We start from the raw sequence: 55055 nt of genomic DNA, 5'->3' as shown, positions 1-55055 counted from the left end.
CCGGCTGCGATCTCGTCGTCAACGGCCGCAATGCCGAGCTGCTGGCAAAAACCGCAGCCGAACTGCGCGAACGCTACGGCGTGAAGGTGACCGAGATCGTCGGCGACGTCTCGAAACCCGACGTGCAGAACGCGCTCCTTGCCGCCTGCCCCGACCCGGATATCCTGGTCAACAACAATGGCGGCCCGCCCTTGCGCGATTTCCGCGAACTCGACCGCGCAAAGATCCTCGAAGGCGTGACGCAGAACATGGTGACGCCGATCGAACTGGTGCAGGCCGTGATCGACGGCATGGCCAAGCGCGGCTTCGGCCGCATCGTCAACATCACCTCGCTGTCGGTCTACGTCCCGATTCCCGGCCTCGATCTGTCGTCCGGCGCGCGAGCCGGGCTGACCTCGTTCCTGGCCGGCGTGGCGCGCACGGTGATCGACCGCAACGTCACCATCAACAGCCTGCTGCCGGGCAAGCTCGACACCGACCGGCTGCGCGGCCCGCATGAGGCCGGCACGATGGAAGACCCGGCAGCGGCCGCAGCGCGCAAGACCCGCATCAGCGCCGACGTTCCGGCCAAGCGGCTCGGCACGCCGGAAGAGTTCGGCCAGATCTGCGCCTTTCTGTGCTCGGTCCATGCCGGTTATCTCACCGGCCAGAACATCCCGGTCGATGGCGGCCTCTATGTCAGCGCGTTCTGAAGGGCTCAGTGCATCCTCAGCAGGATTTCCGCGCAACCGTTTGAAATAATTCGGTCTTTTCGGCCCCGGTTGTTTTAGCCGCCCTTGCGTTATTTGGCGTCGCGAAAAACCATTTTTGCGTGCTAAAAGGCTGCAAAGCAGGTTTGAGGGAGCGGCCGCATGGAAGGCGAGAACAAGAAAACGGCACGTTCGGACCTCGACGAAGCCGCCCTCTACTTCCACAAGCATCCAAGGCCGGGAAAGCTCGAGATTCAGGCAACCAAGCCGCTCGGCAACCAGCGCGATCTGGCGCTGGCCTATTCGCCTGGTGTTGCCGCCCCCTGCCTCGAAATCCGCGACAATCCGGCGACCGCCGCCGACTACACGGCGCGCGCCAATCTGGTCGGCGTCGTCTCCAACGGCTCGGCCGTTCTCGGCCTCGGCAATATCGGCCCGCTCGCCTCCAAGCCGGTGATGGAAGGCAAGGCGGTGCTGTTCAAGAAATTCGCCGGCATCGACGTCTTCGACATCGAGATCGATGCGCCGGGCATAGAGCGCATGGTCGAGACGATCTCGGCGCTGGAGCCAACTTTCGGCGGCATCAATCTCGAGGACATCAAGGCGCCCGAATGCTTCGAGGTCGAGGCGCAGTTGAAGGCCCGCATGGGCATTCCCGTCTTCCATGACGACCAGCATGGCACCGCCATCATCGTCGCCGCCGCCGTGCTCAACGGGCTGGAATTCGCCGGCAAGACCATTTCCGACATCAAGATCGTCACCTCAGGCGCCGGTGCGGCAGCGCTCGCCTGCCTCAACCTGTTGGTCTCGCTTGGCGCCAAGGTAGAGAATATCTGGGTCACCGACCGCTTCGGCGTCGCCTACAAGGGCCGCACCGACGAGATGGATCGCTGGAAAGACCCCTATGTGAAGGACACCGAGGCGCGCACGCTGGCCGATGTGATCCCTGGCGCCGACGTTTTTCTCGGCCTGTCGGCCGCCGGCGTGCTGAAGCCGGAACTGCTTGATCATATGGCGCCTAAGCCGTTGATCCTGGCGCTGGCCAACCCCAATCCCGAGATCATGCCGGAGGTCGCGCGCGCCGCCCGTCCCGACGCGATGATCTGCACCGGCCGTTCCGATTTTCCCAATCAGGTCAACAACGTGCTTTGTTTTCCTTACATCTTCCGCGGTGCGCTGGACTGCGGCGCCAGCGCCATCAACGAGGAGATGAAGATGGCCGCGGTCAGGGCAATTGCTGCCCTTGCCCGCGAGGAACCATCCGACGTCGCCGCCCGCGCCTATTCCGGCGAGACGCCGATCTTCGGACCCGACTTCCTTATCCCCTCGCCCTTCGATCCCCGCCTGATCCTGCGCATCGCGCCGGCGGTGGCCAAGGCTGCCTGCGACACCGGCGTCGCGACCCGGCCGATCACCGACTTCGCCGCCTATATCGACCAGCTCAACCGCTTCGTCTTCCGCTCCGGCCTGGTGATGAAGCCGGTGTTTTCGTCGGCCAAGGCGTCGACCGCCAAGCGCGTCATCTATGCCGACGGCGAGGACGAGCGCGTGCTGCGCGCAGCCCAGGTGGTGCTGGAGGAAGGCATTGCCGAGCCGATCCTGATCGGCCGCCCGCATGTCATCGAGGTCAGGCTGAAGCGCTACGGCCTGCGTATCAAGCCGGGCGTCGATTTCGGCCTGATCAACCCTGAGGACGATCCGCGCTACCGCCATTATGTCGACCTGTTGATCGAGCTTGCCGGCCGGCGCGGCGTGACGACGGAGGCCGCGCGCACCATGGTGCGCACCGACAATACGGTGATTGCGGCACTGGCGCTGAAGCGCGGCGATGCCGACGCCATGATCTGCGGCCTCGAGGGTCGTTTCGAGCGGCATCTGCGCAATGTGACGCTGGTCATCGGACCACGCGCAGGCGTCAAGGACCGCGACCTGTCGACGCTGTCGATGCTGATCTCGCAACGCGGCATCATCTTCCTCACCGACACCCATGTCTCGGTCGACCCGACGGCCGAGGAGATCGCCGAAATGACCATTCTGGCGGCCGAGGAAATCCAGCGCTTCGGCATCGAGCCGAAGGCAGCGCTGCTGTCGCATTCGGATTTCGGCTCGCGCGATTCACCCAGCGCGCTGAAGATGCGGCAGGCGGCGGCGATCCTGGCGCGCGTTGCGCCCGACCTGCAATGCGATGGCGAGATGCATGCCGATTTAGCCCTGTCGGAGCATCTGCGCCAGCGCGTCTATCCGCATTCGCGGCTGAAGGGCGAAGCCAATCTCCTGGTGTTCCCCAACCTCGACTCCGCCAACATCACGCTGACCGCGCTGCGCACGATGATGGATGCGCTGCATGTGGGCCCGATCCTGCTTGGCACCGACAAGCCGGCGCATATTTTGACGCCGTCGGTGACGTCGCGCGGCGTCGTCAATATGACGGCGCTCGCGGTGGTCGAGGCGGCGCACAAGGCGCAGGCGGTGGTTCATTTCGGCTGAGTTTCTCACGCAGGCGCGAAGCGGTAATGCCCGGTCTGCTTGAAGGCGAACAGCGTGTCCTCCTCGCGGGCGCCCGCCCCGATATTGTGGATGACCAGCGCTCGTTCCGGCACGTCCGCCGAGCGTTCGGCTGAGACGATGACGATGTGCGGCAGGTTGCCGGGCAGCATCTGGGTGACGATATCGCCCGGCTGAAAGTCGGGAGGATACTCGCTGGCGGGCAAGGAAACTCCCTTGCGCCCGAAAAATGCGGCAAGATTGCCGACCCGTCGGTGGTCGATGTTGCGGTCGGTCGCTTTCAGGCCCCAGGTCTTGGGATAGGCGGCGAAATTGGCGGCCATATCCTCATGCACCAGTTTCTGCAGGTCGAGATTGAAGGCGCGGCGATAGGCGCGCACGATGACATCCGTGCACACGCCCCTATCCGGCGCGACATCGCCGCCGGGATAGTCGAGGCGGACATAGGCCGGGTCGTAGAAGGTGGTGACGCCGATCTGCTCACGCGCGGCTTCGACCAATTTGCTGCGCCAGTCCGGAGCGGCTGGATTTTCCTGCGCCCGGGCGGCGGGCGCCGCCAGGCACAACAGACCGAACTGCAGCGCGGTTCGACGGGTAATCGCGATCATGCCAGCTCCCCGGGGCATTGCTGGATCGTGGGATAATTCCGGGGCGATTGCGCCTTTTTCATGCAGCGGTGAGATCGCACAGTTGCCGCTCTATCCAAACGCCTCCTGCAACGCGTCTATGGGCTAAGACCATCTTTGGTTGTAGATTGAGGGAACGGTTAACGGCGAATCCGGTAGACAGGCAGGCAAGCGGGGTTCGGGCAATGACGGGCGGACGATGGAGGCTGAAGCACCTGGCTGCGCTGCTCGGAGCGCTTGTGCTTTCGGCCGTCGCCACCACTGAACCGCAGGCCGCCTCCCGCGTTTGCCGTCAACTGGAAGCCGAGCTTGCTTCTTCATCGAATGGCGGCGGCAATTCCAGCATGGTGCGGAAGTATGACAAGGCCATCTCCCGCCAGTTCGAACAGCTATCAAAGGTGCGCGGTCGTGCGAGCGATGCGAATTGCGGGTTTTCGCTGTTTTCGCGCAATGTCAGCCAATGTGCTGCGCTGAACAGCAGCATCGATCGCATGAACGCCAATCTCGATGCGTTGCAAGCCAAGCGCGCGCAGCTTGCCGGCGGCGGCTCGCGGGGCGACCGCGGCCGCATCCTGGCCGCGCTCGACGCCAATGGCTGCCGCGACGAGCCCGCGCCGCGCCGGGAGCCGCTGCAGGAAGCCAGCCGCGAACCCGACGACGGCAATCTGTTCGACCAGCTTTTCGGCGGCAACCGGCAGATCGACACGCTCGATCAGCCCGATGATCCCGGCGAGGAGCGCAATGTGCGCCGGGTGCTCAATCAGCCCGGCGTGCCGGATTTCCCGACGGTCGGCGGCGAGTTCCATACGAGCTGCGTGCGCACCTGCGACGGCTATTTCTTCCCGATGTCGAACTCGGCTTCGCTCGGCGATTTCGAGCGCGATCAGAAGAATTGCGAATCGAGCTGCCCCGGCACCGAAATGCAGGTGTTCTATTCGCGCGGCATGGAAGACGATTCGGCCAACATGACGTCGTCGGTGACCGGCAGGCCCTACAGCGAGTTGCCGACCGCCTATCTCTACAAACAGCCCAACATGTCGCGGCCGCTGGCTTGTGGCTGCAATGCGCAGGCCGGAAATTTCGAGATCATCGGCGGCAACCCGCCACCGCCCGAGCAATCGCAGCCTGATACCGAGACAACGCCATTCATTCCGGTGCCGGCGGCCAAACCCGATCCGGGCGCGGATCCGGAGACGCTGGCGAACGTACAAGGCGGGCTCGACCGCGCCGCCATCAAGCGCCTTGCCGTCAAGCCGGTGGTGTCGCCGGTGTCGCTGATCCCGCCGGACCAGCGCAAGGTCAGGGTCGTCGGGCCAGCGTTCCTTCCCGACCCAGCAGCGGCAATAGATCTGCAAGCTCCGGCCCGGAAGCAAGTCCGGTAAGGGCCAACCTGAGCGGCATGAACAGCGCCTTGCCCTTGCGGCCGCTGGCTTCCCTGATCCTGGCCGTCCAGTCTTTCCAGACCGTGCCGGTCCACGGCTCTTCCGGCAGCAGGTCGAAGGCCTGCTGCAGGAAGTCGCGATCCTCGTCGGAAAATTCCGGCGCCGGCCGCGGGCCGTCGGCAAGGATGCGCCACCAGCCGACCGCGTCGCTCAGCCGGTCGAGATTGCCGCGCACCGCCAGCCAGAACGGCTCGGCCTTGTCGCCGGAGATGCCGAGCACGATCAGCCGATCCTGCGCCTCGGAAAACGGCATGTGGTGCATGAGCGCACGATTGAGCACGAACAGCTCGTCCGGGTCGAATTTGGCCGCCGATTTCGACGTGGCGGCGGGATCGAAGCGCGCGGCCAGTGCCGGCATGTCATGCACCGCCGCGACATTTTCCGAGGTGCCGACAAGGACGGCCAGCGAAGCCACAGCCATCGGTTCGATGCCCTCCTCGCGCAGGCTTTCGATCGACAGCGCACCGCTGCGCTTCGACAGGCCCTCGCCCGAGGCCGTGGTCAAGAGATTGTGGTGGCCGAAGACAGGCGGCTCGGCGCCCAATGCCTTGAACAGCGCGATCTGCACGCCGGTGTTGGTGACGTGGTCGTCGCCGCGGATGACATGGCTGACGCCCATCTCGATGTCGTCGACGACCGAAGGCAGCGTGTAGAGATAAGTGCCGTCCTCGCGCCGCAGCACCGGATCGGACAGTGAGGCCAGATCGACGGTTTCCTCGCCGCGCACCAGATCGTTCCAGTGCACTTCGGTGCGCTCGGGCTGCAGCGGATCGCTGGTGAAATTCGGCAGCAGAAAGCGCCAGTGCGGCCGGCGGCCATCGGAGCGGTATTCGGCGATCTGCTGCTGCGAAAGCGCCAGCGCCTCGCGGCCATAGACCGGCGGCAGGCCGCGCGTGCGGCGCACCTTGCGGCGCAGGTCGAGTTCTTCGGGGGTCTCGTAGCAGGGATAGACAACGCCGGCTCTCTGCAGCCGCTCCACCGCCGCGTCGTAAGTTTCGAAGCGCCGCGACTGGTATTCGGTGGCGTCGGGAAAAATCCCCAGCCAGTGCAGGTCGTAGAGGATGGCGTCGGAAAATTCCTGCCTCGAGCGGGCAATGTCTGTGTCGTCGAAGCGCTGGATGAAACGGCCCTTGTTGTTCATGGCAAACAGCCAGTTGAACAAGGCGGTGCGGGCATTGCCGATATGAATGCGGCCGGTTGGTGAGGGGGCAAAACGGACGGTAACTGTCATGGGCGGGGCGTAACGGATGCTCTTGGAATTGACAAGACGCGCCCCCGCGCGACGCCAAAGACATAATGCACGCCAGCTAAAATGAAAAGGCTGTGAGCCAGAATCCGGCCGGGCCTGTCTCGGGTGAACCGCTCACCAGCGGTCCACGCCGGCAGAATCGGGCTTTCCTCAGCCGCTTTTTGTCCCCGTTATCCACATATGTGACACACAAGATGTTGGGGTCACAAAAGCTACGCAAACGAATCCTTGACGACGCAAACCGAGTCGCCCTTTATGTGCCATGTGCTCTTGTTGAGGGCGCGACCGGAGAGTTTCGAGCCCGGTCATTTTTCCCGGATTTTGTGCGTTTTGGCCATGATTTCCGCCTGTTTACGAGGCTGGCGGAAGCGTTGGATCGTGGGGGCTTCGGGAGCGAAAAGGGAGATTTGTCGGACTGGAATAAATTGTCTGTTAACACTATATTTAGTGTTTGCAGGCAGGTTCGACGCTAGATAGTGTGAATTTCCCTCGGTCGAGGGAATTGAGGAAAAAATTCAGTTTTGAGGGACCCGCAGGGTTCGGCGCAGAGTTGGAACAGCGGCTTCGCAAGAAGTTCGACCAGCAAGGCGACGAAGACTGCCACGAGGAGAGCCGGTGTTTTCGAACGCCGGCAGACGGCGGACATGCGCGTTTCGCATTGGGGGCAGAAATCCCCAGGGAAAAGCGCTATATATAGACAAAAGGGACCGGACCAATGCGCATCGAGCGTCGTTTCACCAAGCCAGGCCAATCAGCTTACGCGGAGATCGAATTCCGCAAGGCGCTTTCGGAGATCAAGAATCCGGACGGCTCGGTGGTGTTCCGCTTGGACAATATCGATGTGCCGGCGCAGTTCTCGCAGGTTGCCGCCGACATCCTGGCGCAGAAGTATTTCCGCAAGGCCGGCGTGCCCGCGCGCCTGAAGAAGGTCGAGGAGAACGACGTCCCCTCCTTCCTGTGGCGCTCCGTCGCCGACGAGGCCGAGCTTGCCAAGCTGCCGGAAGCCGAGCGCTACGGTTCCGAAATCGACGCCCGCCAGGTCTTCGACCGGCTGGCCGGCACCTGGACCTATTGGGGCTACAAGGGCGGCTACTTCAAGTCGGAAGAAGACGCCAGCGCCTTCCGCGACGAACTCGCCTATATGCTCGCCACCCAGCGCGTTGCGCCGAACTCGCCGCAATGGTTCAATACCGGCCTGCACTGGGCCTACGGCATCGATGGCCCGAGCCAGGGCCACTATTATGTCGACCCGTTTACCGGCAAGCTGACCAAGTCGAAGTCCTCCTACGAGCATCCGCAGCCGCATGCCTGCTTCATCCAGGGCGTGCAGGACGATCTCGTCAACGAAGGCGGCATCATGGACCTGTGGGTGCGTGAAGCGCGTCTGTTCAAATATGGCTCGGGCACCGGCTCCAATTTCTCGATGCTGCGCGGCGAAGGCGAAAAGCTGTCGGGCGGCGGCCGTTCGTCCGGCCTGATGAGCTTCCTCAAGATCGGCGACCGCGCGGCGGGCGCCATCAAGTCGGGCGGCACCACGCGTCGTGCGGCCAAGATGGTCATTGTCGACGCCGACCATCCCGATATCGAGGAATTCATCGACTGGAAGGTCAATGAAGAGCAGAAGGTGGCGTCGCTGGTCACCGGCTCCAAGATCGTGAAAAAACATCTCGAAGCGATCATGAAGGCCTGCATCAACTGCGAAGGCCATGATGACGACTGCTTCGACCCGTCGATCAACACCGCGCTGAAGCGCGAGATCAAGGCGGCCAAGAAGTCGGCGGTGCCGGAGAACTACATCTACCGCGTCATCCAGTTCGCCAAGCAGGGCTACACCGCGATGTCGTTCAAGACCTACGACACCGACTGGGATTCGGACGCCTACCTCACCGTCTCCGGCCAGAACTCCAACAATTCGGTGTCGCTGAAGGACAATTTCCTGCGCGCCGTCGAGGACGACGCCGATTGGCACCTCACCGCCCGCAAGGACGGCAAGGTCTTGAAGACGCTCAAGGCTCGCGACCTCTGGGAAAAGATCGGCTACGCCGCCTGGGCGTCGGCCGACCCGGGCCTGCATTTCAACACGACGATGAACGACTGGCATACCTGCGCTTCGGCCGGTGCGATCCGGGCCTCCAACCCGTGCTCGGAATACATGTTCCTCGACGACACGGCCTGCAACCTCGCCTCGATCAACCTTTTGCCCTACCGCAATGCCGATGGCACGATCGACATCGCCGCCTATGAGCACACGGTGCGGCTGTGGACCGTCGTCCTCGAAATCTCGGTGATGATGGCGCAGTTCCCGTCGAAGGAGATCGCCAAGCAGTCCTACGAGTACCGCACGCTCGGCCTCGGCTATGCCAACATTGGCGGCCTGCTGATGACGTCTGGCATTCCCTATGATTCCGACGAGGGCCGCGCCATCTGCGCCGCACTCACCGCCATCATGACCGGCATTGCCTATGCCACTTCGGCCGAGATGGCCGGCGAGCTCGGCGCCTTCGCCGATTACGACCGCAATGCCCAGAACATGCTGCGCGTCATGCGCAACCATCGCCGTGCCGCCTATGGCGAGAAACAGGGCTACGAGAAGCTCGCCGTCAATCCGGTGCCGCTGGTCGCGTCCGACCTGAAGCAGCAGGAATTGGCCACGCACGCCAAGGCTGCCTGGGACCGCGCCATCGAACTCGGCGAAGAGCATGGCTACCGCAATGCGCAGGCGACCGTGATTGCGCCGACCGGCACGATCGGCCTGGTCATGGATTGCGATACCACCGGCATCGAGCCCGACTTCGCGCTGGTGAAGTTCAAGAAGCTTGCCGGCGGCGGCTATTTCAAGATCATCAATCGCGCCGTGCCGGAAGCGCTGCGCACACTGGGTTACTCAGAAAGCCAGATCGCCGAGATCGAGGCCTATGCGGTCGGTCACGGCAACATGAACCAGGCGCCGGCGGTCAACCCCGGCTCGCTCAAGGCGAAGGGCTTCACCGACGACAAGATCGCGGCGCTCAATGCAGCACTGAAGTCGGCCTTCGACATCAAGTTCGTCTTCAACCAGTGGACGCTCGGCGCCGACTGGGTGAAGGAGACGTTCGGCTTCACCGATGAGCAGCTCAACGACTTCTCGTTCGAGATGCTGCCGGCGCTCGGCTTCTCCAGGAAGGACATCGAAGCCGCCAACATCCATGTCTGCGGTGCGATGACGCTGGAAGGCGCGCCCTTCCTCAAGGCCGAGCATCTGGCGGTGTTCGACTGCGCCAGCCCGTGCGGCAAGATCGGCAAGCGCTCGCTGTCCATCAACAGCCACATCCAGATGATGGCGGCGGCACAGCCCTTCATCTCCGGCGCCATCTCCAAGACCATCAACATGCCCAACGATGCGACGGTGGAAGACGCCAAGGGCGCTTACATGCTGTCGTGGAAGCTGGCGCTGAAGGCCAACGCGCTCTACCGCGACGGCTCGAAGCTGTCGCAGCCGCTGAATTCGTCGCTGCTCGCCGACAGCGAGGACGACGAGGACGACGCGGTCGAGCAGCTGATCGCGGCGCCCGCTTCACAGCGCGCCGTGCAAGTGACCGAGAAGATCGTCGAACGCGTCATCGAACGCCTCTACCGCGATCGTGAAAAACTGCCGAACCGCCGCAAGGGATACACCCAGAAGGCAGTCGTCGGCGGCCACAAGGTCTACCTACGCACCGGCGAATTCGATGACGGCCGCATCGGCGAGATCTTCATCGACATGCACAAGGAAGGCGCTGCTTTCCGGGCGATGATGAACAACTTCGCCATCGCCATTTCGCTCGGCTTGCAATATGGCGTGCCGCTCGAGGAATTTGTCGAGGCCTTCACCTTCACCAAGTTCGAGCCGGCCGGCATGGTGCAGGGCAATGACGCCATCAAGAATGCGACGTCGATCCTCGACTATGTGTTCCGCGAGCTCGCTGTGTCCTACCTCGGCCGCCACGACCTCGCCCATGTCGACCAGTCGGATTTCGACAAGACGGCGCTCGGACGCGGCATCAACGAAGGCAAGGCGACGCCGTTCTCGAAGGGTCTTACCCGCGGCGCGTCACCAGTGAAGTTGGTGTCGGGCTTAGGTGGCGAACCCAAGGGCTTTGCTGGATCACCTGCCGCGGCCCCTGCCCGGGTCACTCCAACTGCGTTCTCAGGCTCCAACGTGTTGGCGCTTAAACCAGCAAGCGACGAAGCCATCGCCTACAAGCGCGACTATGAGGAGCGAGCCAAGGAATTGGTCGAAGATATTGTTTCCGAGGAGGCTGCCGACCCCACCGGGTTGTTCACCGACGAAGCAGCGAAAGAAGCGGCCGAGGCAAAGGCGCTTGCCTCTACGCGGCGTCAGCAATCCTTGATGCAAGGCTACACCGGCAACGAATGCTCGGAATGCCACAACTTCACCATGGTGCGGAACGGAACCTGCGAGAAGTGCGATACTTGTGGATCGACGAGCGGGTGCAGCTGAGGAAAGTCCTAGCGCTAAAACGCAACATCATCGGCCCGGTCGCAAGATCGGGCCGATTTCGTATAGGCCTTTAAAAAAGCGATTGTTGGATTTCGTTCTCAACTCCGTGGTCGAGCCGGATCACGCCATTAATTAGCCATTGCGGATAGGCTTTGTGAGTACCCATCGCGAGAACAAAACCTTTTCTCGAGTACTCAACCCCAAATCTTTCGGTCATCTTTTGAAGCGTGTCGGTCTCGCCATAGAGCCGTTGCCACTTGAGAAAAGTGGCTTCTATCTCCCAATCCTGACAAGTTCCTTCCCGCAACCCGTCCATCGTTTCGTATTTATATTTGAAAAGAAATGGAGCCGGCTCATACGGAACTAAGCTCTTATCCAGAAATCCAAACAGGCTATTAGCCTCCTGGTCATGCCACATACGAAATCGCGCTTTCTCGTCCTCAAATGTAGCGCGATCTTTTTTTTCAATCACGAATTCAGCATTCTTCGGTCGAACAAGCGCCAGACTTCGACCTTCCTCCAGTTCAGTGTTGAGGCTAGGAACGACATGCCGCGCTAAGAATTGAGCCCGTGATTTTTCGGACAAACTGCCTGTTATTACGAGAGATTTATGCTCTAGCCTTCGGCTCTCTCTTCTTTGGTCGCCTTTAGGAAGGCTCCAGCCGTACTCAATGGTATCCCACCGACCGAACTTCTGAGCATCTTCTAGCGTCCGGAAAGCTACTGGATATAGCCGAATCCAGTTACCGCTGAAATCTAGCCCTGCACAACAGACCAGCTCGCCGTGAGTTTCTCCAACTCGTGGCGCTGCCTTTACCAAAATCACTGCAGAGTCACGCCGAGAGAGAGATGCCAATCACGCAGCCTTTAGACGAAAGCCCTTCGGAACACCAATATTTTTAATTGAACTCTTCTTAACTTTCAATATCTCTTCACAAATAATCGATCGATGGCAGTCTTTGTGATCCCTTTCAAAACACATTAAACAAATGTTCTTTGTCTCCGCCTGCAGTGCTAATTCACGGATAATTTTCCCGGCTGCCTCATTTGCGATATGGTTTCTGAAGATGCGTTCAAACCGCGGACGATCACCGCTCCGAGCAGCCAACCGCCCCTCTCTGGGGTCACCAAGGATTTTTGTGTGCCTATAGTCGATCGAAGAGTTTTCGAGATGGTTCCTGAGCGAATTTTTGGAGAAGCCTGGTTTTCTCGACAAAGGTAGATCTCTCACGTCGACAAGCAATTCGACCTTCGCCGCCTTCAGTACGGATACGAAGTCGTCAATTTCAGAACCTTCATAGCCAATCGTCAGCAGCGCCATTGGTACATCTCATTGTCTGTTGTAGTGGTCATAGGCGATCAAACTTGTCCGAAGCGTGACGCACGATCAACCATTAGCGCGCAGGTCAGGGCGCACGGCACGGTTACAGTCGGTTTCGCGCACATAGACCCTACGGCAACATCCGCAGCGTCTGCTCGTCGAACAACGGCTCGTCCTGCCCCGCCCGAACGAACAGCACCCTCCGCCCCTCGCCCGCCGGCACCTCGAAGTACTGGATGCCGTCGGGCATTTCGCCCCAGTCGCCGCAGGGCGGTTCGGGAACTTCATCACTGGCGAGCGCCTGCAGCTCCTTGGCGTAGGCGGCGTCGGGGTTGAATGTGTAGCGCTTGACGCCGGCGGGCACGGTGCCCTGCGTATAAGGCGCCAGTACGCAGCGAGCGCTGACTGATTTGTCGGTCTTTTCCAGCAACAGGCGCAGCACCGCGGCCTCGGCGGTTTCGCCCGATTTGATGTCGAACACCACGACCAGCGGATCGGGCGCGCCGCCGTCGCTGTATTTGATGGCGAGCGCATTGCCGGCGAATTCGAAATGGATCTGGCGGAAGCCGAAATCGCAGCGCTGCACCCAGGCGGCCAGCCCGACCGTCTTGTCGGTCAGTTTTTCCCAGACGCATTTGTCGATCGGCGGGCGCGATGGCGCCAGCTCGTCCGCCCGCGCTGCGGCTGATATCGTCGCCGAGGCAAACAGCGTGCAGATCCAGACAATCGGTCTCATGGCGTTATTCATCGCTGCATCCTGTCAAAGTGAAGGCGTCCCAGGCCGAGCCGTCCGGATTGGCATTGGCGAAATCGGCAAATTCGGTGAAGGCCGCGCCGAAATCGGGCAGCAAAGCCCTTTGGGCGCCGGTGTCGCTTCGCGCGAATTCAGCTGCTCGGCGCCGCCTCCGGTCAAGGCATAGACCTGGCCCATCCATATCCGGCAGAGACCGCTGCCGTCCTCCAGCCCCGCTTCGCGGTCGTCGTCGGTGCAGGCGTGGTGGATGGTGCCGAGCGGAAGCGAATTTTTGCCATTGGTCCAGGTGATGTCGGCCGGCAAGCGCGTGTCGGTGTTGGGCACGGTCACCGAAAACACTTCGGCCGTCAGTGCCGCCGGTTCATTGTCGAGCGGCCGGAATTGCAACACCGCGCCCGAACGCGGCTCGCGGTAGGTGGCGTGGCTTAGCAGACACTCTCTTGCGCTCGCTGCCTGCACGGCGCCGAGCAGAGCCAGGCAAACGACGGCCAGCCTGCGAACGATCATTGGATGTCTCGTCATGAAAGTGGCGCCTCAGATAAAACCGACCAGCCAAGCCGCGCCGCCCAAAAACACGGCCGAACAGACCCACAGCAGCCAAAGCCCGCGCACCCTGCATTCGAGCACTGCCGAGGCGGGGTTGGCTGGGTCGTAATGCACGTCGACCTTGCCGCCCTCGGCATAGCTGCGCGCCTGGCCGCTGACGAGGCCGGGCATTGAAGCGGTGACCGTGGCGCCGAAGGTGACGCGGTCTGAGGTGTAGTGCTGGCCTGCGACGCCGTAGCTGTACACGATGCGGGATTTGAAGACGGTGCTCCAGCGTCGATGGCTGCTGTAGTTTCGCAGCGTCTGCAGGCCCGAGGAGTCAATGCGGCCGGGGGCGACCGGCCATTTTGCCGCCTGCTCGGCAAGCGACTTCTGGACGAAGGCCATGCGCAGGATCATCAGGCCCATGAACAGCAGCAGCGCTCCGGCGCCGAGGTTCTGCGGCTTGGGCAGGTGCGGCCGGATCGCCTCCAGCACGCCACCGAGCGAAAACACCAACACCACCGTGCCGATCACCAGCCCGGCCGAGAGCTTGACCATGAACTTGAAGGCGCCGTCCGGCAGGGTGCGTTCGATCACGGCCTTGCCCGGATCGGCCGGATTGTAGAAGACGGTCACTTCAGCGCCGGTGGGAAACTGCGCCAGGGTTTCGGTGACTTCGAAATTCCCCAGATTCTCCTTCACGCTGTAGCGCGAGCTTTGAAATTTCTTTTTACCGACCTTGTATTCGAAGGTGATCGCCGGAAAATTGCGCATCTCGGTGGTGTCGCTGCTGTCCGAGCCGACGCCCGACCTTCTGACTTCACGCGCCTCGACGCGCGACGAGATGATCTTGCCCGGCGCCGGCAGCCAGTGGCTCATCGCCTGCACCTCGCGCCATTTGACGAAGGTGATGAACGACAGACCGCCCGCGATCGCGCAGGCAAACCCGACAATCAGAAATTTGAGCTCTACGTCCACCGCGTCCCCCAGGAGTGCCGGAAGCTGCGAATAGATAGCACGGCGAAGGCAATGTCTTGATTATTCGCAAAGGACGAACCGCCCTTCCTCGGGTATCGAAGCCCCCTCAACTTTGTTAAGAGTCGCCCAAACTGTTAGGAGCCATGAGACCAGGATGACAGCACTGCGCGTTCTCTCGGATGCCTTCATTCCGGAACTCCCGAACCACTACAAAGGCAAGGTCCGCGAGAATTACGATCTGCCGGATGGCCGCCGCATCATCATCGCCACCGACCGGCTGAGCGCCTTCGATGTGATCCTGACCGCAATACCGCTCAAGGGAGAGCTGCTGACGCAGACGGCGCGCTACTGGTTCGAGGAAACGGCGGACATCTGCCAAAACCATGTGCTCGATTATCCCGACCCCAATGTCGTTGTCGGCACCAGGCTCGACATTCTGCCGGTGGAAATCGTTGTTCGCGACTATCTCGCCGGCACCACCAGCACTTCGGTGCTGACGAAATACAAGAACGGCGAACGCGATATGTACGGCATCCGCCTGCCGGACGGACTGCGCGACAATGAGAAGCTGCCGCAGGCCATCATCACACCGACCAGCAAGGCGCTCGATGGCGGTCATGACGAGCCCTTGACGCGCGACGAGATTTTGACGCGCGGCCTGTTGTCGGAAGAGCAATGGGACACAGTCTCGCGCTATGCGCTGGCGCTGTTTGCGCGCGGCAAGGCGCTGGCCGCCAAGCGCGGCCTGATCCTGGTCGACACCAAATACGAGTTCGGCACGGACAAGGATGGCACTATCATCCTTGCCGATGAAATCCATACGCCCGATAGCAGCCGCTACTGGCTTGCGGCAAGCTATGAGGAGCGCTTCAAGGCAGGCGAGCGGCCGCAAAGTTTCGACAAGGACTTTATTCGCGCCTGGGTGACCGCGCGCTGCGATCCCTACAAGGACCGTATTCCGAAAATCCCCGCCGAACTCATCGAGCAGACGTCGCGTGTCTATACGCAGGCCTTTGAGACCATCACCGGCAAGACCTTCACCGCTGATAGATCGGGAAAGACGGTGCTGGACCGCATTCGCGAGAACCTGCGCCCTTATTTCTGACGGCGGCTGGCGGCCGCCAGTCAACTTGCCGAGGTCGCGGACACGGACGGTTCTGGCGGAGCGCGCCACGTGCCGAGATATGATCCGCACAGGATGAGCGCGAAGGCCGCGACAATGCCGATATCGAGCGGCTCCGAAAGGACGAGCACGCCGGCTGCCACGGAGACGGCGGGCGCCACATAAGTGATGACGACCGCCCGTTCGGGGCCGATCTCCCGCACCAGCAGGAAATAGGTGGCGAAGGCAATCGACGTGCAAAACACGCCAAGACCGAGGATTGCGCCAACCACCGTTGTCGACGGCCTGGCCGCCGGCCAGGCCAACGCCGCCGGCACGGCGTAGATCAGCGCGGCCCCTGCCAGACAGACTGCCGTCAGCGAGGTAGCCGGCACATCGTTCAGCCAGCGCGACGCGATGATCGAACCCGAGGCATAGCAGGCTGCGGCCATGAGAATCTCGACGACCGCGAGAAGTCCGCCACCCAAGGTCGGCAGCGCCAGCACGAAGACACCGGCAAAACCGAGGAAAAGGCCAGTCCAGCGGCGTATCCCCAGCCGCTCATCCGAGCCCATCAGCTTTGAGAGCGCGACGGTTACGGCCGGCGTCATGGCAATCAGCAGTCCGGCGGTGGAACTGTCGATGCTGACTTCGCCATGGGTGATCAGCCCCCATGGCAGGATCATCTCGACCAGACAGAATGCGGCGACCGCCCGCCAATGTGTCTTCAGCCATCCGAAACTGCGCTGGACAAGGACGAAGGGCAGCAGCGCCAGGGCGCCGACGGCTGTTCGGGCAAAGACCAGGAAGGGCACCGACACCTCGGCAACCGCCAGCTTGATCAACAAATAGGGAATGCCCCACAGGAGGCTGAGCAGCACGAACAAAAACAGTCCGCGGCGCGTCATGACGGCATCACAGCCAGAAAGGTGGTCCACTCTTCGCGATCGCGGCCGACGTTGAATTCGTCTCCGACAAGGACCAGCCCGGCGTTTTCAAGGCGGGCCGCGAAGTCGTCCCTGCGCCAGTAGACCGTATGATATTCGCCGCTCTTCTCGCCATCGCCAATGCGCATCGAGACGAGGAAGGCGCCGCCCGGCCGCAGCGACCCGGCAATCTTGGCAAGCACCTGGTCGGCCTGCTCGCGCGGCACGTGGATCAGGACGCACAATGCGAGCACCGCGTCGTAGGGGCCGCCGAGATCGTCGGTGATGAGATCGAGAACCTCACCATGCTTGCCGCGTGCGGCCTGCAACTCGAGAAACCGCTTCGTTGCGTCTGTGCGCCGAACCTGGACACTGAGCCCTTCAACGAAGTCCGCATCGTATCCGGGTCCCGAACCGACTTCCAGAATCCGGCCACCTTTGCCGGCGATCTTCACCAGGCGCTTTAGCCAGTTCTGTTCTCTTTGGTTCGGAACGTGCCGCACCAGAGCGTCGTAGCGTTCGGCATAGTCCTCATAGGCGTTGATCGTTTGTCGGCTCTTCGCCAGATCCTCGGATAACACAGTCATCTTTCCCTCCCCTGGTCAAAGAGCTTGCTTAGCCAATGGTGCCGGGAGGCACGCGTCCGTCAAGCATACCGATATCCCTGAGGAAATGGTCCGACAGCGAGCGGCGGTCGAGCAGGCCGCGCTTGCGAGGCCTGAACGGCGCGGTGAAGAGGTCGAGCACCGGGCGGCGAAGCGTGTTGTAGAGAGCGATGGCGGTGGTCATTGCCGTATCCTCCAGTTTGATCCGATGAATGCAGCATGCCGTTTTCCGGGCTTGGTTTCCAATCGAACGTCGCGTAGTATGCATCAGCGGGATTGATGCGTCATGAGCTGGGAACTACCACCATTAGGAGCCATCAGAGTCTTTGAAGCCGCGGCCCGGCTGGGCAGTTTCACCAAGGCAGCCGAAGAACTCGGCATGACCCAATCAGCTGCCAGCTATCAGATAAAGGTGCTGGAAGAACGTGCCGGAACGCCGCTTTTCATAAGAAAAACAAGGCAGATCGCGCTGACCGAGGCCGGACAGCAGCTGGCGCCGCACGCAACAGGCGCGTTCTCGACCCTGGCCGACGCATGGGTCGCCACCAAGGGTGGAGCGACCGGCGTGCTGTCGGTGACGACCATGGAAACCTTCGCATCGAACTGGCTGGCCGTATGGCTTGGAACATTCCAGCTGATGCATCCCGATCTTGCCGTGAAGGTGAATACATCGCACGGGCTGGTCGATTTCACGCGCGGCGACATGGATGTCGGCATTCGCACCGGCAGTGGAAAATGGCCGGGCCTGACGGCTCACTATCTGTTCAAGGCGGACTATACGCCGATGCTCAGCCCGAGACTCGCCGAAAGCGTCGGCGGCATCCACCGCCCCGAGGATCTCTACCAACTGCCGCTATGCTGTGCCGACGATCCCTGGTGGGAAATCTGGTTCAAGGCTGCCGGCGTGCCGTTCGAGCCCGATCGCGTCATCGCTGGCCCGAAACTGGGTACGCAGGCCTATGATGCGATGGCGGCGCTGACCGACAAGGGCGCCGCGATCCTGACCAAAAACCTTTACAGCGCCCTGTTGGAAAAGGGCCAGTTGATACAGCCATTCGGCGTGCTTGGATCGGACGGCGACGGCTATTGGCTGGTGCATCTGGAGAGCCGCCGCAACGCGCCCAAAATCAAGGTGTTTCGCGACTGGGTGCTGGCGCAGACGGCAGAGATACGCGAACGCGAAAAGCGCGACAGCCCTCTAGGCACCGCGATAAAACTCGCCCCCGCCTCAACCCTCAGTCCTTGAAGGTCAACCCGTATCTTGCAACCTGTTCCTTCGGCATATCCGCAAGCGCCTGGCGCGTGGTGTAGCCGCCATAGATCACCTTGCCGTTCTTGATCATCCAGTCCTCGACGTCGGCCTCGGTCACCGTCATCCTGTCGCCCATCTTGTACTTGTTGCCATTGACCGGGACGTCGGCGAGCAGGCCGATATAGGAGCCGTCGCTGTAGCCGACCAGCTGCAGCCAGATATGCTCGGTGGCGCCGTTCTGGGTCAGCGGGAATTTTACCGTGTAGGTGCCGGGTGTGCCGGCGTCCATCAGTTCGTGGAAGCGCTTGAGGGTCGAGCGGCCGCTGTCCTTGGCGGCCTGCATCGCATTGTCCTCGGTGGAATAGGACACGACGTTCTGCTTCGACTCGGCCAGCGAAGTGCCACTTCCGCCCGGCATGTGGCCGAGCGAGCTGAAAAACCCGTAGCCGACAGCGGCGGCAAGAGCGACAGCCACAACTGGATTGCGCATGGACCCCTCCGAAACCCGATCACGGGCACGTTACCGGAAGGCTGTTGCGATACCGCTAAAGGACACAGTGAGCGGATCGTTAGCGAGACGCTGAAAATTCAACCCAAGGCGCAGCGGCAGGCAGCGCAGGCGCACCGGCACCGGCCTGACGTTCAGTCGGCGTCGGCGACGGTCGTCTGCCCGCCTGCCCATGCCCGCCAGGCGCGCTCGTCGCCATGGAAGACGTTGAGGTCGATGCGGCCGGTCACGCCGTGCGACAGGCCGGAGCCGGAGTACTGCCAGAACAGCCATTTGCGGCCGGGATAGACTTTTGAGGGATGCCGCGCCACGGCGCGCAGCCAGAACGGATAATCGAGAAACGCACCCTTGAGATTGTCGCGATAGAAATCCGGTGCGGTGTAGATGATGGGCCGCTGGCCGTAATGGCGCTCCAGCTTGTCCATGAACACCTTCATCTTTTCCAGCACGGTGGCCCGCGACGGCCGCCGCTTGCAGGAAGATTCGCCGTTCCACTCGACATCGATTACCGGTGGCAGCGCGCCTTCGACCCTCGGCACATTGCGGATGAACCAGTCGGCCTGCTCGCCCGCGGTGCGGCACCAGTAGAAGAAATGATAGGCGCCGCGCTTCAGCCCGGCGGCGTCGGCATTGCGCCAGTTCTTCATGAACATCGGGTCGAGATGGTCGCCGCCATCGGTCGCCTTGATATAGGCGAAGTTGGCGCCCTGGGCACGCAGCTTGCCCCAGTTGACATTGCCCTGCCAGCGCGAGACGTCGACGCCGTGGACGGCAAGGTAGCGTGGCGAAGCCTTGCCGAAATTGATCGGCTTGGCGTCGCGGAAACCGTAGCGGGTGACCGGCGAGGCCAGCATGGCCGGCGCCGCGCGCGTCAACCGCTTCGGCGCAGACATCAGAGCGGCGGGCTCGAGCTGTGGTCTGGTGCTCCCCTGCGGCGTGCCCGCGACGATGGCCTCTTCTTCCTCGACCATGGAAAAGGGCGGCGCATTGTCGGCCACAGCGTTGTCGGCCACCATGTCGGACCGCATCGGCGCGAGGTCGGCGGTCCCCGCCGGAGCCGCGGTGACCGGCGCGCTCGGACGCACGACCGAACTGGTCGTCTCGTTCGACGGCTGCAAGCCATCGACGCCCGCTGTGGACGAACAGCCGGCAAGCCACAGCGATGCCAACATGAAACTGACGACGCCTGAAATCCGCATCTGGACCTGTACGCAAAACACAACAGACCGAAGGCAAACAGACGCCGCCGGACAAACCGGCCTCGATTACTAACGAGAAATTACCAACAAAGTTTGAATCAAGTTGTTAGGAATTGGCCGGGGTATGTTCGGCGGCCATAACCTACCTTCGTCATTCTAGGGCGAAGCAGTCGCGAAGCGACGTCGCGCAGACCCTGGAAATCCATGCCGTTACATCCATGGCATGAAGACGGTTCAAGATTGAGTTTGGGCGAAACGGGTCGAGCAAGGAAGCCATTCTCGACCGCGACATACTTCGGCCGACGTCACGGCGTGGATCCTCGGGTCAAGCCAGGTCAAGCCCGAGGATGACGAAGGATCATAGCCTTACCTTCCCAGCCATTGCTGCAAACAGGTCTTGGCCACCACATGCGCCGGCGGCACCGACGGTTCGTCGGCGGCCGGGCGGCGGGCACGTTCGAGCAGCAGGCGAACCTGTTCGGGGCGCACGCGGTCACGCTCCATCACGAGGAGGACCATCGGATCGCTCAAAAGCTCGTCCAGGGTGCTGATTCTGTCGCTCATCGGTCGTCTCCTCGATACCGGCCCGCAGACGACAGATAGGCAGCCAATCATGGCCCGCCAATGACGCTTTGCCGGCTATGTCGTGGTTTCGGGATTAATTTCCGGTAAGGCCGGCGTCAGTTCGGAGGCGGCGCGCCTTCATGGTGCGGCAGGCCGTCATCGAGCTGCAGCCAAGGCTGCTTCGAGGCGGTCCACATATGCATTTCCGGCTTGAACAGCGAGGGATCGTCGAGCGAGCCGGTGGTGATGCCGACGATGCCGGCGGAGTCGCGTCGGGAAAACAGCGTGGTGCCGCAAGCGGCGCAAAAGCCGCGCTTGAGGTCCGGAGAGGTGTTGACCGTCGCCACCTCTCCCTCGACGGTGACATCGTCGATGCGAAACAAAAGGCGGGCGTTGAAGGCCGCGCCTATGACCTTCTGGCAGCGCCGGCAATGGCAGACGCGCTGGTTGAGCGGCGCCGCCTCGGTGCCGTAGCGCACTGCCCCGCAATGGCATCCGCCCTGGTATTTCGTCATCATTCGAACCCATCGCACTGAATGTCTCTTGAAGATATCGACAGGTACCTTTCGGTCAATTGAAAAGCCGTGATGGCGCCATCGATTGCGCCGATAGGACCAATCGCTGCGCCAAGGCTCTGTAGCTTCGCAGGCACAAAAAAGCCGACCGCCTCTTCGAGACGGCCGGCATGTATCTCAGGCAAGCTATTTCGTTTCGCTGAGGACTTCGTCCCAGGTCTTCACCTTGGTTTCGCAATTGAGGAAGGGCAGTGCCGCGGCCGTCAGTTCCGGTGCGAAGAAGACGTCGTAGTGGGTGCGGTTGGGAATGATGGCCAGCCGGTTCTGCGACAGGTTCTCACGCATCCAGCCGGCATCCTTCAGCCCGCCGCCGATCATCTGGTAGAACCTGATCTCGTGCTCGGGCTTGTACATGTCGCTGTCGCCATAGGCCAGCATAACTGGCATCTTCAGCTTCGCCACATCGGCGGAATAGTCGTAATCCTTGCGCATGAAATTGCCCAGCGCATCGAGCAGTTTAGGGAAATCGTCGGGACGTGGGGCGACGGCGACGTAGGATTTGTACATCGGCGTGTCCTTCATGAAATCGGCGGCGGCCGCGCTCACCTGCGCCTGCTGGCCGCGCATCTCGTCATAGAAGCCATTGGCGGCGAAGCCGGTCGAGACCAGGACCAGCCGGCGCACCGTCTCGGGATGCTGAACGGCCATACGGAAGGCGACGCCGCCGCCCAGCGAATAGCCAAGCACGTCGACCTTGTCATAGCCGAGCGCCTTGACGATACCAGCCATGTCGTCGCCCATCCCCTCCAGGCTGAAGGGTCGCTCGCCGAGCGCGGTGCGGCCATGGCCCTGCAGGTCGACGGCAATGATGGTGCGGTTTTCCGCCAGCTTCGGCAGCAGCGGCGCGAACATGTCCGACGTGCCAAGGCCGCCATGCAGCAGAAGCAGCGGTTCGCCCTTGCCGTAGACGGCATAGTAGTAATTCAGGCCGTCGATCGGCAGCAGGCCGGACTTTTCCGGCTTCGGCATGGCTGTTGCCTCGGTGGTCATGGCGGGCTTGGTCTCCTCTGCATTGGCTGGGCCGGGCGCTACGAACAAGGCAGCGACCGAGGCAAGAATGGCGAAATAGATTGGTCTGGACATGTCGGTCTCCTCGGGTTCCGCCCCAAGGACGAGCAAGCACGCCGCGTGCCGACATGCCCTGCGAAAAAATCCGCGGAGGAATGACCGGTTTGGCTGTTTGTCGATCGGGTCGCGCGCCTCAGTGGCGCTTGGCTTGCACCAGATAGGCGTCGATCTCGGTCTCGCCGAGCCATTTGGCGGCTTCCAGCCGGTGCAGGCCCTCGACCAGGATGTGGCGCTTGCCGTCATTGCGAACCTGGATCGGCGTCTTCATGCCGTTTTCCAGTATGTCTTCGGCCAGGTGCCGGACCGTTTCGGGATGCAGCGTCTTCTTGCGCGCCGTCGGCACGTAGATGTCGTCGACCTTGACCTTCTGCACTCTCAGCATGCCGGCTCCCGAGGCGGAACATACCGCCTCGCCTGAGATAGTCGGTTTGCCGGGTGCGGCCAAGAGCGGCCAAGCAATTGTGTCGTATGCAATTGCTGGCCCGATCGTTTCCATTTGACGCTTGGCCGGCAGATGGCCGAAATGGCGGCCTGTCACTTTTCCGGTGTTCATGACCCATCTGCCAACCGAATTTCCCGATTTCGGACTGACGCCCGAGCAGCGCCGCGAGGCAGTGCGCGGCCATTACTATGAATGGCCGGGAATGGACGGCGAGCGCGGCGAGATCTGGTGTTATTCCAACCGCTTTTCCTACCGCGCCGGCGAGACCGTGACGCTGCATGTCAGTTCGACAGTGCCGCGCTTCAGCATTGTCATTGTCCGCGACGGCGGCAGCGAGACAAAAGTCTTCGAGCAAACGGGGCTTTCGGCGCGCTGGCAGGATACGCCCGACCAGTGCTCGGTCGAAGGCTGCGGCTGGGAGGCGTCTTTCGAATTTCGCATCGGCAAGGATTGGCCATCCGGCGCCTATCGGCTGACGCTGACGGCAGACGGGCGCGACGGCAAAGCTATCCTTTGCCATCACCTCATCATCGTCGCGCTCCTGCCCGGCAGCAAACCCGGTCGCGTGCTGCAGGTGGCGGCGACCGGCACCTGGCTGTCCTACAACACATGGGGCGGCTCCAACGCCTATCAGGGCATCACCGGCCCGGGCCGCGACCAGTATGCGCGCATGGTGTCGACGCAGCGGCCTTGGTGCCGTGGCTTCGTGGTGTTGCCCAAGGACGCGCCGCGCGTGCCGCTGGAGGTTGCCGTGCCGCCGAAAACAGTGCCGCGCTATCCGCACATGGAATGGGCGTACGCCACGGGACATTCGAAGAAATACACCTCCTCCGGCTGGGCGAGCTATGACAGCCACTTCTTCCGCTTTGCCGAGCGCGCCGGCTATGGCGTCGATCTCGCCAGCCAGCACGATTTGCACTTCTCGCCCGAAATCCTCGATGGTTATGACTGTGTGGTCTTCGTCGGCCATGACGAGTACTGGACCTGGGAGATGCGGGACGCCGTCGACAGCTACGTCGAGCGCGGCGGCCATGCGGCGCGCTTTGCCGGCAATTTCATGTGGCAGACAAGGCTCGAGGACGAAGGCCGCCGGCAGGTCTGTTACAAATACCGCGCGCGGGCCGAAGACCCGGCCTATGGCGGCGACGTCACCCGCGCCACCAACTCCTGGGAAGCGCCGGAGATCGGCCGTCCCGGCGCTCTGACCTTCGGCCTTAACGCAACGAGGGGCGTCTATGCCGGCTGGGGCGGCTGCGCGCCGCGCGGCGTGCGCGGCTTTCCGGTCTATCGGCCCGAGCATTGGGCCTTTGCCGGCACCGGAATCTATTATGGCGACCTGCTTGGCGCCGACAGTCATGTCTATGGCTATGAGGTCGACGGGCTCGATTTCGAGATCCGCGGCGGCCTGCCCTATCCGACACCGGACAGCGGTGCGCCTGACGGGCTGCAGGTGCTGGCCGTCGGCATGGCGAGCCAGGTCGAGGAAAGCGCCGATATCCCGATCGAGGACCAGTTTCTCGCCGACGAGGATGGCCGCTTTACGGCCGAAACGCTGTTTGGCGAGGCGACCGACGCCAATCTGGAAAAGGTCAAACGCGGCAACGGCATGATCGTCAATTTTCCGCGCGGCAAGGGCGAGGTTTTCCACGCCGGAAGCTGCGAATGGGTCGCCGGCCTGCTCAGGCAGGATCCCATGGTCGAGCGCGTGACCAGGAATGTAATCGACCGCTATCTCGGAAAGACCTGACATGCAGAAGCCCTCATCAACTGGTTCAGAAACGCGCGCGCCATCGCACCTGTTCTACCTCTCCAGCCTGCGCCGGCCGCTGATCGACCGCGCCGAAGGCATCTATATGTGGACGCAGGACGGCCGCCGCTTCATCGACGGATCGAGCGGGCCGATGGTCGCCAATATCGGTCACTCCAACCGCAATGTGCTGGACGCCATGAAGCGGCAGATGGACCGCGCCACCTTCGCCTACCGGCTGCATTTCGAGAACGAGCAGGCGGAAGAACTGGCGCGGGAGCTCGCCGGCAAACTGCCGGAGGGCATGGACCGAATCTTCTTCGTCTCCGGCGGTTCGGAGGCGACGGAATCCTGCATCAAGCTGGCGCGGCAATGGGCGGTCGCGACCGGCCAGCCGAAGCGCTGGAAGGTTATCACGCGTTTTCCCTCCTATCATGGCGGCACGCTGGGTTCGCTTTCGATAACCGGCGACGATGCGCTGGCCGAAACGTTCACACCGATGATGCGGGTGATGCCGACCGTGCCGGCGCCGACGGCATGGCGCGACCGCGACAATCTTTCGATGGAGCAGCGCGGCGTCCGTTATGCCGACATGCTGGAGGAGAAGATCCAGGCCGAGGGCCCGGACAGCGTGCTCGCCTTCATCATGGAGCCGATCGGCGGTGCGGCGACTTCGGCCCTCGTCGCACCGGACAGCTATTATCCGCGTATACGCGAGATCTGCGACCGCTACGGCATCCTGCTCATCCATGATGAAGTGATGAGCGGCGCCGGCCGCACCGGAAAATTCCTTGGCGGCGACCATTGGAACTGCAAGCCCGACATCGTCGCGCTGTCGAAGGGGCTTGGCTCCGGCTATGCGCCGCTCGGCGCGCTGGCCGCCCCGATGCGGCTGGTCGAGCCGCTGCTGGCGTCGGGCGGCTTCCAGCATGGCCACACCTATGCTGGCAATCCGCTCGCCTGCGCGGCCGGGCTCGCCGTGCTCGGCGAGATGGACCGCCTCGACCTGATCGCCAATGCCGCCGCGATGGGCGACGTGCTGATGGACGGGCTGAAAGCGCTGGCGAAGCGTTTTCCGTTCATCGCCGATGTCCGAGGCAAAGGCCTGCTCACCGGCGCCGAGATGGTTGCCGATCCCGAAACTCTACGGCCGATCGAACAGGGCAAGAAAGCCACGCAGCGCCTGCTCGACCTCGCCTACGTCGAGGACCGGTTTCGCGGCCGCAAGATCGGCGAAAGACTGCTGCGCCGGGTCGCGCGCGACTGCCGCCGGGATGGCGGCGCCTATCTCAGGCTGTCCGTCGACACCGACAATGACGGCGCCAAGGCTTTTTATGAGCGGCTGGGCATCGCCTGGTCGAGCTACGAGCAGACGCAGAAGATTGTTGGCGATGCCTTTTTCGCCTTTGCCGATGCAGCGCAGGATGGGGACGCGGAATGAAAGCCTTCTTTGCCGAGGAGCAGAAACGCCACGACCCGAAGGCCTTTCTGTCCAGCGGTGCGCCGCAGCCCAATCCCGAACAGCCGGAGCGGGTAGAGCGATTGTTAGCCGGCGCAAAATCCGCCGGATTGATGATCGAGCGGCCCAGGGAACATGGCCTAGGCCCGGTGGCGGCCGTGCATACGCCGGAGTATCTCGCCTTCCTCGAACACATTTTTGCGCGCTGGCAGCGCATCGAGGGCGCATCCGCGGAAGTCATCCCCAACATCCATCCACTGGCCCGCACAGGGTCCTATCCGGCCTCGGCGGTCGGCCAGGCCGGCTACCACATGGCCGACACCGCTTGCCCGATCTCCGCCGAAACCTGGCAAAGCGCGCTGTGGAGCGCCTGGAGCTCGGTCGAAGCGGCGGAAGCTGTCATGGCAGGCGCGCCTGCCGCTTATGCGCTCTGCCGGCCGCCCGGCCATCATGCCTTTGCCGATGTCGCCGGCGGCTTCTGCTTCATCAACAATTCAGCGGTCGCGGCCCAGGTGTTGCGCAAGCAGGCAGCGCGGGTGGTGATCCTCGATGTCGACCTGCATCACGGCAACGGCACGCAAGGCATCTTTTATACGCGTTCCGACGTCCTGACGGTGTCGCTGCACGCCGATCCGGTGCGCTTCTATCCGTTCTTCTGGGGCCATGCCGATGAGCGCGGCGAAGGTCCGGGCCTCGGCTATAATTTCAACCTGCCATTGCCGCGCAAATCAGCCGACGCGGCGTTTCTGGAGGCCCTCGAAGTGGCGTTCCAGCGTATCCGCGCCTTTTCGCCGGACGCGCTGGTCGTGGCGCTCGGTCTCGATGCGTTCGAGGGCGATCCGTTCGGCGGGCTTTCGGTGACCACGCCCGGTTTCTCGCGGATCGGCGAGGCAATTGCCAAGCTTGGCCTGCCGACGATTATCGTCCAGGAAGGCGGCTATCTCTGCGACGCGCTCGGCGACAATCTCACGGCGTTCCTCACCGGTTTCGCGGCAAACAGCGATAGCTGACTAGCGCTGCTGCCTCAGCATGGCGATCTCCCGGTGCACGCTTTCCAACGTCTCGTCGATCTCTGCCGCCGTGTTGTAGTGCGCAATACCGATGCGCACGACGCCCTGCTCGGCCGGAATGCCGAGATGGTGGACGATCTCCCAGGCGTAGTTGTGACCCGACCATAGAAAAATGTTCTCGGCATTCATCTGCCGCACGATCGTCTCTGGCACGATGCCGTCGACGGTGAAGGACACGGTCGGCACGCGCTCAATGACACGCTTCTGATCTGTGATGCCGCGGATGGTCAGGCCCTCAATGGCGGACAGCCCATCGATCAGCCTCAGCGCCAGCGGGTTTTCGTAGGCGATCGACACTTCGTATGCCTTTGCGATCTTTTGCCTTCGCGAACCGCCCTCGCCGGCCGCAGCACCGAGTTCGGCGAAGTAATCGACCGCTGCGGTAAGTCCGGCCATCAGTTCGATCTGCGGCGTACCGAGTTCGAAGCGCTCCGGCAGGCCATTGGACGAGCAACGGCATTTGTAGGGTTTCAGCGCATCGATGATGTCGCGGCGGCCCCACAATATGCCCATGTGCGGGCCGAAGAATTTGTAGGCCGAGCAGATCAGGAAGTCGCAGCCGAGATCCTGCACGTCGACCAGCCCGTGCGGCGCGAACTGCACGGCATCGACATAGACGAGCGCGCCGGCCTGTTTGGCGATGGCCGTCAGCGCCTTGACCCGGTTGATCGAGCCGGTGAGGTTCGACGCATAGTTCAGCGCAACGAGTTTTGTCCTGTCGGTAAGCAGAGCGCTGAGCGCCGCCTCCTCGACCTGCCAGCTGTTCTCGTCGAAGGGCAGGAAGCGCACCACAAGGCCGAGGTCCTCGGCCAGCTGCAGCCAGGGCGAGACATTGCCCTCATGATCCATGCGGGTGACGATGATCTCGTCGCCCGGCTTGAAGCCGCGGCCGAGCGTGCGCGACATGTGATAGGTCAGCGTCGTCATATTGGCGCCGATGATGATTTCCTCAGCGCTCGCTGCACCCAGGAAATCGGCCATCGCCGCATGGGCGCCGTCGACCACCTGTTGCGCGGCAAGCGTGGTTTCGAAATAACCGCCGAGATTGGCGTTGGTGGTGAGGAGGCAGCGCGCCACCGCATCGGCAACCGCCTGTGGCACCTGCGTGCCGGCCGGATTGTCGAGATAGATGCGCCGGCGGCCCTTGTCGGTCAGGTCCAGCGCCGGAAATTTCCCCCTGACGGTCTCGATCGGAAAATCCATTGCTGTCCCCTTACCCTTGTGTTTGCTCGGCAATTTCGTTCGAACGGCTTGCCTATGGGCACGGATTGCCGACGCGCTGATGGATTGCGTCGACGGCCTTCTGCATCTCGTCGGTCCAGGTCACGTCGGCTGACGACAGCGCCATCTCAAGCTGGGCAATCGTGGTCGCGCCGATGATGCTGGAGGTGACGAACGGCCGGCTGGCGACATAGGCGTTGGCAAACAGCGCCGGTTCGAGGCCGAAGGAGCGCGCCAGTTCGTTGTATGCAAGCTGCGCTTCCGCCGCATTCGGCGTCTCGTAGCGCTGGCCGCGGTTGAACAGCTGCGAGCGCGAGCCCTGCGGTCGCGCGCCATGGTCGTATTTGCCGGTGAGATAGCCTTGCGCCAGCGGCGAATAGGCGAGAAAGCCGACATCCTCGCGCTCGCAGACTTCGGCAAGGTTCACTTCAAACGTGCGGTTGACCAGATTGTAGGCGTTCTGCAGCGAAACGATGCGCGGGCCGACGCCCTTGTCGGCCTCGGCGATGAAGCGCATGACGCCCCACGAGCTTTCGTTCGACAGGCCGAGATGGCGGATTTTTCCCGCCTTCACCAGTTCCTCGAAGACGCCCAGCGTTTCGGCGATCGGCGTCGCGCCGGCCGGCGCGCCGACGGCATCGGCACGGCGCGGCACAGCACCGACGCGGGTCGGGTTGGCGCCCCAGGGGATGTCGCGCTCCGGCCAGTGGATCTGGTAGAGATCGAGATAGTCGGTGCCGAGCTTGGCCAACGATTTGTCGATGGCGTCAAAAATGTCGGCGCGCACCAGTTTCGATGGACGGTCGCCACGAAACCAGCTGTTGGCGGTGCGGCCGACCACTTTCGAGGCCAGGATAACCTTGTCGCGGTTGCCCTTGGCCTTCATCCAGCTGCCGATGAACTTCTCCGTCCGCCCCTGCGTCTCGGCCTTGGGCGGAATCGGGTAGAGCTCGGCCGTGTCGATGAAATTCACGCCGCGCTCAAAAGCCAGATCCATCTGCGCGTGGCCTTCGGCCTCGGTGTTCTGCTCGCCCCAGGTCATCGACCCCAGGCAGATCTGGGTAACAAGAAGATCGGTCCGACCGAGACGGCGTTTGTGCATGGAATTTCTCCGGCGGGAATGCTGGGCGCGACAGCGCGGGGAAGGAAGTCGCATCTATAGGGAAAGCGGCGCCGCTCTCCAACCCTCAGCGGACCGACTTTTACGTGAAGGAGGAAAAGTTAGCGCCTTGCGCCGGCCAGCGCGCGCCGCTTGGCCTCGTCGATCAGCATGTTGGCCACCTGCATGCGGATCATGGCGCGCTGGCGCAGATGCGGCGCGACGCGGTCGGGGTGGTTGGCGAAGGCGAAGCTGCGGCGCATGCGGCCAAGGTCAGCGCTCTTGACGGGATGATCGAGGCCGAGTTCGACGGTGATTGCGTCGGGATCGATCGGCGGCAGTTTTTCCTCGGGCTTTGCCTCCTCGCCGGCCAGCGCCAGCTTGGCATGATCGAGAAGGGCTGCGAATTCGGCGGCGAGATCGGCTCCCGCCTCGCGGTATTCGGCTGCGAACGTTTCGCCCGAGACCTTGATGCGCCCGGAATGAAGCTCGTCGGCCACGGAGAGATAGTCGAACGGGATCGACGGCCGCGCGCTCGTCTCTTCCGCCGCCTCATCCTTGTCGGAGGCAACGAACAGATCGTCGAGCAAGGAAGCGAAATCCCGCTTGGCGCCGATGTCAGCCTCCCCCTCGTTTAAGCGTGCGAACAGAGCCGGTCGCAGCATAGAACCGGCTCGTTAAAAATGAATGCTGCTGATCTTAACCAGTTTAGGCGTTTGCGAGGTTTGGGCGGGCCCAGTTGGCGATGCGCAAGACCCAACAAAAAGCCGGACTGCATTTGCATGCAGTCCGGAAATTCGCCAGGAGTGGCGAGGAAAAGCCGGCCATGTGCCAGCGTCTATGCATACGGTGGGGATGCGCCACAAGTTTCAGCGCACGCGGCAATTGTGCCGAAAAAAATTCGCCGGGCATGGCTGCCATGCAAATGCTGCACTGCACAATCTTCACAAATTTCCTATATTCGGCGCCGTGGAGGATCAACAAGGGGCCGAATCATGGGGTTCTTCACTGAAATGTTTGCCCGTCCGCGTCCGCAGGAGCATCAGCGCTATCGTTCCGCCCTGGCGCTGCTGCACTCGATGAGCAATGCCGACCGCGCCGACATCGGCGTCAAGCCGGCCGATTTCCCGCGCATCGCGCGCGAAATGTCACCGCGTTGATCAAGGCCTTGGCGCTGAACCAGCGTCAAACGAAGTTTCCCGGCAGCGGCCGGGAAACCTCGCAAAGCGCAATTCGTCAACGATTACCGAGATAGGCGCCCTTGGTCAGCGGCACGCCGTTGTGGCGCAGGATGTCGTAGGCAGTGGTCACGTGGAAATAGAAGTTGGGCATGGCGACATGCAGCAGATACTGCATGCCGGGCATCGAGGCTTCGCGCTGGCCAAACTTCAGTTCGACCACCCTTTCATCCGAACCATCGAATTCGGCGGCCGAGAATGACGCCAGCAGATCGAGCGTCTTGGTCAGGCGCGCCTGAAGCTCGGCGAAGGTCGCTTCATTGTCTTCGTATTTCGGCACCTCGCGACGGGCCAGCCGTGATGGCGCGCCCTTGGCGTGGTCGGTGGCGACCTGCACCTGCCTGGCCAGCGCGTACATGTCGGGCGCCAACCTCGCGGTCAAAAACACCTGCGGGTCGATCTTGCGCTCGGTTGCATTCTGTTCGGCCGCCGACAGCACGCCGGACAGCGCCTTCAGCCTGGCCGAAAACACCGGCACAGAGGCTTCATACATCGATAGTGTCACGTTCAAATCTCCATTGCGGCTGAAGCGCCGACGGCGGGACGTAGCGCCTTCCCGGAGGATTTTTCAAGCGTCACCACGTCGCCGCAATCTCTATGATAGACTCCTTCGTGGTGGAGATTCTCCGATGAGACGCGTCTTTCTGGCAGCGGCCGCCTTTTGCTCCCTTGCCGCATCCGGCCAGGCTGTGTTCGCCGACGATGAACCGGCAGCCGATGACCAGGCCCCTTACGTCGATGACAGGTCAGACGCCGCAGCCGTCATCCGCTCGCTCTACAGCGCCATCAACCGGCACGAATTCGCCCGCGCCTGGGCTTACTACGGCGATACCAAGCCGGCAAAGGATTTTGATACCTTCGTCAAGGGCTATGACGGCACCTACAAGGTCGACGTCGAAACCGGCGCCATTTCCGATGAAGGTGCGGCCGGCAGCATCTATTACAGCGTTCCTGTCGCCATCCGCGCCACCGACAAGGACGGCAATGAAGCGGTCTTCGCCGGCTGCTACACGCTGCGCCAGGTCAGCGCTCAGATCCAGGCCCCGCCGTTCCGACCGATCTTTATCGACAAGGGCGCGCTGAAGCCGTCCAAGGCCGATTTCGAGGAGGCGCTGCCGCCAAGCTGTGGTGACGGGCCGCCGCCGCCGAAGAAGGACACCGCACTCGAGCACGTGAAGAAACTGTTCGCCGCCGATTATGGCGATCAGTGTGACAAGCAGTTTCTCGGCGAGGAGCCGAACATCTTTTCGATCAAATACAAGGCAAAGGACGCGGCTGCCAGCGATCCCGACAAGGAAACGCGGCTTTTCGAGTTCTACTGCCAAGCGGTAGCCTATAACGCAAGTTCGGTCTACTACATGACCGACGAAGTATCGGGCGTGCGGCAGTTGCAGTTCACCGAGCCCGAAATGGATATCCGTTACGAGAACAATGACAGCGACGGCAAACTGCTGGGCATGGATATCATCGGCTTCCGCACCACCGGCTGGGCGGCCAATTCCGAATATGACGAAGACGCCAAGACGCTGACCACGTTCAACAAATGGCGCGGCATCGGCGACGCCTCGGACAAAGGGATATACCTGTTCCGTAACGGCGATTTTTCCCTCGTCCAATATGATGTGGACGCGTCTTACGATGGCGAGGAGAACCCGCAGACGGTGGTCGACTACAACACCGCGCCGTAGGGATCTTATCAGGAACCGCCGCGCTCAAGCAGTCCTTCACATTCGCCTTCTCGTTTCAGGCCGGGAACGCATCGGCCGGAAGAAGGCGCGAATGTCCTCGACCAGAAGACTCGGTTCCTCCAGCGCAGCGAAATGGCCGCCTCGCGGCATCGATGTCCATCGCTGAACGTCAAAGACCCGCGCCACCCAGGATCGAGGCGGCATCGGCAACTCGCGAGGGAAAAGCGCTACCCCAAATGGCGGCGAAACGCGTTCCAGCGTCTCGAACGCAAGAGGGAACAGTCGATTCTCCTTGTAGAGCCGCAAGGACGAGGTGAGCGCGTTGCTGAACCAATAGAGCGAAACATCCGTAAGGAGCGTGTCCATGCCGAAGGTGCGCTCCACGTCACCGTCGCAATCGCTCCAGCTACGGAACTTCTCGATCATCCAGGCTGCGAGACCGATCGGCGAGTCTGTCAGCGCATAAGCAAGCGTCTGAGGCTTCGTGCCCTGCAGATGGGCATAGGCGCCCTCCGTTGCCGTCCAGGCCGCGGCCTTGTCCAGGAAGGCCTGCTCCTCAACGGTGACAGGTGGCAGACCTGCACCCAAAGGTGGCCGATAGCTCCCGGGAATGTAATTGACGTGGACGCCAAGCACGCTTTCGGAATGGAGCCGTGCCATCCAGGCGGAAACGCCCGCGCCGATGTCGCCTCCTTGGGAAGCGAAGCGGTCGTAGCCGAGCCCGCGCATCAACTGTACCCATAACTCCGCGATGCGGCCGGAATGGAAGCCTGGTTCCGTCGGCGCCTGCGAAAAGCCGTATCCGGGCAAAGAGGGAACTACCACGTGGAAAGCGTCGGCCGGGTCACCACCATGGGCAGCTGGGTCTGCCAGCAATGGAATGACGTGTTCCATTTCGATGAAGGAGCCGGGCCAGCCATGCGTTATGATCAGCGGCAGCGGCGCCGGTCCGTTGCCTGGCTGGTGGACAAAGTGGACATCTAGGTTGTTCAGCCTCGTCAGATATTGCGGCAGCCGGTTCAGCCGCGCCTCTTGCACTCTCCAGTCGAAGCGGTCTCGCCAGTAATCCGCAAGACGCTTGATGAACGGCAGGTCGGCCCCATCGCTCCAGCCCGCTTCGCTTAGCGGAATTGGCCATCGTGTTGCGCTAAGCCGGCGCTGGAGATCTTCAAGTTGTTCGTTCGGAATTTGGATCTTGAAGGGGTGAGCGTCCATCGCTGTGCTTCCGATCTGTTGGATCATATCAGCCTACACCAGCAAGGATATCGGCCGAACCATGATCGCCAAAACCAACGGGCACCTCTGGGCGATATGCGTCAGGGCGCTTTCGACAGCATCCAGTTCAGCGTTTGGCGCCAGTCGACCATGCGGATCGGCGTGCCATGGGTGCCGGTCTCGAACCGGACGAACCGGGTCGGATAGGCTTTCGAGTTCGCAATGATGGAGCGGAAGAAGGCTTCCTGCTTCTCCACGGGAAAGACCGGGTCCTTGCTGCCCTGGCCGAAGAACACCGGCACATGGCGCCTGTAGGCGGGGCTCGACAGGAAACTGTCATCCCATAGCGAGCCGAGCAGCAGCAGCCCGTTTATGCGCCGTCCCGTATCGTTGCGGCCGGCCAGCTTCCAGCACAGCATGCCGCCCATCGAGCCGCAGGCGACGAAGATTTTCGCGTCCGGCGAAGCCTCGGCATAGTGGCCGATCAGCGCCGCGACCTGGGCCGCGCCCTTGTCGCCGAAATCGGTGAAATCCGGTGAGAGGTAGAGGCCGCCATTGCCGGCCATCAGGTTCTTGATGCGGTTGAAATTGCCGCCGAAGGTGAAGTCGTCGACGCCCTGCTTGCGGCTGCCGCCCTGCCCGTGCAGGTAAAGCACGATGATGCCGGCGCCTTCGGTCTTGCCGACGGCGACATGCCTGACATCGCCGGCATCGGTTTTCAGCATCAAATCCCGCTGCACCTTGCGCACGCCGGTGTCGGTATACTTAGCCTGCACGCGCTTTTCCGGCACCTCGTCGCGGTCGTTGATGTCGCGCATCTCGCGATAGTCGATGACGGTGTAGGCGCCTTTGTCCGTGGACGAGAGCGTCGCCGGATAGGCGAAGAGGTCATCCTTGTAGGGTTTTAGTTCGAGCGCGTCCGCGTGGGCGGCGGAGAACAAGAAAAGAAGTGAAACCAGAAGGGTATGGAACGCGGCTACCCCCCTCTGGCCTGCCGGCCTGGCCGGCAGGCCAGAGGGGGGTAGAAGCGCTGAGGCAAGTAAAGAGAGAGCCATGCTAAAGGCATGCGTTTTTCGGCTTCGCTTTGTCAATCCTGCAGCACGCCGCCGGCGTCTTCGAGCGCCTCGCGGGTGTCGACGTCGACCGACGCGCCGTCGCCGATCTCGACGTCGATGACATCCAGTCCCTCGGCCTCGACCAGATGGCGGGCGCCGGTGTCGCCCTCGAGGTGAGCGATGCCTCCAAACAGCGCGCGTGGCAGCAGCACCGGATTGCCGCGGCGGCCGTCATGGGCGGCACGCACCACTGAGCGGCCGCCGTCCCTACGGAAGGCCTCGATCAACCGGTCGAGATCGGCCGATGAGATACCCGGCATGTCGCCGAGGACGATCATGGCGCCGGCCGCCTCGGCTCCAACGCGGGCAATGCCGGCTTTTAGAGACGAGGACAGGCCGTCGGCAAAATCCGAATTGTCGGCGAAGATCACGTCGAGGCCCGAGAGCGCGGCGTGCACCCGCTCGCGCTGATGGCCGGTGACGACAACGGTGGCAGAAGCCTTGGAATCGAGCGCCCGTTCAGCGGTGCGGCGCACCAGCGGCTTGCCGTCGAACAGCGCCAGAAGCTTGTTCGGCCCGCCCATGCGGCTGGAGCGACCGGCGGCCAGAAGCACGATCTCGACCTTCAGCCCGGCTCTCGCCGGCAGCGGCTCGCGCGGCTGCGGCCTGGTCGGGATTTCCATCAAGAGGCCGCCAACGCCCATGCCGGCGATGTCCTTGGCGGTGACGTCGAGACCGGCGATCAGCCTGTCGAGCACCCAATCGAAACCGTTCTCCTTGGGGCTGCGGGCGCAACCGGGCGCGCCGATGACGCGCTTGCCGTCCAGCGTGCCCAGCACCAGCAGATTGCCGGGATCGACCGGCATGCCGGCGCGGATCACCGTGCCACCTGCTGCCTCGATCGCCGCCGGAACGACATCGTTGAAATCGCTCATCGCCGAGGCGCCGAAGATCACCACCATGTCGTTGTCGCGCGCCAGCGCGGCCGCTGCCTCGGCTACAGGCGCGATCTCGTGCGGCGTGCGGCGCTCCGTCGTCAGCCGACCGCCGGAGCGTGCCAGCCGGGCCTCGGTGACGCGCAGCGTTTTGTCGAGCACGCTGGGCTTGATGCCGGGCAGCATCGTCTGAATGACGCCGATGCGCACCGGATGGTAGGCGTTGACGGCGAAGATCTCGCCGCCGGCGCAGATCTTTGTCACCGCATCGACAAGGGCCGAGGCAACGGCGAACGGGATGATCTTGACCGTCGCCACCATCTGGCCCTGCTCAACCGGCGCGTGCTGCGCCAGCGTGGCGATGGTGATGGTCGGGTCGACCGCATTGATGGCGTCGATCATGGCGGCATCGACGGTGAAGAGACCGGCGGCCTTGGCATGGAGGTTGACGCGGCCGGTCGCGGCCGGTTTTGCCTCGATGTTGCGGTGGGCCATGCTGGCAGCAATCTTTTCGGCCGCCGCATCCTCGCTGAGGTCATCGGCGGCAAGCACCGCCACGACGATCTCGGTAATGCCGGCCGCCTTCAGCACCGCCACGTCCTGCGTGCTCAGCCTGTGCGCCTTGCGGAAACGCCGCTCGCCCGCCGTCGTGGCATGCGCCAGCACCGCGCCTTGCGCCTGATCGATCGGGATCGGCCCGAACTTCACGCCGCCGCGCCTTTGGCTTCGAGACCGCGCGAGCGAAAGGCGTGGATCGTCTGCGCCAGGATGGCGACGGCGATCTCGGCCGGGCTCGCCGCGCCAATGTCGATACCGATCGGTGCGTGGATGCGGGCGATCTGGTCGGCGCTGGCGCCGAGCGCCAGCAGGCGCTCGACGCGCCTGGCGTGTGTTTTGCGGCTGCCGAGTGCGCCGACATAGAAACAGTTGGCGTCGAGCGCGGCCTTCAGTGCGAAATCGTCGATCTTCGGATCATGGGTGACGGCGGCCAGCGCCGTATAGCTGTCGAGCGGCTGGCGTTTCAGCACATCCTCCGGCCATTCGGCATGGAGTGCTACATCGGGAAAACGGTCCGGGGTGGCGAAGGCGGTGCGCGGATCGACGATCTCCAGGGGATAGCCGGCGATCCTGGCCATCGGCGCCAGCGCCTGACTGATATGGACGGCGCCGACTACCACCAGGCGCGGCTGCGGCAAATGCGCGTTGAGGAAGAAGGTGCGCCCTTCAGCCTCGACCGAACCCGAATTGCCGGTGCGGAAAGCCTTGGCGATCGCTTGGCCGAGATCGCCGGCAACCTGGTCGCCTTCTCGCACGATGCGGTCGCGGCCGTCGCCGAGATCGGTCACCAGGATCGCCGCACGGCGGGCACGGCGTTCGGCATTGAGGGCTTTGAGAGCGTAGGGATCCATGCCTAACCGAGCCGCTCCACATAGACCTTGATGCGGCCGCCGCAGGATAGGCCGACCTGCCAGGCGGTTTCGTCGGCAACGCCGAATTCCAGCATCTTGGCTTTCCCCGAGTCGATGACGTCGATCGCCTCGCTCACCACCGCGCCCTCGACGCAACCGCCCGAGACCGAGCCGTGGAAATTGCCTTCGGCGTCGATGATCAGATGGCTACCGACCGGCCTCGGCGCCGAACCCCAGGTCTCGACCACAGTGGCGATGGCGACATCCTTGCCGTCCTTCATCCAGCCTTCCGCGATGATCAAGGGGTCGCGGGCCTCATCGAGATAGATGCTGTTGTCCATGATCGCTTGCCTCAAAGTCTGTTTTCTCTGGGAGCCTGTTTTCGGAATCCAATATGGCTATGCGGCGCGCCTGACACCAGCGTCCTGCCAGCGACGCGGATCGACCGAAGCGGCGGATTTCTTGTCCAGCGAGGCGCAGAGGTCGGCCAGCGCATCGAGATTGTGTACCGAGCGGAACTCGTCGACATGAGGCAGCATCGCCTTGACGCCGCGGGCGCGGGCCTCGAAACCGTCAAAGCGCAGCAACGGGTTGAGCCAGATCAGCCGCCGGCAGGATTTGTGCAGGCGATCCATCTCCTCCGACAGGCCGGAAACATCGTCGCGCTCCAAACCGTCGGTGATCAAAAGCACCACCGCGCCCTGCCCGAGCACGCGGCGTGACCAGTGCTTGTTGAACTCCGCCAGCGTATCGCCGATGCGGGTGCCGCCCGACCAGTCCTTCACCGCCGCCGAGCAGTCGGCAAGGGCGGCATCGGGGTCGCGATGGCGCATCTGCCGCGTGAGATTGGTCAGTCGCGTGCCGAAGACGAAGGTGTGCACGCGCCGCCGTTTTTCGGTCAGCGCATGCAGAAAGTGCAGGAAGATGCGCGTGTACTGGCTCATCGAACCGGAGATATCGGCGAGAACCACCAGCGGCGGATGCACTTCGCGGGCTGAGCGGAATTTCGGCAGGATCAGTTCGCCGCCGGTGCGCGCGGCCGAGCGCATCATGGCGCGTGGATCGATACGGCGGCCATGCAGGTCTGCCTTGAAGCGTCGGGTACGGACCATGTCGAACGGCAGCCGCAGCCGGGCAATCGCCTTCTTGGCGTCTGCCATCTCGTCGGCATTCATCTGGGCAAAGTCCTTGCCGCGCAGCACTTCATTCCCGGAGAAGGTTAGCCGGGCGTCGACTTCGATCTCCGGGATTTCCCTGACCGGCCGATTCTTCTCGTGGCCTTCGAACATGGCCTGGCTGACGCGATTTTCTGCCGCGCGCGGCTTTTGCTTCTCCCTGGTGTCGGGCGCCACAGGCGAGAACATCGCCAGAAGTTTCTCGATCAGCTCGCGCGATTTCCAGAACAGCCGGAAGGCTTCGTCGAAAACAGGGTGATCCTCGTGCCGCGACACCAGCACGGCATGCAGCGTCCAGTAGAAATCGTCGCGCGAACCGATGCCGGCTGCCAGCACCGCCTCGATCCCATCCTTGACCGAAGCCGGCCCGACCCGCATGCCGGATTTGCGCAAGGTGCGGGCGAAATAGACGATGTTGTCGGCGATGCGCCCGTCTTCCGTCGCCTCTCTGGGGTCGGTCTCTTTGGGGTAAGCACCCGGCGCCTTCACTGCCCTACTCCGCAGCCGCCAGTTCGGCCTTGACCTCATCGAGGATGCGCCGGCCCTCGCCCGCGCCGATGCGGGCAATGTCGTCCTGGTATTTCAACAAAACGCCGATCGTGTCGGAGACGGTTTCGGGATCGAGCGCCACCTTGTCGAGTTCGGTCAGCGCGCCGGCCCAGTCGATGGTTTCGGCGACACCCGGCGCCTTGAACAGCTCGACCCGGCGCAGCTTCTGGATGAACGACACCACTTCCGCGGAAAGTCGGCTGTTGGCCTGCGGCACCTTGCGGCGCACGATCTCCAGCTCGCGCTCGGCATTGGGATAGTCGACCCAGTGATAGAGGCAGCGCCGCTTCAGCGCGTCGTGGATTTCGCGGGTGCGGTTGGTGGTGATGATGACGATCGGCGGCTCCTCCGCCTTGATGGTGCCGAGCTCAGGCACCGTCACCTGGAAGTCGGACAGGATTTCGAGCAGGAATGCTTCGAAAGCCTCGTCGGTGCGGTCGAGCTCATCGATCAGGAACACCGGGGCCGCACCCGCCATGCCGGTCAGCGCATCGAGCACCGGGCGGCGGATCAGGTATTTTTCGGAAAAGACATTGCGCTCCATGTCGGAGCGGTCGACCGAGCCTGCCGCCTCCTCCATGCGGATCTCTATCATCTGCGCGGCGTAATTCCACTCATAGACAGCGGACGAGACGTCGAGCCCTTCATAGCATTGCAGGCGGATCAGCCGGCGGCCGAGTGCCTGCGCCAGCACCTTGGCGATCTCGGTCTTGCCGACGCCGGCCTCCCCTTCAAGGAACAGCGGCCGCTGCATGCGCAGGGACAGGAACAGCACCGTTGCCAGCGAGCGGTCCGCGACGTAGTCCGCGCTGGTCAGGAGATCGAGCGTTTCGTCGATCGTCCGCGGCTCGGGGCGCGGTTTCAGCTCGGTCATTCTTTCTCCGTTGCCGCCTCTGCTCCGCTCTGCAGCACGTGGTAGTCGCGGGCGTGGTAGATCAGCGGCCGCAAATTATCGCCCATGCGCAGGCCTGTCACCTTGCCAAAAAGCACACGATGGGTGGCGAGATCCTTGGTGTCGATCAATTCGCAGTCGAAAACCGCAAGAGCGCCCTTCAGGGTAGGCGCGCCCGTCGATATGACATCCCACTCGCCAAGCGCGAAACGCTCATCGGCCGACAGCCCGGTCAGGCCTGAAAACGCCACCGATAGGGGCTGCTGGTGCGAAGCCAGCGTGTTCAGCGCAAACCGGCCGTTTTGCACGAACAGCTCGTTCTTGGCATTCTCGCGGTTGAGACAGACGAGAACCGTCGGCGGCGTGTCCGACACCGAACAGGCGGCAATCACCGTCGTGCCGCGTTTGCCGGCGGGCCCGTCGGTGGTAACCACATGGACGTGGCCGGCAAAATGCGCCATCGCGTCGCGATAGGCCTGAGGCCCTATGTCGTTCAACTTCAACACCGATGATTTTCCATAAGCGGGAATCCAAGCGTTATATATGGCGGCACACAATAGGCCACAAGCGAAGTGGTTGACGCCAATCCGCAAATTCCCGTGTTGCGCCTGGGGCGGGCAGCCTTTAGGTCTTGGCGGAAGAGACGCTGGAAGCATGCGACCGGCACGGAGGAATTCGTCGTCAGAATGCGACCCCCAACAGCTGTAATAGCGGCACTGCTCTGGCTGCTGCCGGCAAGCGCCGGCGCGCAGACTTTGCTTGTCGGCGTCGCCGCACCCCTGTCCGGTCCGTCGGCGATCCTGGGCAAGCAGATTGAGGCGGGTGCTGCCCTGGCAGCAGAAGCCAACGGCGCCGAGATCAGGACGGTCGACGATGCCTGCACAGCCGATGGCGGCGCCGCCGCCGCGAGGGAGTTCGCGGCGGCGAAGGTCAAGGTCGTCGTCGGCTTCCTCTGCACCGAGGCGATCCATGCGGCGCTGCCGATCCTCAAGGACGCTGACATACCGGTCATCACCGTTGGCGTGCGCACCGAAAGCCTGACCGATCGCCGCGCCAAAACCGGCTGGCCGGTCTATCGGCTGGGGCCGCGCGGCGATGACGAGCGCAATGCGGTGGCCGCCATCCTGACCCGGCTGTGGCAGAGCGAATTGTTCGCCATCGTCGATGACGGCACCATCTATGGCCGCGAAATCGCCGAGACGCTGCGCGCCGCAGCGGAGCAGGCAGCGCTGAAGCCGGTCTTCACAGACACGTTCCGGCCGCAGCTCGACAACCAGATCGGGCTGATCGGGCGGCTGAAGAAGGCGGGCGCCACGCATGTCTTTGCCGGTGGCGACGGCGACGACATCGCCATTATGGGCCGCGACGCCGGCCAGCTCGAGGCCGGCATTGTCTTTGCCGGCGGCGAGAATTTGCGCACGCCACCCGGCGATGTGCCTTACGCCGTCGGCACGCTGATGATCGCGCCGCCGGAATGGGCCGATGTCGCCGATCCCAAGGTGCTGGCGGCGTTTACGGCCAAAAACATCGCGCCGGATGGCTATGCCTTGCCGGCCTATGCGGCGGTGGAGATTGCCAAGGCGGCCTCGGCCGCGCCCGAGACCTCGGGCAAGGGGCTGGCCGACGCGCTAACCGGGAACGATTTCACCACCGCGATCGGCCCGCTGCGGTTCGACGACAAAGGCGATCTGAGCCAAAACCTCTATCGCGCCTTCCGCTTCGACGGGACGCGTTTCGTGCCGGCGGAGACGAACTGATGTTTCGCACCGGGCCGCGCAATCTGATCACCGATGTCGCCGGCCTGCGCGTCGGCAACGCGTCGGACGCCAGGCTGAAATCGGGCGTCACCACCGTATTGTGCGACGAACCGGCGGTCGGTGGCGTGCAGATCCTCGGCGGCGCGCCGGGCACGCGCGAGACCGACCTGCTCGAACCGCACAATTCCATCGAGGCGGTTCATGCCGTCGTGCTGTCGGGCGGCTCGGCCTTCGGCCTCGACGCCGCCTCCGGCGTTCAGGCAGCGCTGCGCGAAAAAGGCATTGGCGTCGATGTTGGCGGCTTTCGCGTGCCGATCGTGCCGGCGGCGATCCTGTTCGACCTGCGCAATGGCGGCGACAAGGATTGGGGCCGTTATCCTCCCTACCGCGACCTCGGCTACGAAGCCGCCCAGGCGGCAACAGTCGACTTTCCGCTCGGCACAATCGGCGCCGGCACCGGGGCGCTGAGTTCCGGGCTGAAGGGCGGCCTTGGCTCTGCCTCGACTGTGCTCGACAGCGGCGTCACCATCGGCGCACTCGCCGCCGCCAACCCGACCGGCTCGGTAACGATCGCGCGGACCCGCTATTTCTGGGCGGCGCCCTTCGAGATCGGCGATGAGTTCGGCGGGCTTGGCTATCCCTCGCCAATGCCGGACGATGCCAGGCGGATCCTGTTGAAATACCGCGACAAGCGTGTCGGTGGACAAGCCGAGGCCGGTGGCAACACCACCATCGCCGTCATCGCCACCGACGCCGTGCTGACCAAGGCGGCAGCCAAGCGGCTGGCCATTTCAGCGCATGACGGCTTCGTGCGCGCCATCTGGCCCGTGCACACGCCGGCTGACGGCGATCTGGTGTTCGCGCTGGCGACGGGGAAGAGCGGCATAGAACTCAGCGCCGACGATGCCGTCGATTTCTTTGCCGCCGCCGGCGCCACCATGGCGCGCGCCATCAGCCGCGGCATCCATGCCGCGACGCCGGCCGATGGCGATCTGTTTCCGGTGTGGTCGTCGCGCTGACTTTCAGTCAGGTCGGGTCGGACTCCTCTTCCTCGAAGCTGACCGCGACATCCGAATTCGCCGACAGCCAGACTTTCTGGCCCTCGACCTCGGCAAGCAGGCTCAAGGGAATGTAGTGGTGATGCCCCTGATGGGTGCCCTCGCCGCTGTCGGCCTTGGTCAACTTGATCCGCTCGCCATCGACCCTGTCGACGGTGCCGATGTGAACGCCGTCGGCGCCGACCACTTCCATATGCTCGCGAATCTTGCTGGCCTCAGTCATGGGGTGTTCTCCTTTTGAAAACGATCGACGATAACAAACAGAGGCGAAATTGGATGCATCGCCTTTCGAATAGCACGATGTTTTGACTGTCTCGTGATAGGGAACGATCGAACCACGGCAGGCGGAGCGGAACCCCGATGCGAAATCTCGTCCTGATTGGCGTTTGCCTGCTGGTCCATCTCGCATCCGCCATGGCCGCCCGAGCGGGCGATGTCGCCGAGCTTGAAATCCTCGGCTTCAGCAAGGATGGCAGCGTCTTCACCTTCGAGGAATATGGTGTGGCAGACGGTTCGGGCTTTCCCTATGCCAATCGCTACTACATCAACACCGCCGACGACACGTTCCTGAAGGGCACGCCAATCCGGGTCCGGCTGGAGGATGAGACCGCCTCGCTCGAGACGGCCCGTCAGCAAGCCAGGCAAAAAGGCGAAGCAATCATTGCCCAGGCCGAGCTTACCGCCAACCGCGGCATCACCGCCGGCTTCAACCCGGTGACCGAATTGTCGGCCGACCCGTTCCGCATGGTGGTCAACCCACGGCCGATCTTTTCGCCGGTCGACCCGCCGCTGGAATTCCGGCTGGACGAGATCGGCATGAATGACACCGAAAGCTGCCAGAGCCAGGGCGAGGTCAACGGTTTTCGCCTGCTGCGGATCGAGGCCAGGGATGGCGGCCGGACCCATCTGCTGCATGAGGATAAATCGATCCCGAAAAGCCGTGGCTGCCCCAACGGCTACAGGATCGGCGCGGTGCAGACGTTCTCGATGGACAGCATCAGCGCCTATGCGGTGCTGATCGCGGTGCGCCAATACGGCTTCGAAGGGCCGGATTTTCGCTGGATCGCCGTGACCGGACGCCTGTGACATCGCTCGATCAATCCAGTTGGCGCAAGCGCGCCGGAAATCGCGTCAGCCGCGCCGTACCATCGACGGGCACGGCGCTTGTCGGCGCCTTGCTGTGGGCGATGGCCATGGGCGCCAGCGCGCTGACCGGTCTTTGGCTCGACAATTGGGAGACCCCGGAAAAGATCCGCTTCGTCGCCCTGCTGTTTGCGACCGGCGCGGCATTGGCCTTTCCCGTCGGGTTGTTCGCGGCGCGGCTGGTCTCGCTCGACCGGCATTGGGAGGTGGCGTTCGCCGCCGCCTTCGTCTGCCTGCTTGCCACGACGCTCGCCTTCACCGGCGGGTTGTTTGCGCTGCAATACCGCTCCTACTATGCCGAATGGCACGCGGAGGCCTTCACCGCCCGGTGGGCGTTCGAACTGGTCTTCACCTCGCTGACGGCGCTCTACCAATTCGTGGTGCTGGGTATCAGGCTCTATTTTCCGCTCGGATTCATCGCGCTTGCCGCCGCCAGCGTGTGGTTTGCGCGCCAGCAGCGTTGAGCATTCGGTCCGCCTCTGTTAGGACGCGCACTTAACCACGGACACATCAGGACTGACGGATGATCCCTCGCTATTCCCGGCCGGAAATGGTCGCCATCTGGTCGCCGGAAACCCGCTTCCGCATCTGGTTCGAGATCGAGGCCCATGCCTGCGATGCGCTGGCCGAGCTCGGCGTCATTCCCAGGGAAGCCGCCAAAACCATCTGGGAAAAAGGCGGCGCCGCCCAATTCGACGTCGGCAAGATCGACGAGATCGAGGCCGTGACCAAGCACGACGTCATCGCCTTCCTCACCCATCTGGCCGAATTCGTCGGGCCGGATGCGCGTTTCATCCACCAGGGCATGACCTCATCGGATGTTCTCGACACCTGCCTTGCGGTGCAGCTCAGCCGCGCCAGCGATATCCTGCTGGCCGACCTCGACGGCCTGCTCGCCGCGCTGAAACGCCGGGCCTTCGAGCACAAGGACACCATCACCATCGGCCGCAGCCACGGCATTCATGCCGAGCCGACCACGTTCGGCGTCAAGCTGGCGCAGGCCTATGCCGAGTTCTCACGCTGCCGCGAGCGGCTGGTGCACGCGCGGGAGGATATTGCCACCTGCGCCATATCGGGCGCGATCGGCACCTTCGCCAACATCGATCCCTATGTCGAAGAACATGTGGCGAAAAAGCTTGGGCTGAAGCCGGAGCCGGTGTCGACGCAGGTCATCCCTCGCGACCGCCATGCCATGTTCTTTGCCACGCTCGGCGTCATCGCCTCGTCGGTCGAGCGGCTGGCGACTGAGATCCGCCATCTGCAGCGCACCGAGGTGCTGGAAGCGGAAGAGTATTTTTCGCCGGGCCAGAAGGGCTCGTCGGCAATGCCGCACAAGCGCAACCCGGTGCTGACCGAAAACCTCACCGGCCTTGCCCGCATGGTGCGCTCCATGGCGCTGCCGGCGATGGAGAATGTGGCGCTCTGGCACGAGCGCGACATTTCGCATTCCTCGGTCGAGCGCATGGTCGGCCCGGACGCCACGATAACACTCGATTTCGCGCTGTCGCGGTTGACCGGCGTCATCGACAAATTGCTGGTCTATCCCGACAACATGCTGAAGAACATGAACAAGTTCCGTGGCCTTGTGCATTCGCAGCGCGTGCTTTTGGCGCTGACGCAAGCCGGCGTCAGCCGCGAGGACGCCTACCGCCTGGTGCAGCGCAACGCCATGAAGGTATGGGAACATGGCGCTGATTTCCTTGAGGAATTGTTGGCCGACAAGGAAGTCACCGCAGCGCTGCCCGAAGCCGAGATCCGCGAGAAATTCGACCTGGGCTATCACACCAAGCATGTCGACACGATCTTCAAGCGGGTTTTCGGATAGGATCTTCCATGCGGCTGGCTGTCCTTTCCGACATCCATGGGAACCTGCGCGCGCTTGAGGCGGTTCATGCGCAGATCAAAGACGCTTCTCCCGACATAATCGTCAATCTGGGCGATTGTCTCTCCGGGCCGCTATGGCCTGAAGAAACCGCGCAATATCTGATTGCACAGAATTGGCCGACCGTGCGCGGCAATCACGACCGTGTGCTGGTCGAGCCGCCTGCTTCCGGGTTGGAAGACGTCGATGCTTTCACCCACCAATGCCTGTCCCAGGCGTCATTGACCTGGCTCTCGGCCTTGCCGGTCACCCTGTCGCCTACCCCGGACATCCTGCTTTGCCACGGCAGCCCCAGTGACGACAATGTGTTCCTGCTCGAGGAAGATGGAGGCAGCCACTTCCACCCGTCCAATGAAAAGCAGATCAGGCACAAGCTCGGCAGCGCCGGCGCCGGGCTGACCTTGTGCGGCCATACACATACGCCGCGCGTTGTGCGCTTGTCGGACAACCGGACAATCCTCAATCCGGGCAGCGTCGGCGTCCAGGCATTCCCCGGCCTGACCGTGACCGGCAGTCCGCATGCCCGCTACGCCCTCGCTACGCGCAAGGACGGACAATGGTCGTTCAGCCATCACGTGGTCAATTATGACTGGACCGAGGCGTCCAGCCGCGCGACAGCCACCGGCTTCGACAGCTGGGCGCATGGGCTGCTGACGGGCTACGCCGCCAATTCCTTGTAAGAACCGAGCGGGCGCTCAGCCGGCGGCGCCCGGCACGGTGCGGATCACCGTGCCCCACGGATCTTCCCGCGTGGTTTCAGCGGTTGTCCTGTCCGAGCGCATCTCGACCCAGGCCAGCCCTGAGCGGGACGGATCGCGGCGCCCGGCGCCGGCGCTGTGCCACGAATTGCCACCGATATGATGGTGGTAGCCTCCCGACGACAGGAACACCGCCTGCCCTCCATACTTAGCGACCGTGTCGAAGCCAAATTCGTCGTGCCACCAGGCCTCGGCATCTTCCGGCCGGCCGACGCGCAGATGGACATGGCCGACAATGCTGTTTTGCGGCGCGCCCTGCCAGCCGGCGTCACCGGCCGGCACGCTGCCAACCACGGCAGCCAGGTTCAGCCGCTCGGTCGCCATGGCGATCTTGTCGCCGTTCCACTTCCACTCCTGCGGCAGACGGTCCCTATAGATTTCAATGCCGTTGCCTTCGGGGTCGGTCAGGTAGAGAGCCTCGCTGACCAGATGGTCGGAGGCGCCCTCGATGCGGATCTTGTTGGCGGCGGCGTGGTTTATCCAGCGGCCGAGATCGGCGCGGCTGGGCAGCAGGAAAGCGGTGTGGAACAGGCCGGCGCTGCGCGGATCGTCGGGCTTGGCCGCTGCATCAGGCTCGATCACCAGCAGCGGGCGCTCGGCAGCGCCCAGCGTGATGGCGCCATCGGCGCGGCTCAATTCCTGCAGGCCGACAACAGCCCGGTAGTAATCGGCAAGTCCTTCGGCGTCGCGCGCCTTCAGGCCCACGCGTGACACGCTGACGGGGGTCGTCGCGGCAAAAGGCAGTTCGCTCATAAAACTCTCCGTTCAGCGCATTATCCCAGGCCGCGCCACCAGTCTATTCTGTCGTCCATCTCTTCCTGCCTCAAATCGTCGATCCTGATCGTTCACACAAGATGGAAAGAATCGAACAGGTTGTTCACAATTGTGATGCACCGCATGCGTCAGCGCGGGTTGCACGAGACACGGCCGCTCGCTATCTCAGCGCCATGAAAGTCAAAGACGCAGATATTCTGATCGTGCCGGGCTACACCAATTCCGGCCCTGAACACTGGCAGACACGCTGGCAGTCGAAACTGTCGACAGCGCGTCGGGTCGAACAGGCGGAGTGGTCGAAGCCGGTGCGCGAGGACTGGACGACGAGCGTGGCGAACGCTGTCAACGAGGCCGAGCGGCCGGTGGTGATCGTTGCCCATTCGCTCGGTGTGGCGGCCGCGGTGCAGGCCATTCCGCAGTTCAGGAAGCCGGTCGCCGGCGCGTTTTTTGTCGCGCCGCCCGACGTCGCCAACCCGGAGATAAGGCCGCGTCACCTGATGACCTTTGGTCCCTATGCGCGCGAACCGCTGCCCTTCCCGTCCATCGTCATCGCCAGCCGCAACGATCCGTTCTGCGCCTTCGAGGTTGCCGAGGACATTGCCGCTGCCTGGGGTTCGCTGTTCATCGATGCCGGCGAAACCGGTCACCTCAATGAGGATGCCGGCTTCGGCCCGTGGCCGGAAGGGTCGATGACCTTCGCCAAGTTCCTGACCGACCTCAAGGCCTGACCGGGCAAGGCACCACGCCTCAGCCCTTTATCGAATCGTTCATGCTTTTGATGAGTATCTTTGCGCCGAGCGAAATCAGCGCATGGTCCGAGCCCATCGCCAGCAGCCGGTAGCCCATCGCCACGACGCGGCCGGCAATCGCCGGCTCAACGACGTAGATCGCCGCATGCTTGCCCGCCTTGCGCGTCCGCTCGGCGATGGAGGCGACGGTTTCCATCATGCTTTCCAGCGTCGAATTGACGGTGGCGCCATTCGACCAGGCGATGGAGAAATCCGATGGGCCGAGGAAGATGCCGTCAATGCCCGGCGTGTCGAGGATGCCGTCCAGCGCATCGAGTGCGGCGCGCGTTTCGACCATGGCAAAGGCCATGGTGCGTTGATTGGTGTCGCGCAGCCATTCGGCGTGGTCGCCTTTGCCATGGCGCGGAAAAGCATAGGTCGGGCCCCAGGAGCGCTCGCCCATCGGCGGATATTTCATCGCCGCGGCAAAGAGTTTTGCATCGGCCACCGAATTCACCATCGGTGCAATCACCGCCTCGGCACCGAAATCGAGGGCGCGGCTGGCCATGTCGAAGCGGCCGACCGGAATGCGCACCAGCGCCGGCTTGTTGGCGGCCAGCACCGGCACCAGGCCGCGCAAGACCGAGTCTTCGTGGTGTCCGCCATGCTGCATATCGAGGGTGACGGCGTCAAAACCCTGCTTGGCGATGATTTCGACCGTCAAAGCGTCCGGAACGCCGGACCAGGCGGTGAACAGCGTTTCATCCGCCGCCAGGCGTGACTTCAGGGACATGGGTGCTTTCCTCGTTGGGTAGAGCCTTGTAACAGGCCTACGCACAGTTTCAGCCGGAAAAGGCTGAAAAGGCAAAGAAAAACCGCCCGGCTGGACCGGGCGGTCGATTGGTCCAGCGCTACTCGCTCTAGGTGTTCTTGATCTGCTCGATCGCCTGCGCCATCAGTTCGTCCATGGTGCGGCGGATCTGGTGATCCGACTGGTCGACGCCGGCGGCGTCGAAATCCTTGCGGATCTTGCGGAATACGTCGTGATCGCCTGCTTCCTCGATGTCGGAAACCACAACTTCCTTGGCATAGGCGTCGGCGTCAGTGCCGGACTTGCCCAGCTTTTCGGCTGCCCACAGGCCAAGCGCCTTGTTGCGGCGTGCCGAAGCCTTGAAGCGAAGTTCTTCGTCGAAGGCGAATTTGCGCTCAAAACCCTCTTCGCGGTCTTTCATGCTGCTCATGGCTTCCCTCCGATGAAATCGATTCGCGTTGGTGATGGATATGTGTGCTGCCGCAGCACAAACCAAAAGGGCGCGGGCCGGTCAATATGCTACATCGCTTGCTGCGCTGCGGCATTTCATTCCTGAAAGCGGTCGATGGAAAGGATTTGCCGATTGAGCAAACGCTGTGATTGGGATAGACCCGGCATTGAACCCCACCCGTCGCCGCACCAATTTAGGCAGACGGACAGGAACTGGTCGCTTGCCGCCTGCCCGCAAATCCAGAGAAAAATCAGATGAAAAATCGCCGCCGCATTTATGAAGGCAAGGCCAAGATCCTCTATGAGGGACCGGAACCGGGCACACTTATCCAGTTCTTCAAGGATGATGCGACCGCATTCAACAAGAAGAAACATGAGGTCATCGACGGCAAGGGTGTGCTCAACAACCGCATTTCCGAGTACATCTTCAACCATCTGAACCGCATGGGCATTCCGACCCACTTCATCCGCCGGCTCAACATGCGCGAGCAGTTGATCAAGGAAGTCGAGATCATTCCGCTCGAAGTGGTGGTGCGCAATGTCGCCGCCGGCTCGCTTTCCAAGCGCCTCGGCATCGAGGAAGGCACCGTTCTGCCGCGCTCGATCATCGAATTCTATTATAAGGCCGATGCGCTCGACGATCCGATGGTGTCGGAAGAGCACATCACCGCTTTCGGCTGGGCAAGCCCGCAGGAGATCGACGACGTCATGGCGCTGGCCATCCGCGTCAACGACTTCCTCTCCGGCCTGTTCATGGGTGTCGGCATCCAGCTCGTGGATTTCAAGATCGAATGCGGCCGCCTGTTCGAGGGCGACATGATGCGCATCGTCGTTGCCGACGAGATCTCGCCGGATTCGTGCCGGCTGTGGGACGTGGCAACGCAGGACAAGCTCGACAAGGACCGTTTCCGCCGCGATATGGGCGGCCTCGTCGAAGCCTATCAGGAAGTTGCCCGCCGCCTTGGCATCATGAACGAGAACGAGCCGCCGCGCCCGACCGGCCCGGTGCTCGTCGCCTCGACCGATGGCCTCAAAGGCAAGCCGCACTAAGTCTTCATTTCTTGACGCAATTCCGGACGAAAAACCGCTTCAGACTTTTCCTGGAATTGCTAAGTCTTCGAACAGGAACCTGTCCAGCATGATCAAGGCCCGCATCACCGTCACCCTCAAGAACGGCGTGCTCGACCCGCAGGGAAAAGCCATAGAGCACGCTCTGTCCGGACTGGGGTTCGGCGGCGTCGGCCAGGTGCGTCAGGGCAAGGTCTTCGACCTCGAGCTCTCAGAGACCGACAAGGCCAAGGCTGAAGCCGATCTGAAAGCCATGTGCGACAAGCTGCTGGCGAATACGGTGATCGAGAATTACGCGGTGGAGATCGCTTGATATGAAATCAGCTGTCGTTCTTCTCCCCGGCCTCAACCGCGACCGCGACATGATTGCGGCGCTGACCAAGATTTCCGGGCAGGCGCCGGCGACCGTCTGGCAGACCGACACCGAAATCCCCGATGTCGACCTGATCGCCATTCCCGGCGGCTTCTCCTTCGGCGATTATCTGCGCTGCGGCGCGATTGCCGCGCGGATGCCGGTGATGCGGGCAGTCGCTGAAAAGGCCGCCAAGGGCGTCATGGTCATTGGCGTCTGCAACGGGTTCCAGATTCTGGTCGAGGCCGGCCTGCTGCCCGGCGCGCTGATGCGCAATGCTTCGCTGAAATTCGTTTGCCGTGAGGTGAAGCTGCAGATCGCCAACGCCAACACCATGTTCACCCGCCGCTATCAGCCGGGCCAAATCATCCGCACGCCGGTTGCGCATCATGACGGCAATTATTTCGCCGACACCGACACGCTTGCCCGTCTCGAAGGCGAAGGACAGGTGGTGTTTCGCTATGCCGAGGGCACCAATCCTAATGGCTCGATGAACGACATTGCCGGTATCGTCAGCGAGAAGGGCAATGTGCTCGGCCTGATGCCGCATCCGGAAAACCTGATCGAGGCCGCGCATGGCGGCAGTGACGGCCGGGCGCTGTTCGAAGGCGCACTCGGCATCGCCGCCTGATATCTCTTCGAATTCCTTTAAAAACGCGGGGGCGGTTGACCATGAGACTGACGACTGTTCGCCTAGGTCCCCTGGCTGCTGCCGGCTTGGCGTTGGCGTCCTGCCAGTCCAGCCCGAAGAGCGCGCCGGTCCCCACGGGCAAGAGCGCTTCGCTGCTGGCCATGGAGCAGGTGGCGATATCGGCCCACAAATGCTGGATCGCCAGCAAGGATCCCGCCTTCAAATCCTATCAGATGGCCAATGAGCTGAATTCGTTCAGCGGCACGCCCCGCTTCCTGCTGGTGCCGGCCAAGCATTATGGCGGCAAGCCGCTGCTGGTCGTCCAGGCGCAAGGCAATTCCAGCCGCGTCGACGTGTTCGGTCCGCTGATGGACGATCCGCTCGGCGCGCGCATCGGATCCGACATTGCGCGCTGGCAAACGGGCAACCCCTCCTGCAACGCGGCCGCCTGACGCCATGGGCCGCTTCCTGCAGTTTGCGGGATTGGTCATAGGTCTGGCCGGGCTTGTCCTGCAAGCGTGCATCACCATCCCGGCATCGATGGAGGCCGGCCGCAGTTTTCTCGGCTCCATCGTCTTTCTGTTCAGCTTCTTCACCATCCTGACCAACATCGGTGCGGTGCTGGTCCATGTCTCGCTGCTGTCGCCTTCGGGCTACGCCTGGCTGCCCGCCTTTGCCGGACCGCGGATGCGGGCCGGCGTCGCCGTGTCCATCGCGCTTGTCTTCATCGTCTATGCGACGGTTCTGGCGCAGCTCTGGCAGCCGCAGGGGCTGTTCCTGCTCTGCAACGTGCTGCTGCACTATGTGACGCCGGTTCTGTTCGTGCTGTGGTGGCTGATAGCAGGTGCCGACGGCAGAGCGAGATGGAGCGACATTTCCTGGTGGATGGCCTATCCGATCGCCTATCTCGCCTATGCGCTTGTACGCGCACCAATCGCAGACGAAGTGCCCTACCCGTTCCTCGACGTTGCGAAAAACGGCACGACCAACGTCGCGCTTGCGGCGCTGGCCGTCACCGGGGTTTTCCTGGTGCTGTGCATCCTCGCTGTGCTTGCCGACAAGGGCGTCTCACGCATAAGAACATCCGGCGCGCGCCGCTGACCGGGCTCCGGGTCAGTCCCAGAATCGCCTGATGCCTTCGCGGTGGGCGTCGTCACGCGACACACCGATGTCCCTGAGTTGCTCGTCGGTCATTTCGAGCAAAGCCAGGCGGCCGCGACGGCGCTCGATCAGCACGTCGATCCATCGCGCCAGCGATCTGACCACATTCACGATCCGGCCGACAAAGCCTCGCCGGCTGGACGGGCGCGGCCCGACCAATTCAATGCCCGCGCAGCGGATTGTCTCGATTGTATCCATTGTCTTTCTGCCAACCTTGCAAATTGTACCCATCTTGGTACGGTTCTGATATGCATTGACACACGATCTGGTGCAATATACAGAATTGTCACCATGACAAATTGGCTCCCTGACCTCACCATCGGTTCCGGCCCGCTTTACCAGCGCCTTGCCGACAGCATCGAGTCGGACATCGACAAGGGCGTCATCGATGCCGGGGCAAAATTGCCGCCGCAGCGCGATCTCGCCTATGATATCGGCACGACGGTCGGCACGATCGGCCGAGCCTATCAGCTGCTGCGCGAGCGCGGCCTGGTGAGCGGCGAAGTCGGACGCGGGACCTATGTGCTGGCGCAGCAATCGGAAGCGTCACCCGAATTCGCCGAGCCTGCCGTGCAAGGCACGCGCTATGTCGATGCGCCGCCCGGCAAGCTGCGTTTCGACAGCACTGCCGCGCCCGACATCGGCCAGGGCGCCATTGTCGCCGACATGCTCTCGCGCACGGTGCAGGATCACCCGCACGAAATATCGAGCTACACCAGGGATTTTCCGGAGCGCTGGTTCGAGGCCGGCGCCCGCTGGCTGTCGCGCAATTCGTTCCGTCCGGCTGCTGAAACCATCGTTCCCACGCTTGGCACACATGCCGCGGTGATGGCGGCGATCGCGGCGCTGACCACGCCGGGCGACTATGTCGCCTTCGAGCACCTCACCTATTCGCAGATCGCCCGCAGCGCCGGGCTGATCGGGCGGCGCATTGCACTTGTCGCATCGGACGAGGAAGGTCTCGATCCCGAGGATTTCGAACGCGTCTGCGCGCAAAAGCACCCGAAGATGATTTTCCTGATGCCGACGGTGCAGAACCCGACGCTGGCGATCCTGTCGGTTTCGCGCCGCGAGGCGATCGCTCGCGTCGCGCGCGCGTACAATGTCATCGTCATCGAGGACGATCTCTATGGCGGCCTGACCGAAGATCCGACGCCGCTCATCGCCGAATATGCACCCGAGCGCACCATTGTCGCCGGCGGTCTGTCGAAATCGGTCGCGGCAGGTGTTCGCGGCGGCTGGCTCTCCTGCCCGCCCGCCTATCGCCATCGCATCCGCGTCGCCCACAAGATGATGACCGGCGGGATGCCGTTCCTGCTGGCGGAGGTGAACGCGCGGCTGGTGCTGTCTGGGCAGGCTGGCGATATCCGCAAACGCAGCATTGCCGAAATTGCCGCCCGCATCGCCATCGTGCGCGAGACACTGGCGGGTTTCGCCTTCAAGTCACACGGCAGCGTGCCCTTCGTCTGGCTGACGCTGCCCGATCCCTGGCTGTCCGGCACGTTCAGGAGCGCATGCCTCGAAAATGGCGTGCTCCTCGACGACGAGGACGAGTTCAAGGCGGGGCGTTCCGAGCAGGTTTTTCACGGCGTGCGTTTCGGCGTCTCGCAGCCAAGGCGGCGCGAGGACATCACCGGCGGCGTCGCGGTGATCCGGCGGCTGCTGGAGGAAGGCCGCGCCGGCTACGACAGTTCGTCCTAAATCGTTGGCGCTAAACCGTGCGCCTGTGTACCGATCTCAGGTTCAGCCCTCTGCCTTGAAGTTTTTGGCTTCCTTTGCGCCCTTGTCCTTGCCGTGCTTCTCGGCCAGGTCCTTGGCCTGCTTGGGCGAAACGTCGGTGGTCTCGGCAATATGCATTGCCTCCTTGTCGGAGAGGCGATTGTCTTTCTTGCCTTGCTTGGTGGCCATGTCGAAATCTCCTGATTGGTTTGAGGCCTAACGGCCGGGATGCCATAGCGTTCCCCAACGGCTCCCCGCTACCATCGTCGCCCTGTGGTTTTCCGGCGTTTTTCGTCATCCAATGGGGTGTATCACGCCAAAGCTTGCGATATGAGGGGACTCAAATTCCCCTCTCCCATGGACATCAATCGCCGCCCATGACCATTTCTAATTCCGTGCCGATCACCCCGGAACTCATCGCCGCGCATGGGCTGAAGCCCGACGAATACCAGCGCATCCTCGACCTGGTCGGGCGCGAACCGAGCTTTACCGAACTCGGCATCTTCTCGGCGATGTGGAATGAGCACTGCTCCTACAAATCCTCGAAGAAATGGCTGCGCACGCTACCGACCACCGGGCCTCAGGTCATCCAGGGTCCGGGCGAGAATGCCGGGGTGGTCGATATCGGCGATGGCGACTGCGTCGTCTTCAAGATGGAGAGCCACAACCATCCCTCTTACATCGAGCCCTACCAGGGTGCGGCGACCGGCGTCGGCGGCATATTGCGCGATGTCTTCACCATGGGCGCGCGGCCGATTGCGGCGATGAATGCGCTGCGCTTCGGCGCACCCGACCATCCCAAGACCAGGCACCTGGTCAGCGGTGTGGTTTCCGGCGTTGGCGGCTACGGCAATGCGTTCGGCGTGCCGACGGTCGGTGGCGAGGTCAATTTCGACGCCCGCTACAACGGCAATATCCTGGTCAACGCCTTTGCCGCGGGCCTCGCCAAGACCGATGCGATCTTCCTGTCGGAAGCCAAGGGCGTCGGCCTGCCGGTCGTCTATCTCGGCGCCAAGACCGGGCGCGACGGCGTCGGCGGCGCCACGATGGCCTCGGCCGAGTTCGACGACAAGATCGACGAGAAGCGCCCGACCGTGCAGGTCGGCGATCCCTTCACCGAAAAATGCCTGCTCGAAGCCTGCCTTGAACTGATGGCGTCCGGCGCCGTCATCGCCATCCAGGACATGGGTGCGGCCGG

59 protein-coding genes (2 of these 59 cut by a window edge) are annotated in these 55055 nt (G+C 62.8%); 25 read left to right on the top strand and 34 right to left on the bottom strand.

Features of this window, described 5'->3' with window-relative positions:
- On the top strand, positions 1-692 hold the 3' portion of the coding sequence (locus AC3EMP_RS20205; protein WP_023699356.1) for an SDR family oxidoreductase. The gene continues 88 nt to the left of window position 1, outside the view; 692 of the gene's 780 nt are visible here — the last part of the coding sequence; its start codon lies beyond the left edge, outside the window; it ends in the stop codon at positions 690-692.
- A 159-nt stretch (positions 693-851) separates the two neighbouring features.
- Complete coding sequence (locus AC3EMP_RS20200) at positions 852-3176, top strand: NADP-dependent malic enzyme (RefSeq protein WP_488494661.1); 2325 nt, start codon at positions 852-854, stop codon at positions 3174-3176.
- A 5-nt stretch (positions 3177-3181) separates the two neighbouring features.
- Here AC3EMP_RS20200 and AC3EMP_RS20195 read toward each other — a convergent pair whose 3' ends face one another.
- Positions 3182-3802, bottom strand: a complete 621-nt coding sequence (locus AC3EMP_RS20195) for a DUF1287 domain-containing protein (protein WP_352520278.1) — start codon at positions 3800-3802, stop codon at positions 3182-3184.
- A gap of 203 nt (positions 3803-4005) precedes the next feature.
- Between AC3EMP_RS20195 and AC3EMP_RS20190 the strand changes: the two genes are divergently transcribed.
- Positions 4006-5202 carry a DUF2865 domain-containing protein gene (locus AC3EMP_RS20190; RefSeq protein WP_023690148.1) on the top strand — a complete coding sequence of 399 codons (1197 nt, stop codon included), beginning with the start codon at positions 4006-4008 and terminating at the stop codon, positions 5200-5202.
- Here the strand turns inward: AC3EMP_RS20190 and gltX are convergent.
- The gene (gltX, locus tag AC3EMP_RS20185; protein WP_352711979.1) at positions 5120-6493 is read right to left on the bottom strand and encodes a glutamate--tRNA ligase; all 1374 of its coding nucleotides are present in this window, start codon (positions 6491-6493) and stop codon (positions 5120-5122) included. The two genes, AC3EMP_RS20190 and gltX, sit on opposite strands and share 83 nt — an antisense overlap.
- Positions 6494-7226: 733 nt before the next feature.
- On the opposite strand from gltX, the gene AC3EMP_RS20180 reads away from it, so the two are divergent.
- Positions 7227-10991, top strand: coding sequence for a vitamin B12-dependent ribonucleotide reductase (locus tag AC3EMP_RS20180; RefSeq protein ID WP_352711980.1), 3765 nt, complete (start codon positions 7227-7229; stop codon positions 10989-10991).
- A gap of 70 nt (positions 10992-11061) precedes the next feature.
- Here AC3EMP_RS20180 and AC3EMP_RS20175 read toward each other — a convergent pair whose 3' ends face one another.
- The 5 genes from AC3EMP_RS20175 to AC3EMP_RS20155 all read right to left on the bottom strand — a co-directional run bounded on the left by AC3EMP_RS20175 (position 11062) and on the right by AC3EMP_RS20155 (position 14572).
- Positions 11062-11847 carry a hypothetical protein gene (locus AC3EMP_RS20175; RefSeq protein WP_156933979.1) on the bottom strand — a complete coding sequence of 262 codons (786 nt, stop codon included), beginning with the start codon at positions 11845-11847 and terminating at the stop codon, positions 11062-11064.
- Complete coding sequence (locus AC3EMP_RS20170) at positions 11848-12312, bottom strand: DUF488 domain-containing protein (protein ID WP_352711981.1); 465 nt, start codon at positions 12310-12312, stop codon at positions 11848-11850.
- A gap of 130 nt (positions 12313-12442) precedes the next feature.
- A complete protein-coding gene (locus tag AC3EMP_RS20165; protein ID WP_352711982.1) occupies positions 12443-13048 on the bottom strand; it encodes a hypothetical protein in 606 nt (201 codons plus the stop codon).
- Between the two features lie 24 nt (positions 13049-13072).
- Positions 13073-13573, bottom strand: a complete 501-nt coding sequence (locus AC3EMP_RS20160; RefSeq protein ID WP_352711983.1) for a hypothetical protein — start codon at positions 13571-13573, stop codon at positions 13073-13075.
- 27 nt (positions 13574-13600) lie between these two features.
- The gene (locus AC3EMP_RS20155; protein ID WP_352711984.1) at positions 13601-14572 is read right to left on the bottom strand and encodes a DUF3592 domain-containing protein; all 972 of its coding nucleotides are present in this window, start codon (positions 14570-14572) and stop codon (positions 13601-13603) included.
- 163 nt (positions 14573-14735) lie between these two features.
- On the opposite strand from AC3EMP_RS20155, the gene AC3EMP_RS20150 reads away from it, so the two are divergent.
- On the top strand, positions 14736-15677 hold the full coding sequence (locus AC3EMP_RS20150; RefSeq protein ID WP_352711991.1) for a phosphoribosylaminoimidazolesuccinocarboxamide synthase: 942 nt from the start codon (positions 14736-14738) through the stop codon (positions 15675-15677).
- Positions 15678-15697: 20 nt separating this feature from the next.
- Here AC3EMP_RS20150 and AC3EMP_RS20145 read toward each other — a convergent pair whose 3' ends face one another.
- The 3 genes from AC3EMP_RS20145 to AC3EMP_RS20135 are packed head-to-tail and all read right to left on the bottom strand — an operon-like array spanning position 15698 to position 17389.
- Entirely contained in the window at positions 15698-16582 is an 885-nt protein-coding gene (locus AC3EMP_RS20145) for a DMT family transporter (RefSeq protein ID WP_023711460.1), read from the bottom strand.
- Entirely contained in the window at positions 16579-17187 is a 609-nt protein-coding gene (locus tag AC3EMP_RS20140; RefSeq protein WP_023711461.1) for a class I SAM-dependent DNA methyltransferase, read from the bottom strand. The genes AC3EMP_RS20145 and AC3EMP_RS20140 overlap by 4 nt, the downstream gene beginning before the upstream one ends.
- 28 nt (positions 17188-17215) lie before the next feature.
- Complete coding sequence (locus AC3EMP_RS20135) at positions 17216-17389, bottom strand: hypothetical protein (RefSeq protein ID WP_023711462.1); 174 nt, start codon at positions 17387-17389, stop codon at positions 17216-17218.
- Between the two features lie 102 nt (positions 17390-17491).
- Between AC3EMP_RS20135 and AC3EMP_RS20130 the strand changes: the two genes are divergently transcribed.
- Complete coding sequence (locus tag AC3EMP_RS20130; RefSeq protein ID WP_023711463.1) at positions 17492-18451, top strand: LysR family transcriptional regulator; 960 nt, start codon at positions 17492-17494, stop codon at positions 18449-18451.
- On the opposite strand, the gene AC3EMP_RS20125 is transcribed toward AC3EMP_RS20130, so the two are convergent.
- The 6 genes from AC3EMP_RS20125 to AC3EMP_RS20100 form a co-directional block, all read right to left on the bottom strand.
- Positions 18441-18947, bottom strand: a complete 507-nt coding sequence (locus tag AC3EMP_RS20125) for a DUF2314 domain-containing protein (RefSeq protein ID WP_023711464.1) — start codon at positions 18945-18947, stop codon at positions 18441-18443. The genes AC3EMP_RS20130 and AC3EMP_RS20125 overlap by 11 nt on opposite strands.
- Before the next feature lie 152 nt (positions 18948-19099).
- On the bottom strand, positions 19100-20164 hold the full coding sequence (locus AC3EMP_RS20120; RefSeq protein WP_023711465.1) for a glycoside hydrolase family 25 protein: 1065 nt from the start codon (positions 20162-20164) through the stop codon (positions 19100-19102).
- A gap of 366 nt (positions 20165-20530) precedes the next feature.
- Positions 20531-20728 (bottom strand): hypothetical protein, encoded by a 198-nt coding sequence (locus AC3EMP_RS20115; protein ID WP_023711466.1) that lies wholly within the window; start codon positions 20726-20728, stop codon positions 20531-20533.
- A gap of 116 nt (positions 20729-20844) precedes the next feature.
- Positions 20845-21243 (bottom strand): GFA family protein, encoded by a 399-nt coding sequence (locus AC3EMP_RS20110; RefSeq protein ID WP_023684918.1) that lies wholly within the window; start codon positions 21241-21243, stop codon positions 20845-20847.
- A gap of 186 nt (positions 21244-21429) precedes the next feature.
- On the bottom strand, positions 21430-22386 hold the full coding sequence (locus AC3EMP_RS20105) for an alpha/beta fold hydrolase (RefSeq protein WP_023826154.1): 957 nt from the start codon (positions 22384-22386) through the stop codon (positions 21430-21432).
- 118 nt (positions 22387-22504) lie between these two features.
- On the bottom strand, positions 22505-22753 hold the full coding sequence (locus AC3EMP_RS20100) for a ParB N-terminal domain-containing protein (protein WP_023694150.1): 249 nt from the start codon (positions 22751-22753) through the stop codon (positions 22505-22507).
- Between the two features lie 169 nt (positions 22754-22922).
- Between AC3EMP_RS20100 and AC3EMP_RS20095 the strand changes: the two genes are divergently transcribed.
- From AC3EMP_RS20095 to AC3EMP_RS20085, 3 genes are read left to right on the top strand one after another with little or no spacing between them, the layout of a single operon-like run.
- Positions 22923-24560 carry a N,N-dimethylformamidase beta subunit family domain-containing protein gene (locus AC3EMP_RS20095; RefSeq protein ID WP_023825096.1) on the top strand — a complete coding sequence of 546 codons (1638 nt, stop codon included), beginning with the start codon at positions 22923-22925 and terminating at the stop codon, positions 24558-24560.
- 1 nt (position 24561) lies between these two features.
- Positions 24562-26001, top strand: coding sequence for an aminotransferase class III-fold pyridoxal phosphate-dependent enzyme (locus AC3EMP_RS20090; RefSeq protein WP_352842956.1), 1440 nt, complete (start codon positions 24562-24564; stop codon positions 25999-26001).
- Complete coding sequence (locus AC3EMP_RS20085) at positions 25998-27029, top strand: histone deacetylase family protein (protein ID WP_023816556.1); 1032 nt, start codon at positions 25998-26000, stop codon at positions 27027-27029. The genes AC3EMP_RS20090 and AC3EMP_RS20085 overlap by 4 nt, the downstream gene beginning before the upstream one ends.
- Here the strand turns inward: AC3EMP_RS20085 and AC3EMP_RS20080 are convergent, their stop codons facing one another.
- The 3 genes from AC3EMP_RS20080 to AC3EMP_RS20070 all read right to left on the bottom strand — a co-directional run bounded on the left by AC3EMP_RS20080 (position 27030) and on the right by AC3EMP_RS20070 (position 30074).
- Positions 27030-28292, bottom strand: coding sequence for a cysteine desulfurase-like protein (locus AC3EMP_RS20080; protein ID WP_352711985.1), 1263 nt, complete (start codon positions 28290-28292; stop codon positions 27030-27032). It abuts the gene before it with no gap.
- Positions 28293-28344: 52 nt separating this feature from the next.
- On the bottom strand, positions 28345-29412 hold the full coding sequence (locus AC3EMP_RS20075; RefSeq protein WP_352711986.1) for an aldo/keto reductase: 1068 nt from the start codon (positions 29410-29412) through the stop codon (positions 28345-28347).
- A gap of 119 nt (positions 29413-29531) precedes the next feature.
- A complete protein-coding gene (locus tag AC3EMP_RS20070) occupies positions 29532-30074 on the bottom strand; it encodes a hypothetical protein (protein ID WP_352596315.1) in 543 nt (180 codons plus the stop codon).
- A gap of 330 nt (positions 30075-30404) precedes the next feature.
- Here AC3EMP_RS20070 and AC3EMP_RS20065 point away from each other — a divergent pair, with 330 nt between their 5' ends.
- A complete protein-coding gene (locus AC3EMP_RS20065) occupies positions 30405-30569 on the top strand; it encodes a hypothetical protein (protein WP_352596312.1) in 165 nt (54 codons plus the stop codon).
- Positions 30570-30645: 76 nt separating this feature from the next.
- Here AC3EMP_RS20065 and AC3EMP_RS20060 read toward each other — a convergent pair whose 3' ends face one another.
- Positions 30646-31152 (bottom strand): DUF1993 domain-containing protein, encoded by a 507-nt coding sequence (locus AC3EMP_RS20060; RefSeq protein ID WP_023739373.1) that lies wholly within the window; start codon positions 31150-31152, stop codon positions 30646-30648.
- A 124-nt stretch (positions 31153-31276) separates the two neighbouring features.
- Here AC3EMP_RS20060 and AC3EMP_RS20055 point away from each other — a divergent pair, with 124 nt between their 5' ends.
- On the top strand, positions 31277-32335 hold the full coding sequence (locus AC3EMP_RS20055; RefSeq protein ID WP_023731179.1) for a DUF1176 domain-containing protein: 1059 nt from the start codon (positions 31277-31279) through the stop codon (positions 32333-32335).
- Positions 32336-32371: 36 nt separating this feature from the next.
- On the opposite strand, the gene AC3EMP_RS20050 is transcribed toward AC3EMP_RS20055, so the two are convergent.
- The 8 genes from AC3EMP_RS20050 to AC3EMP_RS20015 all read right to left on the bottom strand — a co-directional run bounded on the left by AC3EMP_RS20050 (position 32372) and on the right by AC3EMP_RS20015 (position 40071).
- Complete coding sequence (locus AC3EMP_RS20050; RefSeq protein WP_352444716.1) at positions 32372-33577, bottom strand: epoxide hydrolase family protein; 1206 nt, start codon at positions 33575-33577, stop codon at positions 32372-32374.
- A gap of 74 nt (positions 33578-33651) precedes the next feature.
- On the bottom strand, positions 33652-34491 hold the full coding sequence (locus tag AC3EMP_RS20045) for an alpha/beta hydrolase (protein WP_023711475.1): 840 nt from the start codon (positions 34489-34491) through the stop codon (positions 33652-33654).
- Positions 34492-34637: 146 nt separating this feature from the next.
- Positions 34638-36248 carry an NTP transferase domain-containing protein gene (locus tag AC3EMP_RS20040; RefSeq protein ID WP_023694139.1) on the bottom strand — a complete coding sequence of 537 codons (1611 nt, stop codon included), beginning with the start codon at positions 36246-36248 and terminating at the stop codon, positions 34638-34640.
- Entirely contained in the window at positions 36245-36949 is a 705-nt protein-coding gene (locus AC3EMP_RS20035) for an XdhC family protein (protein ID WP_023669076.1), read from the bottom strand. Before AC3EMP_RS20035 ends, AC3EMP_RS20040 begins: the two co-directional genes overlap by 4 nt.
- Before the next feature lie 2 nt (positions 36950-36951).
- Complete coding sequence (locus AC3EMP_RS20030; RefSeq protein WP_023690176.1) at positions 36952-37290, bottom strand: XdhC family protein; 339 nt, start codon at positions 37288-37290, stop codon at positions 36952-36954.
- Positions 37291-37347: 57 nt separating this feature from the next.
- Complete coding sequence (locus tag AC3EMP_RS20025; protein WP_023690177.1) at positions 37348-38613, bottom strand: vWA domain-containing protein; 1266 nt, start codon at positions 38611-38613, stop codon at positions 37348-37350.
- A 4-nt stretch (positions 38614-38617) separates the two neighbouring features.
- Complete coding sequence (locus AC3EMP_RS20020; protein WP_023690178.1) at positions 38618-39547, bottom strand: AAA family ATPase; 930 nt, start codon at positions 39545-39547, stop codon at positions 38618-38620.
- Entirely contained in the window at positions 39544-40071 is a 528-nt protein-coding gene (locus AC3EMP_RS20015; RefSeq protein WP_023690179.1) for a flavin reductase, read from the bottom strand. The genes AC3EMP_RS20020 and AC3EMP_RS20015 overlap by 4 nt, the downstream gene beginning before the upstream one ends.
- 180 nt (positions 40072-40251) lie before the next feature.
- Between AC3EMP_RS20015 and AC3EMP_RS20010 the strand changes: the two genes are divergently transcribed.
- A complete protein-coding gene (locus AC3EMP_RS20010) occupies positions 40252-41322 on the top strand; it encodes a branched-chain amino acid ABC transporter substrate-binding protein (RefSeq protein WP_023690180.1) in 1071 nt (356 codons plus the stop codon).
- Positions 41322-42341, top strand: coding sequence for a P1 family peptidase (locus AC3EMP_RS20005; RefSeq protein WP_023694138.1), 1020 nt, complete (start codon positions 41322-41324; stop codon positions 42339-42341). Before AC3EMP_RS20010 ends, AC3EMP_RS20005 begins: the two co-directional genes overlap by 1 nt.
- Before the next feature lie 7 nt (positions 42342-42348).
- Here the strand turns inward: AC3EMP_RS20005 and AC3EMP_RS20000 are convergent, their stop codons facing one another.
- Positions 42349-42603, bottom strand: coding sequence for a DUF2171 domain-containing protein (locus AC3EMP_RS20000; RefSeq protein WP_023690182.1), 255 nt, complete (start codon positions 42601-42603; stop codon positions 42349-42351).
- A gap of 137 nt (positions 42604-42740) precedes the next feature.
- Here AC3EMP_RS20000 and AC3EMP_RS19995 point away from each other — a divergent pair, with 137 nt between their 5' ends.
- The 4 genes from AC3EMP_RS19995 to AC3EMP_RS19980 all read left to right on the top strand — a co-directional run bounded on the left by AC3EMP_RS19995 (position 42741) and on the right by AC3EMP_RS19980 (position 46085).
- Positions 42741-43466, top strand: a complete 726-nt coding sequence (locus tag AC3EMP_RS19995; RefSeq protein WP_023690183.1) for a DUF2259 domain-containing protein — start codon at positions 42741-42743, stop codon at positions 43464-43466.
- Positions 43467-43567: 101 nt separating this feature from the next.
- Positions 43568-43987 (top strand): hypothetical protein, encoded by a 420-nt coding sequence (locus AC3EMP_RS19990; RefSeq protein ID WP_245261354.1) that lies wholly within the window; start codon positions 43568-43570, stop codon positions 43985-43987.
- A 59-nt stretch (positions 43988-44046) separates the two neighbouring features.
- Complete coding sequence (gene purB / locus AC3EMP_RS19985) at positions 44047-45348, top strand: adenylosuccinate lyase (RefSeq protein WP_023690185.1); 1302 nt, start codon at positions 44047-44049, stop codon at positions 45346-45348.
- 8 nt (positions 45349-45356) lie between these two features.
- Positions 45357-46085 carry a metallophosphoesterase family protein gene (locus AC3EMP_RS19980; protein WP_352712452.1) on the top strand — a complete coding sequence of 243 codons (729 nt, stop codon included), beginning with the start codon at positions 45357-45359 and terminating at the stop codon, positions 46083-46085.
- 15 nt (positions 46086-46100) lie between these two features.
- Here AC3EMP_RS19980 and AC3EMP_RS19975 read toward each other — a convergent pair whose 3' ends face one another.
- Complete coding sequence (locus AC3EMP_RS19975) at positions 46101-46916, bottom strand: VOC family protein (protein ID WP_023726920.1); 816 nt, start codon at positions 46914-46916, stop codon at positions 46101-46103.
- 194 nt (positions 46917-47110) lie between these two features.
- On the opposite strand from AC3EMP_RS19975, the gene AC3EMP_RS19970 reads away from it, so the two are divergent.
- Positions 47111-47665, top strand: a complete 555-nt coding sequence (locus AC3EMP_RS19970; RefSeq protein WP_023690188.1) for an RBBP9/YdeN family alpha/beta hydrolase — start codon at positions 47111-47113, stop codon at positions 47663-47665.
- Positions 47666-47684: 19 nt separating this feature from the next.
- On the opposite strand, the gene AC3EMP_RS19965 is transcribed toward AC3EMP_RS19970, so the two are convergent.
- Both AC3EMP_RS19965 and AC3EMP_RS19960 read right to left on the bottom strand, forming a co-directional pair.
- Positions 47685-48458, bottom strand: coding sequence for an HpcH/HpaI aldolase family protein (locus AC3EMP_RS19965; protein WP_023669090.1), 774 nt, complete (start codon positions 48456-48458; stop codon positions 47685-47687).
- A gap of 127 nt (positions 48459-48585) precedes the next feature.
- Entirely contained in the window at positions 48586-48906 is a 321-nt protein-coding gene (locus AC3EMP_RS19960) for a DUF1476 domain-containing protein (RefSeq protein WP_023669091.1), read from the bottom strand.
- Between the two features lie 275 nt (positions 48907-49181).
- Between AC3EMP_RS19960 and purC the strand changes: the two genes are divergently transcribed.
- From purC to AC3EMP_RS19935, 5 genes are all read left to right on the top strand, one after another.
- Complete coding sequence (purC, locus tag AC3EMP_RS19955; RefSeq protein WP_013532127.1) at positions 49182-49976, top strand: phosphoribosylaminoimidazolesuccinocarboxamide synthase; 795 nt, start codon at positions 49182-49184, stop codon at positions 49974-49976.
- Positions 49977-50064: 88 nt separating this feature from the next.
- Positions 50065-50307, top strand: coding sequence for a phosphoribosylformylglycinamidine synthase subunit PurS (gene purS / locus AC3EMP_RS19950; protein WP_023669092.1), 243 nt, complete (start codon positions 50065-50067; stop codon positions 50305-50307).
- Position 50308: 1 nt separating this feature from the next.
- Positions 50309-50977: a phosphoribosylformylglycinamidine synthase subunit PurQ gene (gene purQ, locus AC3EMP_RS19945; protein ID WP_023690190.1), complete on the top strand. Its 669-nt coding sequence runs from the start codon at positions 50309-50311 to the stop codon at positions 50975-50977.
- A 41-nt stretch (positions 50978-51018) separates the two neighbouring features.
- Entirely contained in the window at positions 51019-51429 is a 411-nt protein-coding gene (locus AC3EMP_RS19940; RefSeq protein WP_023690191.1) for a hypothetical protein, read from the top strand.
- 4 nt (positions 51430-51433) lie between these two features.
- A complete protein-coding gene (locus tag AC3EMP_RS19935) occupies positions 51434-52078 on the top strand; it encodes a Pr6Pr family membrane protein (protein ID WP_023690192.1) in 645 nt (214 codons plus the stop codon).
- A 12-nt stretch (positions 52079-52090) separates the two neighbouring features.
- Here the strand turns inward: AC3EMP_RS19935 and AC3EMP_RS19930 are convergent, their stop codons facing one another.
- On the bottom strand, positions 52091-52336 hold the full coding sequence (locus tag AC3EMP_RS19930; protein ID WP_023690193.1) for a DUF1127 domain-containing protein: 246 nt from the start codon (positions 52334-52336) through the stop codon (positions 52091-52093).
- A gap of 93 nt (positions 52337-52429) precedes the next feature.
- Between AC3EMP_RS19930 and AC3EMP_RS19925 the strand changes: the two genes are divergently transcribed.
- Positions 52430-53839, top strand: coding sequence for an aminotransferase-like domain-containing protein (locus AC3EMP_RS19925; protein WP_023690194.1), 1410 nt, complete (start codon positions 52430-52432; stop codon positions 53837-53839).
- Positions 53840-53881: 42 nt separating this feature from the next.
- Here the strand turns inward: AC3EMP_RS19925 and AC3EMP_RS19920 are convergent, their stop codons facing one another.
- Positions 53882-54046 (bottom strand): hypothetical protein, encoded by a 165-nt coding sequence (locus AC3EMP_RS19920; RefSeq protein WP_023669098.1) that lies wholly within the window; start codon positions 54044-54046, stop codon positions 53882-53884.
- Between the two features lie 188 nt (positions 54047-54234).
- Between AC3EMP_RS19920 and purL the strand changes: the two genes are divergently transcribed.
- A protein-coding gene (purL, locus tag AC3EMP_RS19915; protein WP_023739390.1) for a phosphoribosylformylglycinamidine synthase subunit PurL crosses the window boundary here: on the top strand, positions 54235-55055 show its 5' portion. Its footprint extends 1411 nt past the window's final position; the window shows 821 of its 2232 coding nt (coding positions 1-821); the start codon lies at positions 54235-54237; its stop codon lies off the right edge, out of view.

It is taken from the genome of Mesorhizobium sp. P160219 (assembly GCF_057786095.1).
The sequence above is the reverse complement of the archived record's forward strand: the minus strand, read 5'-3'. Positions and strand labels throughout refer to the sequence as shown.

Coding starts and splice junctions, on each gene's coding strand:
- AC3EMP_RS20200 (WP_488494661.1), top strand. CDS start 852: ATGGAAGGCGAGAACAAGAAAACGGCACGTTCGGACCTCGACGAAGCC.
- AC3EMP_RS20195 (WP_352520278.1), bottom strand. CDS start 3,802: ATGATCGCGATTACCCGTCGAACCGCGCTGCAGTTCGGTCTGTTGTGC.
- AC3EMP_RS20190 (WP_023690148.1), top strand. CDS start 4,006: ATGACGGGCGGACGATGGAGGCTGAAGCACCTGGCTGCGCTGCTCGGA.
- gltX (WP_352711979.1), bottom strand. CDS start 6,493: ATGACAGTTACCGTCCGTTTTGCCCCCTCACCAACCGGCCGCATTCAT.
- AC3EMP_RS20180 (WP_352711980.1), top strand. CDS start 7,227: ATGCGCATCGAGCGTCGTTTCACCAAGCCAGGCCAATCAGCTTACGCG.
- AC3EMP_RS20170 (WP_352711981.1), bottom strand. CDS start 12,312: ATGGCGCTGCTGACGATTGGCTATGAAGGTTCTGAAATTGACGACTTC.
- AC3EMP_RS20165 (WP_352711982.1), bottom strand. CDS start 13,048: ATGAGACCGATTGTCTGGATCTGCACGCTGTTTGCCTCGGCGACGATA.
- AC3EMP_RS20160 (WP_352711983.1), bottom strand. CDS start 13,573: ATGATCGTTCGCAGGCTGGCCGTCGTTTGCCTGGCTCTGCTCGGCGCC.
- AC3EMP_RS20145 (WP_023711460.1), bottom strand. CDS start 16,582: ATGACGCGCCGCGGACTGTTTTTGTTCGTGCTGCTCAGCCTCCTGTGG.
- AC3EMP_RS20140 (WP_023711461.1), bottom strand. CDS start 17,187: ATGACTGTGTTATCCGAGGATCTGGCGAAGAGCCGACAAACGATCAAC.
- AC3EMP_RS20135 (WP_023711462.1), bottom strand. CDS start 17,389: ATGACCACCGCCATCGCTCTCTACAACACGCTTCGCCGCCCGGTGCTC.
- AC3EMP_RS20130 (WP_023711463.1), top strand. CDS start 17,492: ATGAGCTGGGAACTACCACCATTAGGAGCCATCAGAGTCTTTGAAGCC.
- AC3EMP_RS20125 (WP_023711464.1), bottom strand. CDS start 18,947: ATGCGCAATCCAGTTGTGGCTGTCGCTCTTGCCGCCGCTGTCGGCTAC.
- AC3EMP_RS20120 (WP_023711465.1), bottom strand. CDS start 20,164: ATGCGGATTTCAGGCGTCGTCAGTTTCATGTTGGCATCGCTGTGGCTT.
- AC3EMP_RS20115 (WP_023711466.1), bottom strand. CDS start 20,728: ATGAGCGACAGAATCAGCACCCTGGACGAGCTTTTGAGCGATCCGATG.
- AC3EMP_RS20110 (WP_023684918.1), bottom strand. CDS start 21,243: ATGACGAAATACCAGGGCGGATGCCATTGCGGGGCAGTGCGCTACGGC.
- AC3EMP_RS20105 (WP_023826154.1), bottom strand. CDS start 22,386: ATGTCCAGACCAATCTATTTCGCCATTCTTGCCTCGGTCGCTGCCTTG.
- AC3EMP_RS20100 (WP_023694150.1), bottom strand. CDS start 22,753: ATGCTGAGAGTGCAGAAGGTCAAGGTCGACGACATCTACGTGCCGACG.
- AC3EMP_RS20095 (WP_023825096.1), top strand. CDS start 22,923: ATGACCCATCTGCCAACCGAATTTCCCGATTTCGGACTGACGCCCGAG.
- AC3EMP_RS20090 (WP_352842956.1), top strand. CDS start 24,562: ATGCAGAAGCCCTCATCAACTGGTTCAGAAACGCGCGCGCCATCGCAC.
- AC3EMP_RS20085 (WP_023816556.1), top strand. CDS start 25,998: ATGAAAGCCTTCTTTGCCGAGGAGCAGAAACGCCACGACCCGAAGGCC.
- AC3EMP_RS20080 (WP_352711985.1), bottom strand. CDS start 28,292: ATGGATTTTCCGATCGAGACCGTCAGGGGGAAATTTCCGGCGCTGGAC.
- AC3EMP_RS20075 (WP_352711986.1), bottom strand. CDS start 29,412: ATGCACAAACGCCGTCTCGGTCGGACCGATCTTCTTGTTACCCAGATC.
- AC3EMP_RS20070 (WP_352596315.1), bottom strand. CDS start 30,074: ATGCTGCGACCGGCTCTGTTCGCACGCTTAAACGAGGGGGAGGCTGAC.
- AC3EMP_RS20065 (WP_352596312.1), top strand. CDS start 30,405: ATGGGGTTCTTCACTGAAATGTTTGCCCGTCCGCGTCCGCAGGAGCAT.
- AC3EMP_RS20055 (WP_023731179.1), top strand. CDS start 31,277: ATGAGACGCGTCTTTCTGGCAGCGGCCGCCTTTTGCTCCCTTGCCGCA.
- AC3EMP_RS20050 (WP_352444716.1), bottom strand. CDS start 33,577: ATGATCCAACAGATCGGAAGCACAGCGATGGACGCTCACCCCTTCAAG.
- AC3EMP_RS20035 (WP_023669076.1), bottom strand. CDS start 36,949: ATGGATCCCTACGCTCTCAAAGCCCTCAATGCCGAACGCCGTGCCCGC.
- AC3EMP_RS20030 (WP_023690176.1), bottom strand. CDS start 37,290: ATGGACAACAGCATCTATCTCGATGAGGCCCGCGACCCCTTGATCATC.
- AC3EMP_RS20020 (WP_023690178.1), bottom strand. CDS start 39,547: ATGACCGAGCTGAAACCGCGCCCCGAGCCGCGGACGATCGACGAAACG.
- AC3EMP_RS20010 (WP_023690180.1), top strand. CDS start 40,252: ATGCGACCCCCAACAGCTGTAATAGCGGCACTGCTCTGGCTGCTGCCG.
- AC3EMP_RS20005 (WP_023694138.1), top strand. CDS start 41,322: ATGTTTCGCACCGGGCCGCGCAATCTGATCACCGATGTCGCCGGCCTG.
- AC3EMP_RS20000 (WP_023690182.1), bottom strand. CDS start 42,603: ATGACTGAGGCCAGCAAGATTCGCGAGCATATGGAAGTGGTCGGCGCC.
- AC3EMP_RS19995 (WP_023690183.1), top strand. CDS start 42,741: ATGCGAAATCTCGTCCTGATTGGCGTTTGCCTGCTGGTCCATCTCGCA.
- AC3EMP_RS19990 (WP_245261354.1), top strand. CDS start 43,568: ATGGCCATGGGCGCCAGCGCGCTGACCGGTCTTTGGCTCGACAATTGG.
- purB (WP_023690185.1), top strand. CDS start 44,047: ATGATCCCTCGCTATTCCCGGCCGGAAATGGTCGCCATCTGGTCGCCG.
- AC3EMP_RS19980 (WP_352712452.1), top strand. CDS start 45,357: ATGCGGCTGGCTGTCCTTTCCGACATCCATGGGAACCTGCGCGCGCTT.
- AC3EMP_RS19975 (WP_023726920.1), bottom strand. CDS start 46,916: ATGAGCGAACTGCCTTTTGCCGCGACGACCCCCGTCAGCGTGTCACGC.
- AC3EMP_RS19970 (WP_023690188.1), top strand. CDS start 47,111: ATGAAAGTCAAAGACGCAGATATTCTGATCGTGCCGGGCTACACCAAT.
- AC3EMP_RS19965 (WP_023669090.1), bottom strand. CDS start 48,458: ATGTCCCTGAAGTCACGCCTGGCGGCGGATGAAACGCTGTTCACCGCC.
- AC3EMP_RS19960 (WP_023669091.1), bottom strand. CDS start 48,906: ATGAGCAGCATGAAAGACCGCGAAGAGGGTTTTGAGCGCAAATTCGCC.
- purC (WP_013532127.1), top strand. CDS start 49,182: ATGAAAAATCGCCGCCGCATTTATGAAGGCAAGGCCAAGATCCTCTAT.
- purS (WP_023669092.1), top strand. CDS start 50,065: ATGATCAAGGCCCGCATCACCGTCACCCTCAAGAACGGCGTGCTCGAC.
- purQ (WP_023690190.1), top strand. CDS start 50,309: ATGAAATCAGCTGTCGTTCTTCTCCCCGGCCTCAACCGCGACCGCGAC.
- AC3EMP_RS19940 (WP_023690191.1), top strand. CDS start 51,019: ATGAGACTGACGACTGTTCGCCTAGGTCCCCTGGCTGCTGCCGGCTTG.
- AC3EMP_RS19935 (WP_023690192.1), top strand. CDS start 51,434: ATGGGCCGCTTCCTGCAGTTTGCGGGATTGGTCATAGGTCTGGCCGGG.
- AC3EMP_RS19930 (WP_023690193.1), bottom strand. CDS start 52,336: ATGGATACAATCGAGACAATCCGCTGCGCGGGCATTGAATTGGTCGGG.
- AC3EMP_RS19925 (WP_023690194.1), top strand. CDS start 52,430: ATGACAAATTGGCTCCCTGACCTCACCATCGGTTCCGGCCCGCTTTAC.
- AC3EMP_RS19920 (WP_023669098.1), bottom strand. CDS start 54,046: ATGGCCACCAAGCAAGGCAAGAAAGACAATCGCCTCTCCGACAAGGAG.